Annotated in this window: 46 protein-coding genes and 2 tRNA genes (1 of these 48 only partly in view); 18 read left to right on the top strand and 30 right to left on the bottom strand. The window is 34.4% G+C overall.

The annotated features are described in order from the left end of the window. A protein-coding gene (locus AC07XU_RS17070) for a tyrosine-type recombinase/integrase (RefSeq protein WP_136878284.1) crosses the window boundary here: on the bottom strand, window positions 1-441 show its 5' portion. 756 nt of this gene lie to the left of the window's left edge; only the first 441 of its 1,197 coding nucleotides appear in the window; its start codon is at window positions 439-441; its stop codon lies off the left edge, out of view. A 224-nt stretch (window positions 442-665) separates the two neighbouring features. Further along, window positions 666-742 (bottom strand) — tRNA-Ala (locus tag AC07XU_RS17065). 453 nt (window positions 743-1,195) lie between these two features. On the opposite strand from AC07XU_RS17065, the gene AC07XU_RS17060 reads away from it, so the two are divergent. Beyond that, window positions 1,196-2,986, top strand: coding sequence for an ATP-binding protein (locus AC07XU_RS17060; protein ID WP_494944839.1), 1,791 nt, complete (start codon window positions 1,196-1,198; stop codon window positions 2,984-2,986). A gap of 39 nt (window positions 2,987-3,025) precedes the next feature. Here the strand turns inward: AC07XU_RS17060 and AC07XU_RS17055 are convergent, their stop codons facing one another. From AC07XU_RS17055 to surE, 12 genes are all read right to left on the bottom strand, one after another. After that, window positions 3,026-5,320: a GH92 family glycosyl hydrolase gene (locus AC07XU_RS17055; protein WP_494944838.1), complete on the bottom strand. Its 2,295-nt coding sequence runs from the start codon at window positions 5,318-5,320 to the stop codon at window positions 3,026-3,028. A 42-nt stretch (window positions 5,321-5,362) separates the two neighbouring features. After that, window positions 5,363-6,076: a basic secretory protein-like protein gene (locus tag AC07XU_RS17050; RefSeq protein WP_494944837.1), complete on the bottom strand. Its 714-nt coding sequence runs from the start codon at window positions 6,074-6,076 to the stop codon at window positions 5,363-5,365. Then, window positions 6,067-7,059, bottom strand: coding sequence for a basic secretory protein-like protein (locus AC07XU_RS17045; protein WP_494944836.1), 993 nt, complete (start codon window positions 7,057-7,059; stop codon window positions 6,067-6,069). The genes AC07XU_RS17050 and AC07XU_RS17045 overlap by 10 nt, the downstream gene beginning before the upstream one ends. 188 nt (window positions 7,060-7,247) lie before the next feature. Continuing rightward, on the bottom strand, window positions 7,248-8,663 hold the full coding sequence (locus tag AC07XU_RS17040) for a glycoside hydrolase family 125 protein (RefSeq protein WP_494944835.1): 1,416 nt from the start codon (window positions 8,661-8,663) through the stop codon (window positions 7,248-7,250). Between the two features lie 11 nt (window positions 8,664-8,674). Next, window positions 8,675-9,571: an ROK family protein gene (locus AC07XU_RS17035; RefSeq protein ID WP_494944834.1), complete on the bottom strand. Its 897-nt coding sequence runs from the start codon at window positions 9,569-9,571 to the stop codon at window positions 8,675-8,677. Between the two features lie 14 nt (window positions 9,572-9,585). Continuing rightward, complete coding sequence (locus tag AC07XU_RS17030) at window positions 9,586-12,057, bottom strand: glutaminase family protein (RefSeq protein ID WP_494944833.1); 2,472 nt, start codon at window positions 12,055-12,057, stop codon at window positions 9,586-9,588. A gap of 187 nt (window positions 12,058-12,244) precedes the next feature. Beyond that, window positions 12,245-13,900: a RagB/SusD family nutrient uptake outer membrane protein gene (locus AC07XU_RS17025; protein WP_494944832.1), complete on the bottom strand. Its 1,656-nt coding sequence runs from the start codon at window positions 13,898-13,900 to the stop codon at window positions 12,245-12,247. Window positions 13,901-13,911: 11 nt separating this feature from the next. Beyond that, a complete protein-coding gene (locus AC07XU_RS17020; RefSeq protein WP_494944831.1) occupies window positions 13,912-16,932 on the bottom strand; it encodes a SusC/RagA family TonB-linked outer membrane protein in 3,021 nt (1,006 codons plus the stop codon). A 362-nt stretch (window positions 16,933-17,294) separates the two neighbouring features. After that, window positions 17,295-18,299 (bottom strand): LacI family DNA-binding transcriptional regulator, encoded by a 1,005-nt coding sequence (locus tag AC07XU_RS17015; RefSeq protein ID WP_494944830.1) that lies wholly within the window; start codon window positions 18,297-18,299, stop codon window positions 17,295-17,297. Between the two features lie 6 nt (window positions 18,300-18,305). Then, on the bottom strand, window positions 18,306-19,424 hold the full coding sequence (lpxB, locus tag AC07XU_RS17010; RefSeq protein WP_494944829.1) for a lipid-A-disaccharide synthase: 1,119 nt from the start codon (window positions 19,422-19,424) through the stop codon (window positions 18,306-18,308). A gap of 57 nt (window positions 19,425-19,481) precedes the next feature. Continuing rightward, window positions 19,482-19,748, bottom strand: a complete 267-nt coding sequence (locus AC07XU_RS17005; protein ID WP_494944828.1) for a stationary phase survival protein SurE — start codon at window positions 19,746-19,748, stop codon at window positions 19,482-19,484. Between the two features lie 5 nt (window positions 19,749-19,753). Continuing rightward, window positions 19,754-20,587 carry a 5'/3'-nucleotidase SurE gene (surE, locus tag AC07XU_RS17000; protein WP_494944827.1) on the bottom strand — a complete coding sequence of 278 codons (834 nt, stop codon included), beginning with the start codon at window positions 20,585-20,587 and terminating at the stop codon, window positions 19,754-19,756. A gap of 162 nt (window positions 20,588-20,749) precedes the next feature. On the opposite strand from surE, the gene AC07XU_RS16995 reads away from it, so the two are divergent. Then, window positions 20,750-23,683, top strand: coding sequence for a M16 family metallopeptidase (locus AC07XU_RS16995; RefSeq protein ID WP_494944826.1), 2,934 nt, complete (start codon window positions 20,750-20,752; stop codon window positions 23,681-23,683). Window positions 23,684-23,940: 257 nt separating this feature from the next. Then, a complete protein-coding gene (locus AC07XU_RS16990) occupies window positions 23,941-26,340 on the top strand; it encodes a hypothetical protein (protein ID WP_494944825.1) in 2,400 nt (799 codons plus the stop codon). Window positions 26,341-26,393: 53 nt separating this feature from the next. On the opposite strand, the gene AC07XU_RS16985 is transcribed toward AC07XU_RS16990, so the two are convergent. After that, a complete protein-coding gene (locus AC07XU_RS16985) occupies window positions 26,394-26,579 on the bottom strand; it encodes a CsbD family protein (protein WP_494944824.1) in 186 nt (61 codons plus the stop codon). A gap of 78 nt (window positions 26,580-26,657) precedes the next feature. Continuing rightward, on the bottom strand, window positions 26,658-28,553 hold the full coding sequence (gene acs, locus AC07XU_RS16980) for an acetate--CoA ligase (protein WP_494944823.1): 1,896 nt from the start codon (window positions 28,551-28,553) through the stop codon (window positions 26,658-26,660). A 345-nt stretch (window positions 28,554-28,898) separates the two neighbouring features. On the opposite strand from acs, the gene rpmB reads away from it, so the two are divergent. The 7 genes from rpmB (at window position 28,899) to AC07XU_RS16945 (ending at window position 34,805) form a co-directional block, all read left to right on the top strand. After that, the gene (rpmB, locus tag AC07XU_RS16975; protein ID WP_055132404.1) at window positions 28,899-29,132 is read left to right on the top strand and encodes a 50S ribosomal protein L28; all 234 of its coding nucleotides are present in this window, start codon (window positions 28,899-28,901) and stop codon (window positions 29,130-29,132) included. A gap of 43 nt (window positions 29,133-29,175) precedes the next feature. After that, window positions 29,176-29,358, top strand: a complete 183-nt coding sequence (rpmG, locus tag AC07XU_RS16970) for a 50S ribosomal protein L33 (protein ID WP_008242799.1) — start codon at window positions 29,176-29,178, stop codon at window positions 29,356-29,358. Window positions 29,359-29,441: 83 nt separating this feature from the next. Further along, a complete protein-coding gene (locus AC07XU_RS16965) occupies window positions 29,442-29,609 on the top strand; it encodes a DUF4295 domain-containing protein (RefSeq protein ID WP_494944822.1) in 168 nt (55 codons plus the stop codon). A 70-nt stretch (window positions 29,610-29,679) separates the two neighbouring features. After that, window positions 29,680-30,642 (top strand): signal recognition particle-docking protein FtsY, encoded by a 963-nt coding sequence (gene ftsY / locus AC07XU_RS16960; RefSeq protein WP_494944821.1) that lies wholly within the window; start codon window positions 29,680-29,682, stop codon window positions 30,640-30,642. A gap of 1 nt (window position 30,643) precedes the next feature. After that, window positions 30,644-31,975 carry a 30S ribosomal protein S12 methylthiotransferase RimO gene (rimO, locus tag AC07XU_RS16955; protein WP_494944820.1) on the top strand — a complete coding sequence of 444 codons (1,332 nt, stop codon included), beginning with the start codon at window positions 30,644-30,646 and terminating at the stop codon, window positions 31,973-31,975. A gap of 68 nt (window positions 31,976-32,043) precedes the next feature. Next, window positions 32,044-33,636 (top strand): bacillithiol biosynthesis cysteine-adding enzyme BshC, encoded by a 1,593-nt coding sequence (gene bshC, locus AC07XU_RS16950; protein ID WP_494944819.1) that lies wholly within the window; start codon window positions 32,044-32,046, stop codon window positions 33,634-33,636. Window positions 33,637-33,722: 86 nt separating this feature from the next. Beyond that, complete coding sequence (locus AC07XU_RS16945; protein ID WP_494944818.1) at window positions 33,723-34,805, top strand: Ldh family oxidoreductase; 1,083 nt, start codon at window positions 33,723-33,725, stop codon at window positions 34,803-34,805. A 365-nt stretch (window positions 34,806-35,170) separates the two neighbouring features. Here the strand turns inward: AC07XU_RS16945 and lepB are convergent, their stop codons facing one another. From lepB to AC07XU_RS16920, 5 genes are read right to left on the bottom strand one after another with little or no spacing between them, the layout of a single operon-like run. Then, complete coding sequence (gene lepB, locus AC07XU_RS16940; RefSeq protein ID WP_494944817.1) at window positions 35,171-36,370, bottom strand: signal peptidase I; 1,200 nt, start codon at window positions 36,368-36,370, stop codon at window positions 35,171-35,173. 53 nt (window positions 36,371-36,423) lie between these two features. Continuing rightward, entirely contained in the window at window positions 36,424-37,164 is a 741-nt protein-coding gene (gene dapB, locus AC07XU_RS16935) for a 4-hydroxy-tetrahydrodipicolinate reductase (protein ID WP_494944816.1), read from the bottom strand. Continuing rightward, complete coding sequence (locus AC07XU_RS16930) at window positions 37,161-37,829, bottom strand: DUF5683 domain-containing protein (RefSeq protein ID WP_494944815.1); 669 nt, start codon at window positions 37,827-37,829, stop codon at window positions 37,161-37,163. The genes dapB and AC07XU_RS16930 overlap by 4 nt, the downstream gene beginning before the upstream one ends. Next, window positions 37,829-38,728 carry a ParB/RepB/Spo0J family partition protein gene (locus AC07XU_RS16925; protein WP_494944814.1) on the bottom strand — a complete coding sequence of 300 codons (900 nt, stop codon included), beginning with the start codon at window positions 38,726-38,728 and terminating at the stop codon, window positions 37,829-37,831. The genes AC07XU_RS16930 and AC07XU_RS16925 overlap by 1 nt, the downstream gene beginning before the upstream one ends. Before the next feature lie 9 nt (window positions 38,729-38,737). Continuing rightward, window positions 38,738-39,541: a ParA family protein gene (locus tag AC07XU_RS16920; RefSeq protein ID WP_136878252.1), complete on the bottom strand. Its 804-nt coding sequence runs from the start codon at window positions 39,539-39,541 to the stop codon at window positions 38,738-38,740. Window positions 39,542-39,719: 178 nt separating this feature from the next. On the opposite strand from AC07XU_RS16920, the gene AC07XU_RS16915 reads away from it, so the two are divergent. After that, a complete protein-coding gene (locus AC07XU_RS16915; protein WP_494944813.1) occupies window positions 39,720-40,241 on the top strand; it encodes an NADPH-dependent FMN reductase in 522 nt (173 codons plus the stop codon). Window positions 40,242-40,401: 160 nt separating this feature from the next. Here the strand turns inward: AC07XU_RS16915 and AC07XU_RS16910 are convergent, their stop codons facing one another. After that, on the bottom strand, window positions 40,402-40,857 hold the full coding sequence (locus AC07XU_RS16910) for a hypothetical protein (protein ID WP_494944812.1): 456 nt from the start codon (window positions 40,855-40,857) through the stop codon (window positions 40,402-40,404). A gap of 44 nt (window positions 40,858-40,901) precedes the next feature. On the opposite strand from AC07XU_RS16910, the gene AC07XU_RS16905 reads away from it, so the two are divergent. Further along, window positions 40,902-42,533 (top strand): ABC transporter substrate-binding protein, encoded by a 1,632-nt coding sequence (locus AC07XU_RS16905; protein WP_494944811.1) that lies wholly within the window; start codon window positions 40,902-40,904, stop codon window positions 42,531-42,533. A 66-nt stretch (window positions 42,534-42,599) separates the two neighbouring features. Here the strand turns inward: AC07XU_RS16905 and AC07XU_RS16900 are convergent, their stop codons facing one another. The 3 genes from AC07XU_RS16900 to AC07XU_RS16890 are packed head-to-tail and all read right to left on the bottom strand — an operon-like array spanning window position 42,600 to window position 44,258. After that, entirely contained in the window at window positions 42,600-43,148 is a 549-nt protein-coding gene (locus AC07XU_RS16900; RefSeq protein WP_494944810.1) for a hypothetical protein, read from the bottom strand. An 18-nt stretch (window positions 43,149-43,166) separates the two neighbouring features. Further along, entirely contained in the window at window positions 43,167-43,643 is a 477-nt protein-coding gene (locus AC07XU_RS16895; RefSeq protein WP_494944809.1) for a hypothetical protein, read from the bottom strand. Window positions 43,644-43,676: 33 nt separating this feature from the next. Beyond that, window positions 43,677-44,258: a hypothetical protein gene (locus AC07XU_RS16890; RefSeq protein ID WP_494944808.1), complete on the bottom strand. Its 582-nt coding sequence runs from the start codon at window positions 44,256-44,258 to the stop codon at window positions 43,677-43,679. 207 nt (window positions 44,259-44,465) lie between these two features. Here AC07XU_RS16890 and AC07XU_RS16885 point away from each other — a divergent pair, with 207 nt between their 5' ends. The 3 genes from AC07XU_RS16885 (at window position 44,466) to recA (ending at window position 47,538) form a co-directional block, all read left to right on the top strand. Then, complete coding sequence (locus AC07XU_RS16885; RefSeq protein ID WP_494944807.1) at window positions 44,466-45,422, top strand: hypothetical protein; 957 nt, start codon at window positions 44,466-44,468, stop codon at window positions 45,420-45,422. Window positions 45,423-45,732: 310 nt separating this feature from the next. Continuing rightward, entirely contained in the window at window positions 45,733-46,413 is a 681-nt protein-coding gene (gene nth / locus AC07XU_RS16880) for an endonuclease III (protein ID WP_494944806.1), read from the top strand. 111 nt (window positions 46,414-46,524) lie between these two features. Then, on the top strand, window positions 46,525-47,538 hold the full coding sequence (recA, locus tag AC07XU_RS16875; protein ID WP_494944805.1) for a recombinase RecA: 1,014 nt from the start codon (window positions 46,525-46,527) through the stop codon (window positions 47,536-47,538). A gap of 158 nt (window positions 47,539-47,696) precedes the next feature. Here the strand turns inward: recA and AC07XU_RS16870 are convergent, their stop codons facing one another. Continuing rightward, window positions 47,697-47,921, bottom strand: a complete 225-nt coding sequence (locus AC07XU_RS16870) for a hypothetical protein (protein WP_494944804.1) — start codon at window positions 47,919-47,921, stop codon at window positions 47,697-47,699. A 10-nt stretch (window positions 47,922-47,931) separates the two neighbouring features. Then, entirely contained in the window at window positions 47,932-48,933 is a 1,002-nt protein-coding gene (tsaD, locus tag AC07XU_RS16865; RefSeq protein WP_494944803.1) for a tRNA (adenosine(37)-N6)-threonylcarbamoyltransferase complex transferase subunit TsaD, read from the bottom strand. Between the two features lie 80 nt (window positions 48,934-49,013). Between tsaD and AC07XU_RS16860 the strand changes: the two genes are divergently transcribed. Then, on the top strand, window positions 49,014-53,417 hold the full coding sequence (locus tag AC07XU_RS16860; protein ID WP_494944802.1) for a translocation/assembly module TamB domain-containing protein: 4,404 nt from the start codon (window positions 49,014-49,016) through the stop codon (window positions 53,415-53,417). 148 nt (window positions 53,418-53,565) lie between these two features. Here AC07XU_RS16860 and AC07XU_RS16855 read toward each other — a convergent pair whose 3' ends face one another. The 3 genes from AC07XU_RS16855 to AC07XU_RS16845 form a co-directional block, all read right to left on the bottom strand. After that, window positions 53,566-54,774, bottom strand: coding sequence for a bifunctional 3,4-dihydroxy-2-butanone-4-phosphate synthase/GTP cyclohydrolase II (locus tag AC07XU_RS16855; RefSeq protein ID WP_494944801.1), 1,209 nt, complete (start codon window positions 54,772-54,774; stop codon window positions 53,566-53,568). A 420-nt stretch (window positions 54,775-55,194) separates the two neighbouring features. Beyond that, window positions 55,195-56,631, bottom strand: a complete 1,437-nt coding sequence (locus AC07XU_RS16850; RefSeq protein ID WP_494944800.1) for an LptF/LptG family permease — start codon at window positions 56,629-56,631, stop codon at window positions 55,195-55,197. 30 nt (window positions 56,632-56,661) lie between these two features. Next, window positions 56,662-57,042 (bottom strand): START-like domain-containing protein, encoded by a 381-nt coding sequence (locus AC07XU_RS16845; protein ID WP_136841354.1) that lies wholly within the window; start codon window positions 57,040-57,042, stop codon window positions 56,662-56,664. A 252-nt stretch (window positions 57,043-57,294) separates the two neighbouring features. Here AC07XU_RS16845 and AC07XU_RS16840 point away from each other — a divergent pair. Continuing rightward, window positions 57,295-57,368, top strand: a tRNA-Met gene (locus tag AC07XU_RS16840). Window positions 57,369-57,404: 36 nt separating this feature from the next. Then, complete coding sequence (locus AC07XU_RS16835; RefSeq protein WP_494944799.1) at window positions 57,405-57,662, top strand: GIY-YIG nuclease family protein; 258 nt, start codon at window positions 57,405-57,407, stop codon at window positions 57,660-57,662. The last annotated feature ends 9 nt before the right edge of the window (window positions 57,663-57,671 follow it).

Below are 57,671 nucleotides of genomic sequence, written 5' to 3'. Positions count from 1 at the left end.
TTTATCAGGTCCATAATAGGCAAGGAACTGATTGATCTTTGATAGATAAGATTGACGGGATTTCTTTCTTGTTCCCTTTGCAATATGGTATTCTTCAAAAAGATCTTTGGCGGCTTCTAGGGTCAGAGAGGATACCTGCCTTTTCAGTCTATCGTTCGCCTTTTCATCAATCGGACTCCATCCGCCCTCTAATGCAATCTTGTAAGCATCACATAATCTGGTAAACTGTTTTAGCTTTTCTTTGGGGTCTTTGAGCCTATTGAGGTTTTTGGTCGGTCTGAAACGTTCCATTTTATCTGTTTCAGCATTATGGAAAAAGAATTCTACATACCAGTTCTGTTTGGCCTCTTCCTTTGCCCATGTGCTGCCCTTTGGAACGGTTGTGACCCGTTTTCCTTTGACCAGTTTAGGAATAGTATAAGGTATTTCTGGAGCTGCCATGTAATCTAAAGATAAGCATTGTGGCTGACTTCTGACTAAATTAACATCTGATAATCGTCTAAAAGACTGATTATCAGATGTTTTACAGGCATTCGTGGAGAATGCCGGATTACCCACCGCTGTTTCTGGCCTAATTTCGATGTTTTCCGAATTTGGCTGACTTTTGGCTGAGTAGGTATCTGATAACCTACTAAATCGTTGATTATCAGATACGTTACGGGTCTTGGTGGAGAATATCGGATTCGAACCGATCACCTCTTCACTGCCAGCGAAGCGCTCTAGCCAAATGAGCTAATCCCCCTTTTATGTATTTACTACCAGAAACAATCATCCCTTTCAAGCCGAGCGAAGCGCTCTAGCCAAATGAGCTAATCCCCCTTTTATGTATTTACTACCCGAAACAATCATCCCTTTCAAGCTGAGCGAAGCGCTCTAGCCAAATGAGCTAATACTCCATATTTTGAACAAATGTAATAAAACTTTTATGCTTGCAAAAGATATTATGTAAAACCGTATACAAGTATTTTCAACAAGAGTATAAATTGATTGATACAATTCCCTGTAATTTATAAAAAAATTATGGCAGTCTTTTATATTTATTAATTTAGAGTTAAATTAACCTATTGTATCATCCCTATCTAATCACACAATCTTTATACAGAAATAATGCGTTAATGGTTCATGAAATGCCTACAATAATCTTGAGGCTTCATTAACTATGCCCTTATTTTTGTACATCCTAGCCGCTCACCCTATGTTAAAATACATTAATAAAAAGCTCAAAATTTTGTTTTTAAACGACCCAGACCCGCTAAACAAAGTTAGAGCACAATTTTTAATAAATGCTTTATTAATTAGCCTATTTATCATCTTAATTACCTTACCAACTTTTTATTTAAAAATTAACTCTACTTTTCTTTTAACAAGATCAATTTGTATTGCTCTTTTTCAGTGTTATTTAATTTGGCTTTTATTAAATACTACACGGTGGAAGTTAGCTGCTCATTTTTGTTGCATATTATTGGCACTTTTAATAGGGACTAATACCTTTATTAATTTACAAGGAGTAAAAATTATATCCTTACAATGGATGCTCCTCTTAATTATTTTGGGCTATTATCTTTTAGGCACTAAATGGGGCATTTTCTATTCTACCATTAGTCTTAGTTTTATGCTTTTCTATTTTGTTATTTACGGTAAAGATGCCATGACAAATGTTGGAGCAAAAGAAGCGAATACATTTGCCTTTTTAAGCGTATTCTCATTTAATTTCCTCCTTATTATTTATGTGCAATATCATTTTTTTAATGCTTTTAACCTAACAATTAACCGCCTTAACGAAAAGCAAGCAGAAGAGAAACTGCTCAATGAAAAATTAAAAACCGCAATTTTGTTAGCTGAGCAATCTGCCAAGGCAAAAACTTATTTTCTCTCCACTATATCTCACGAACTTCGCACACCTTTAAATGGCGTCATAGGGATGACTGATATACTGTTATTGGATAACCCTCGAGATGATCAATCTGAAAATTTAACGCTATTAAAATTCTCTGCCAACAATTTGCTAACGCTTATAAATGACGTTTTAGATATCAATAAAATTGAATCTGGAAAAATAACGCTAGAAAAAATACCCTTTAAAATTATTCAATTAATTAAAAGTATTGCTGCAGGTTTTAACTTTAAAGCGGCCGAAAAAAATGTAGAATTTGTTTTAGATACAGATGAAAGCCTTAATAATGTTGCTGTAATTGGAGACCCTACTAGGCTTACTCAAATTTTGATCAATCTAATTGATAATGCACTAAAATTTACCGAAAATGGAAGTGTAAACGTTAAAATAAAAATTATTAATTGTACCGATGATGTTATTCAAATCCAATTTTGCATTAGCGATACAGGTATTGGAATCCCTAAAGATAAACAAGAAATAGTTTTTGAGTCGTTTTCTCAAGCCTCCAGCAGCACAACAAGAAAATATGGCGGCACAGGTTTAGGTTTAGCTATTGTAAAGAATTTATTGGAATTGCATCAAAGTAAAATAACAACGATTAGTGATGAGGGAGTTGGCACAACATTTATGTTTGATATTAACTATAAGTTACATAGGTTTGCAATGGAAACAAACAAATTAGCGCCAAGTTTATCAAGCTCCAATATGAACATCAGCAATCTATCTATTTTAGTGGCCGAAGATAACCAAATGAATACGCTTTTAATGAAAAAGCTTTTGGCTAAATGGGATATAATTCCTGATTTTTCTAGCAATGGCGTAGAAGCCGTTGCTGCGTTTAACAATAAGGACTATGACTTAATTTTGATGGATATACACATGCCATTAATGGATGGCTATGAGGCAACTGCGGAGATCAGAAAGCATCCTGATCAAGCTAAAGCAAATATACCTATTATAGCGCTTACAGCCTCAGTAGCATTAGATGCTAGAGACAAAATTACCAGTGCTGGGATTGACGATTTTGTATCCAAACCGTTTAACCCCGAAGAGCTAAGGAGCAAGCTAGAAGAAATTGCTAGCAAGCTATAAATGAAAAAGGAGACAAAATTTGTCTCCTTTTTCATTTTATTATTTTTTCTCTGTTGAAAATGAATAAGGGAATGAACTCTCGTTTGTTCCTCTTGTTTTATTTGGCGTAGCCGACATGTTAAAGTCTAAAACTGCTCCTTTAAGCAAAGCGGAATGACTTAACCAATTTTTATCGTAAGTAGCGCCATTCACTTTTAATGATTGCACATATCTATTATCAGCACTATTTGATGGTGCATTAATCACAACCGTTTTACCATTTTCTAATGTTAAAGTTACCTTTTTAAATAATGGTGCGCCAATTACGTATTGATCTGTAGCTGGCGTAACCGGATAAAAACCTAATGCCGAGAATACATACCAAGCAGATGTTTGCCCGTTATCTTCATCGCCACAGTAACCATCTGGAGTGGCTGCATATAACCTATTCATCGCTTCGCGTACCCAATATTGGGTTTTCCATGGTGCCCCACCATAGTTATACAAATAAATCATATGTTGTATTGGTTGATTCCCATGAGCATACTGCCCCATATTTGCAATTTGCATTTCTCTAATTTCATGAATTACACCTCCATAAGCGCTTTCGTCAAAAATTGGAGGCATAGAAAAAACAGAATCAAGTTTTTCTACAAATTTTGCATTTCCACCCATCAGCTTTGCTAAACCAGCAACATCCTGAAAAACAGACCATGTATAGTGCCAACTGTTACCTTCGGTAAATGCGCCGCCCCATTTGAACGGACTGAAAGGAGATTGGAAAGTTCCATCAGCATTTTTACCTCTCATTAAACCAGACGCTGGGTCAAACAAGTTTTTGTAATTCATGCTTCGTTTTGCATAAATATCAATTTCACTTGCTGGTTTGCCTAGTGCTTTACCAAATTGGTAAATTGCAAAATCATCATAAGCATACTCTAAAGTTTTGGCTGCATTTTCTCTAACTTTTACATCAAACGGAACATAACCTAACTCATTATAATATTTAACGCCAGAACGTCCAACTGCTTCCATTGGGCCTTCATTATTTGCGCCATGTTTTAAAGCTTCCCAAAGTATTTCCGTATCGTAACCACGTAAACCTTTAATATAGGCATCAGCTACTACAGAGGCAGAGTTATTACCAATCATGATATTTGCATAACCTGGACTGCTCCATTCTGGCAACCAACCACCCTCTTTGTAATCGTTAATTAATCCTTCTTGCATTTCTTTGTTAATAGAAGGATAAACCATATTTAAGAAAGGATACAAGGCCCTAAAAGTATCCCAAAAACCTGTGCCGGCAAACATATAACCTGGCAAAACATTTCCATTGTATGGGCTCCAATGTACAATTTTGTTATTGGCATCAATCTCATACAATTTGTTAGGGAAGAAAACTGCACGATATAATGATGAATAAAATGTACGGGTTTGATCTACAGTCCCACCTTCAACTGCTAATTTGCCTAAAGTTTTATTCCATATGCCTTTTGCTTTATTTTTTGTTGCATCAAAAGTATCTTTTGCAATTTCTCTATTCAAACTAATTTCTGCTTGTTCAAAGCTGATAAAAGAAGATGCTACCTTTGCATGCACTTGTTCGCCTTTAGTTGTTTTAAAACCAATAACAGCCCCAGAATGATCACTTTGTAATTCTAAATCTGTATTGTTCAATTGAGCGCCAGACCAAGTTTTAGAAATAGCAAAATCTTTATCAAAAATGATAACGAAATAGTTTTTAAAGTTTTTTGGCAAAGGCCCACGAGCGTATTTAGTTGTATAACCGATAATTTTACGCTCAGAAGGAATAATTTTAATATAAGAACCTTTGTTTAATGCATCTACTACTACAAATGCACTATCGGTTTTAGGAAAGGTAAAGCGAAACTGTGCCGCTCTTTCAGTTGGTGTAATTTCTGTGGTTACATCTGCATCTGCTAAGTAAACGCTGTAATAGTAAGGTTTAGAAATTTCTGCTTTGTGGGTAAACCAACTTGCTCTTTGATCTTCAGTAAACTTTAACTTGCCAGTAACAGGCATAATGGCAAAAGCGCCATAGTCGTTCATCCATGGCGAAGGTTGGTGTGTTTGTTTAAAGCCTCTAATTTTATCAGCATCATAAGTATAAGCCCAACCATCGCCCATTTTACCAGTTTGCGGAGTCCACAAATTCATTCCCCAAGGCACACCCACAGCTGGGTAAGTATTTCCATTAGATAATGATGGTTTAGATTGAGTTCCCATTAGGGGATTTACCCACTCCACTGGATCAGTTAGTTTACCTACGGTTTGGGCAGATAAACCGAAACCAGCAAAAACCAATGCTACGGTTAATATTCTTTTAATCATTTTATGTAATTTTTATATCTCTTAAATTTTAAAATCTCTTACTTAAACACCGGGATTGGAGGCATAAGCAGCCCATAGTTCATCTATTGTTTTACCAGTTAAATCAACCCAAATATTTTCCTTATAAGTATGATTTCGCATAGCCGAATCTAATTTAACAACAATTCCATTATTGCCATTTACTTCTAACCAATTTAAAAAACGGGCTGTAATTCTATAGGCATTTTTATAATTATGTTCTGGTTTAAATGCAGGCAGGGCCCATTTAGCTCCAGCATTATCAATACCATATTTGTAACGAACATAATCTGCAATGCCTTCGGTTAACCAGCCTGGACCACCACCTCTGCCATAATTTTGTACTACGTGCATAACTTCGTGGGTTACTACGTCAATATCACCAGGGTGTTTTCTAAACCAATCTGGGTTATAAACAATTCTACCTCCTCCAGTTGCTGCAACGCCGTTATAAGCTGTATCTATATGAAAAGTTACCACCTTATCTGTTTTTTTATTAAAATCATTTGCCAGTACTGGATAAACTTTAAAAAAGGTTTCAACCATTCTTTTCTCTAATACTGGATCAAAGTTAACGTCGTTATTTTTAAAAATTAGGGTATATCCTTTTTCCTTAAAAGTTTTGGTTTCTTGAGCTCTTACATTTATAAAAGCAACAATTAACAAAATAAATAAAATCGACTTGTTCATGTTTTTTGGTTTATAATGATTGATAGGCATAAAAGATGCTAATTCCATACCGCTTTTTGATTGGTTAATTTTACTTCTGGCGATTTAGAATAACTAGACCATAATTCATCCAACGTTTGTCCAGTAATAGCTTTCCAGCTGTTTTCAGTATATACTTTTCGTCGCAATTGGTCGTCTAAAGTTTTTATGATCCCTTTTTTGACGTTGTTTTCTAACCAAACAAAAAACCGAGCAGTTATACGATAGCTATTTTTATAAGATTGTTTTTCGTTAAATGCTGGCAAACTCCATTTAGAACCAATATTATCATACCCGAATTTATATCTTACATAATCTGCAATGCCTTCGGTTAACCAAACCGGCCCAGATCCGTAGCCATATTCTTGCACCACATGCATGCCTTCATGAGTTACCACATCTACATCTGTCGAATTTTTTTTCATATACCCTGCACTAAATAAAATACGGCCTCCACTTGCTTCTGCAACAGCTTTGTAAGCAGTGTCTACCACAAACAACACTTCTCTTTTTGCTTTTTTATTATATTCCTTAACCAATTTGGGATAAACAGCGAAAAATGTTTGTGTGAGTTTATTTTGCAGATCTGGAGCTATAGCTGGGTCTTTGTTTACAAATACTAAAGTGTAACCTTTTTTTGTTGTAGTATCTGATGAAACCCAATTAGCCGAAAGTGCCGACTGAAGTTTGCTTTTTATCCTATCAGGATTGCCATTAATCCAATTGGCACTTAGTGAAACGTCACCTTCTTTAGCAATGATATCTTTATCTAGTCCCGACCTAATTGTTAAGTTCACTTCGCGTTTGGTTCTGTATCCATCTGCACGAGCAAACGCTGGATACGTATCAAAAAAAGCATCAATTAGTGCTGTCTTAACATCAACTTTATCAATTGCTGATGGGTTTGTAATATTTAGTGTGAAACGATCTCGCTTTATAGTTTCTGTTTGCGCCTTAACAATAATAGTGGCAAAGAGCAAAAACGTTGTGAGTATAGAAATTGACTTGGTCATTTATATGTGTTTTTATCAAGCTTTAAATTTGAGTAAAAACGCAAGCCTTAAAAAAAGCATGCGTTTTACTAACTAACTAACTAACTAACTATATGAAGAGCATTTAATTTTTTTGTAATCAACTTTACAACATAAAACGTTTTACTCAAAATCTTTAAAGTTGAATTATTTACAGCTTAGGCTGTGTTTTATTTTAACAAATGTGGCTTCTCATTATATATCTTCCATAAAAACTCACCAAATAAGGTATTTGCCCAAGCAAACCAACTGCGGGTAAAGTTTTTAGGATCATCTTTGTGGAAACTTTCATGCATAAATCCTTTTCCACCGTGTGTATTTTTTAACATAGTGATACATTTTTTTATTTCTGCATCATTTATAGATGTTAACCCTTGCATGGTAATTGCCATTGGCCAAATCATGTCGGGTCCAATATGCGGCCCTCCTACTCCCTCTGCAGCAGTTCCTTTAAAAAAGAAAGGATTATTTTCTGAAAGGATGAATTTTCTAGTGTTTTTGTAAATTGGATCATTTACATCTATAGCTCCTAAATATGGCAAAGAGAGCAAACTAGGCACATTACTATCATCCATCATGTAAGCACTTCCAAAACCGTCTACTTCAAAAGCAAACATTTTACCGAACTCGGGATGATCTTTTATCGCGTATTTTTTTAACGCAGCATCTACTTCATTCGCCAAAGCAGTTAATTTATCTGCCAATACTTTATCACTATGTAAAACAGTTACCATTTCTGCAGCTTGTTTTAAACTTCCTAAAGCAAAAAAGTTAGATGGTATTAAAAAAGGGTAAATCGTTGCATCATCGCTTGGTCTAAACGAAGAACAGATTAACCCTACCGGTTTAACAGGAAAGCCATATCCATTCATAGATAAGGTATCAGTAGGATACAAACTCGCTCTTTGAAAGCGATAAGGACCTTTACTAGTTTTGCGTTGCTGCTCTACAAATGTTTGATGGATTAATGTTATTGATTTTTTCCAATTGGCATCAAAAGGTGTTTTATCTCCTGTTTTTTTCCAATAATGATAAGCTAAGCGAATAGGATAACATAATGAGTCTATTTCCCATTTACGCTCATGCACACCTGGTTTCATTGCAGTTTTATCAGATTTCCATTCGCCAACCTTTTGCTCATCATTGTAAAAAGCATTGGCATATGGATCTTTAAGAATATATTGTGTTTGGCGATTGATCACGCCAGCGATTAAATCTTTTACCTTTTTCTCTTCATTTGCAAATTGTAAGTAAGGCCAAACCTGTGCAGAGCTATCTCGCATCCACATGGCATCAATATCTCCAGTTATTACATAGGTATCTGGCTTGCCATCTTTTAAACCATGTGTTACTGTGGTATCTAGCGTATTTGGAAAACAGTTTTCAAAAAGCCATCCTAATTCTTTATCAGCAACATTAGCTTGAAATTTTTTAATTGCATTTTCTACTGCTAAGCTAGTAAAATGACGTTTACCAGCCTCTACCCTAACCACCGGAAAATCTGACGTTCCTGCAAAAGAGAATTTCGAAGCTAAAACTCCAGCTCCTAGTAAACTTGTATTTTGTATAAATGTTCTTCTTTTCATAATTAAACTTATTAGTGCTGTACAATTTTTGATTCTTCTATCACAGATTTCCAACGGCTTGCCGCCCCAATCAATTGTGCATGTTCATTTAACTTCGTTATTTTGATTACTGTATTTAAATGATAAGCTTTTAAATTTTCTATTAGTGGTGGCCCAAACAGATCAAATGATTTAGAAATATTACCTCCTAAAACCACAACTTCTGAACCAGTATTTTTTATAAAATCTGCCAAGAAGTGGCCCAATGCTCTTCCAAATTCATTAAAAACCTGTTTTGCATAAGGATCAATTTTTACCATTGATGCCAACTTTTTAACACCATCAACTTCTTTACCGGTTAAATCAGTATATTTTTTTAAGAACCACCTGGTTGATAAATAATCTTCGGCAATGCCACCCAAAAATTTAGAATTCCATAATTCTGCATCCTTAGCAATACCATTTATAGCAGTTGCCGATCCTAAACCTGTACCTAGTGTGATGCCTAAAGCATTGCTATAACCCTTTGCAGCGCCATAATTTGCCTCACCGTACATAAATGAAGCAGCATCATTAACAAACTTGATGTTAGCCGCTGATATATTTAATCGCTCTGCCAATTCTTTTTTAATATTTAATCCAAATAGCGAATTAAACTTATCTTGATCTTTGATTAACGAAATACCATTAGTGTAATCAAACGGGCCTGGCATAGCTATACCTATCCTGCTATTTTCGTTTAAGGCACCACCATTGGCACTTCTTATTACTTTACACCATGCAGTTAAAATTGCTTCTTTATCATTTCTTGAGTTAACATCATTTCTCTTAATAGAATCTTTAACTAAAATTCCTTTATCTAAATCAACTATTGCCGCGGTTATATGCGAGCCACCAATATCCACACCTAATACCGTAGGGTTTTCCATTCTCTCTTATTGTGCTATTTATTTAAATTTTTATTATTGGCAGTTGCCCATTTATCAGCTAACATTTTTATAAAATATCCGCCAACAACGCTTCTAGCCTGAAAGCCAATCATCTTTCCGTTTGTAGTTTCATGCCAATCGCTTAAAGGCACCTTACTTTGCGTTTCTGCCGCAAAGCGATGAATTGGACTTATAAATTCTTGAAAATCTGTTTGATTATCCGTCAATGTAGCTGTCCATATAATCCAATCAGATTTTGTATACGTTTTACGACTATCAAGTGGTAAGCCGTATGTATTTTGCTTAGTTAAATAAAAACTAATTTCTTTTTTATAAACCTCTTGTGGAAATAAATTTAACTTTAAAAGCTTATCCCAAACCAGGTTGTATTTCTGGCTCCAAGTGTTTTTATCATTAAATGTTAAAGCATAATGATCGCCATCATTGGCTAGTTCCATCCATTTTTTAACCATACCTAAAACAGCATCTTTAACTTTCTTAGACTCTTCTCGCTTGCCTAAAGTTTCTGCCATTTGCGCATACGCACCTAAAGCAACAATTGCTTTTACAGATAAATTCGAATTTCTGGCCAAGTGACCGGCAAAATCATCTGTACATAGCTGATTAGCTGGATCAAATCCTTCTTTCAATAAATAATCACTCCAAACCATTAAAATATCCCAATGTTTTAGTGCGTAGTTTGCATTTCCTTCTGCCTTAGCAATTGCAGCAGTCAATATAATCATATTCCCTGCTTCTTCAACTGGCATATCTTCGCCATAGGTTTGTCCATTTGCTAAAGGATAAGTTCCTAAATCATGAGCAGGAAAAGGTTTTTTCCACTTCCCACTTTCAGAATAGTAGAAAATCCCATTTAACATTCCTTTTAGAAGTTCTGGATTGTAAATTAGATATTGTGGTGCTGAAGGATAGGTTACATCAACCGTGTTGATGGATCCATTACTGAAATTTTCTTTGGAAAGAAAAAGAAGATCTTTATTTGGAGCATATACAATTTTATGCGCAGCAATACTTTGGCGGTAAGCCATTTTGCATAAATCCGCATATTCTTTCCCACCCGCATTTAATGCATCTGCATATAATTTTTGATCAAAAGTGTTGCATTTAAGTTTAATATTTTGATAATTTTTGCTGGCTTGAGAAAGCAAATCTATAAAATCACTCTCGCCATCACTTCTATAAACTGGTTTCAATTGCTCGCCAAAATAAGTAACAGATTTAATGTCGTCATAACCTAAAAGGATATATTTTTCTACAACAGTTTGATCAACTTTACCAAATGGGATAATGGTTACCAGATCTAATCTTTTTGAATTTTGATATTGGTTGTTTAAAGGATATTTTTTACTTATAAAATGAGTTAAACTTTCACTTTGTGGTGCTATATATTGTTTTGTGTTAAAATCTGCTGGCGCTGAAACATAAAAATATCCCCAATCAATTCTAAGGTCATCGCCACTCTTTTTTAAAATTTCTTGAGCTACTGTTCCTACTTTTTGAGTTGCTAGGCCATTTGAATTAGTCTGACTTGCACTAACAGCTTGACCTGAGTTATTTACAGCAATATCAGACGAAGCACTGAAATACAAATCAACTTGATGAGGTTTGCCATCTGATGATTTTACTGCATAATTGATGTAACTAATTGGAGTTGACGTAAGCTTAATATCATTTAGCAATAAGGGAGAAGTAAAAGTTACCTCTAAATTTATTGGCCCACATTTAAACCAATATGTTGTTTTAGTTGCATCAAATTTGACATTGGTTTGTTCTGCTAGCAATACATTCGCGTTTTGAGGTAGCTCCTCAACAATACCTGCATCTAAATATCTGCCACCCGCCGTATTTTTAATATAAATGCTCAAGATGTTCTCTCCATTCTTAAGTATTCCATCTTCAATTGGCAGATATACATATTGATTTACCCAACCATTTTTTTTGTAGATCTGTTTACCGTTTAAGTAAACCTCTACATTGTCATCATGATTAAGCTTTAAATATTTTTTATGACTTGATAAATTTGAAACTGTAAATTTCCTTCGATAATACAATTCATTTGTAGTCCACTTGGTATTAACATTTGCCCCATCACCAAATGGCGCCACACCTTTTTGCCATCCATTGTCGTTAAAATTTATATTAAACCAATCTTTTTCATTAGGTTGATTTAAACTGTAAACTACACTATACGGTGCATCTTCAGCGGTAGCTAAAATATTTTTGTAGTTTTTTGGCTCAGCTCCTAAAAATCGATAATTCTTGCCATCAACATTTAAAATCCCTAGCAAACTTTGTTCTTTCCCTGTCCAGTGTTTTGTAGAACTAGCATTTAATTTACCACCAAAAGACCAGATACTAAAGTAACTATCATGAGTAATTAAGGGATAAGCAGGTGCTAAATCTTGCGCACTAATTTTAAAAAAATTAGCAACAAAAACCAGGAATAGTAAATAACCTTTTTTCATATAAGATGGCAATCTGACAAATAAATGGCTAGAAGATTAGTAAAACGTTTTAGGAACTCAATAATAAAACATTTATAGGTTAAAAAGATCAATATACTGTAACTTAAACGATACTTAAAGTATATTCTTTAACCATGTTTTGTTTTAAACGCAAAAGAAAAGGTGCTCTTTCGAGCACCTTTTTCCATTACTGAGGGTATCCTGGATTTTGGGTTAAATTAATATTAAGTGTTCTTTGTACTTGAGGTATTGGAAACAAAGTTCTGAAAGGTTGCGAAGGTGTATGATCCCACCATGATGCTGTGGTAAATTTACCAAAGCGGATTAAATCGTTTCTTCTAAATCCTTCAAAAATGAACTCTCTACCACGTTCTGCTAACAACTCATCCATTGTTAATGTAGCAGTTGTATAAGGAACAAAATCTGCTGCAGCATAAGCTCTTCTTTTTGTAGTATTAATTAAAGTTACTGCATCTGCAGTAGCAATATTACCTGCTTTACGCATTAAGGCTTCGGCTTTTGCAAAATAAACCCAAGTTAAGCGGTATATATTCCAATCTGTATTGTTGTAGTTCGGGTCAATTGGTACAGCAACACCATTAACAACACCAGCAATTTGGTTACCTAGTTTGTATTTGTTAAATCTAACACCACTATTCTCTTCACCTTCACTCATGTTAGAAACGGTAGAATTAGTTTTGTTTTTTCTAATATTGTCTACAAAGACAATTTGCTGACCGCTGTACTCATTACCTCCTGCTGCTAGGGCTGGTTGTCCGTTATCAAATCTAACCATCGGGCCTTCTAATAACCAACCTCTTTTTCTCAAATCAGTGTTATCATAAGTGGTAAACACACCTGGCACAACAACTACACCATCGTTACCATTTCTATTACCACCATAAATTAAACCTTGTTGAAAGTGGTAAAATTCTCCAGTCCAAGATGGCTCAAAAGTTGCATTTCTAAACTCATAGGCGATAGAAAAAATGGCCTCTCTAGATAAATCATTAGTAGATTTAAACTGGTCGAAAATATTTGGATCTAATTGCATTGTTCCATTTTGACCACCAGCTGCTCCGCTAATTAATTTATCAGCTGCCGCGATACAATCATCCCAACGAGCTGTACCTGTCCATACTTCCGCGTTCAAATATAATTCAACAAGCATAGCATAACCACCAGCTTGGCTCATTCTACCCGTCATCGCTTTAGAATGCAAAGGTGCTTTGTCGATATTTTCTTTGATCTCTTTCTCGATAAATGCAAAAACATCTTTTCTTGGTAAAGTTGCTGGCTTAGCTGGAATACCAACCTGAGTTACCACAGGAATGTTTCCGAAAAGATCCATCAGTTTTAGATAGTGAAACGCTCTTAGCAATTTCAGCTCTGCGATATAAGCATCTTTCTCAACCTGAGTAATTCCCATTCTAGAGATATCTCTTTTTTCTAAGTTTTCGATAGGATCATTACATAAACCCATACCCCAAAACATTAATGACCATGCATTGTTCAATGGCCCATCATCTGCTAACCAAGTATGGTAATGCAATCTTTTCCATTTACCTCCATCTTCACCGTGTCTACCTTTTGTTGGCCATGCTAATTGATCAGCAGAAAGTTCGGCAGGGCGCCACCAACCATCTTGACCAGATGGTGTAACCCAAGCATTAGCGTGTGTATACGGTCTAAGTACCGCTGATAAAACTTCGTTTTTATTATTGTAAAAATTATCAGTAATTAACTGATCATATACGTTTTCTTCTAATTTGGTGCAGCCGTTCATTAAAAAAACGGGAGCAGTGATTAGACAGGTAAGCAATATTTTTTTATATCTTTTCATTTTCGTAATTATTAAAAGCCAAAACCAACACCGAATAAAAATTGTCTTGTAGCCGGGTAAGGACTTCTAGAATCCACACCTGGATTTAAGCCAGTATCCGCAACAAAATCTGGATCATTACCTGTATAACCTGTAATTGTAGCCAAATTCTGACCAGTTACATATGCTCGTAAAGTTCTGATTGATTTAATATTGGTTTTGAAAGTATAACCCAAGGTAAGCTCATCAAGTTTAACAAAGCTACCACGCTCAATGTAGTAATCAGAGTACATATAAGTGTCGTTTAGCTGAGCATACTTATCAAAAGCACTATTCAGTAAATTTAAATTAGTAACTCCATTTTTATTTCCATAAGACAAAGCAGTAGTATTTAAAATGTCGTAATCTAATTTACTTCTTAAGAAGAATCTAAAATCGAAACCTTTATAAGTAAAATTATTTGTTAATGACAAATAATATTTAGGTATTGCATTACCTATTACAGCTAAATCTGTAACATTTCTAAAAGATGAAGTATTGATCTGAGCATTTGAAACTACATCACCATTACGGTTAAAGAAGGTCCATTTACCATCAGGTGTAAAGCCAGCAAATCTTTTACCCCAAAACTCACCAATATTTCTACCTTCATAAGTTCTTACTGCATCACCTAAAGCACCGAAACCACCAATTGGGCTAAAAGTTCTTAAATCCCTTGCATACTCATCATTTGAATATGAATCTAATCTATTTCTTGTAGTACTACCTATAAAATCAATGTTCCAAGAGAAATTTCTGTTTTTAATTGCTTGGTAACCTAATGTAAGCTCTATACCTTTTGCAGAAATGGTACCAACATTTGTAGTAATTTGACTCGTTATAAATGGAGGTTGTGGTGAAGTATAGTTATCAATTAAATCTTGAACAACCCTGTTATATAAATCAATAGCACCTGTTAATTTGTTGTTAAATAAGGCAAAGTCTATACCTAAGTTGGTTTCTTTTTTCTTTTCCCATCTTAAATCTGGATTTGGATTTTTGTTTGGACCATAAGTTTGCAAATATTCACCGCTAGGGAATAAATAGATACCACCGCCGCCTAAAGTAACCAAAGAAGCATAATTACCACCTGTATTACCAGTTTCTCCATAACCTAATCTAACTTTTAAATTATTTACAAACTTCACGTTTTTCATGAAATTTTCTTGGCTAACATTCCAACCACCTGAAATTGCAGGGAAGGTTGCATATTTATTATTCGATCCAAATCTTGATGATCCTTCACGTCGGATACTTGCTTGAGCAAAAAAGCGATCGCCAAAAGCATAACTTATTCTTGCAAAACCAGCAATTAAAGTGTTATCGTTTTTAAAACTACCAATAGCGATACGGTTTAATACAACTGGCACGCTACCTAAGTTGTTGTCTTCAAAAAGATCATTCAAATAACCTCTATTATTAGCGTTAAAGCCTTCATTAACCTCGTATCTGTAAAAATAGCCAGCAACTGCAGTAATTTTGTGGTTAGAACCAATCATTGTATTGTACTCTAAAGTAGGTTCTACGTTGAAATTTTGATTTAAACCTGTGCTTTTACCTGCATAACCACCGTTTGGAGCCTGCGCATTTTCAACAGAATTCTGACTAGCTTTATCTCTATATTCACTGTTAATTGTCCAGTTTCTAACATGGGCACCAAAAACAGAAGCTTTTAAACCAGGAATAATTAGAAAATCAAGTTTACCATCAACCGATGAAGTTTGTTGTTGTACTCCACTTCTTTCTTGCTCCAATCTTGCAATCTCATTAGTAATGTTTCTAGTAAATTTGTAAGTACCGTCTGGATTATAATAAGATTCTGTAGGATTTCTCGTCAACACATTTTCCCAGCCACCGCCGCCTAATAAATTGGCATTGTTAAAATTAGCCGCCACATTAAATTGCGCAGTTAATCTATTATCTAAACCAGTTTGAGTTAAACTCAAACGTAAACCATACTCTTTTCTTGAGTTTTCTTTAGCAAAACCTTGTATATCTCTAAAGTTTACCGCAGCTCTATAAAACGAACTTTCACCACCGCCAGAAACTGCGAAGTTATGGTTATGAGAAACATTATTTTTATTGATTAACTCTTGGAAATAATCTGTGTCGCTACCATAATCTGTTCCAGAAACCTGACCACTTGCCAAACGCTCACGATATTGTTGAGCTGTCATAAAATCTGGTCTTTTTACCAAAGTTTCTGTTCTTACAAACGAGTTGTAATCAAAACGTGAAGGGCCTCTTCTACCCTTTTTAGTAGTAACAATAATTACACCGGCATTTGCTCTGGTACCATAAATTGCCGCTGCCGAACCATCTTTTAAAACACTAAATGATTCGATATCATCCTGCTGCAATAAATCTAAATTTCCACCAGGTATACCATCGACAATAATTAGTGGAGTTGCTGTTCCGGCAAGGGTTGTAACACCACGAAGCTGCACACCTACACCAGAGTTAGGGTTAGTACCACCAGTTCTGGTAATTTGTAAACCGGCAACTTTACCAATTAATAAATCTAGTGCATTTCTAGATCCACTTTGTCTAAACTGAGAAGTATCAATTTTAGTAATAGCAGATGTAATTTCGTTTCTGGTTTGCGTACCATAACCAACAACTACTACCTCACTTAACTTGGTATTTTCAGATTCAACCAATTTAACGCTCAAGTTTGTCTGTGTACCCACTTTAACATCTTGTGCTACAAAGCCGATGTAAGTAAATCTTAAAACATCATTATCACTTGTAGTTTCAATTCTAAACTTACCATTTGCATCGGTAATGGCGCTTTTACCGTTCGTAATGTTTTTAACGCCCACACCTGGTACAGGTTGGTTCGAGTTATCCACTACTGTACCAGTAACAATTCCTGCCTTTTTTGCAGGTTGCCACGGCATTTTTAATTCAACAAAACCATTGGGGATGACACTCCAGGTTTCCATTGAAAACGCAGGCACACTGAGCAACATAATTGCAAAGAGCCCTTTAGTTTTAAGTAAATTAATTTTCATTAGCTGTTTTTGTTTAATTATGGATTAGGTTATTTATACAATTAGGAATGATGACTTATGTTATTGTTTATAGTGGGAATAGGTATTTTGAGATATCATTATGCACAAGGAATGGAAAAGTATAAAACCACTAAAACGTTTTACTAAGCTTCCAAAAAAAAAGCTTCGAGCTTTTGCTACTTTTTTAAGAGATATCATACAGCATTTGGTTAACACTAATTCGGGATCAAAACTAACGAGATAGTTTTAATAAATCGTTTTAGTAGTTCAATAATAGCAAAATTTATAGTTCTAACAAACATCATCAATAGTAATTATTCTGTTACATTAAAATAATCGTTATTTAGACTATTATTATCGCATTAATTTCTGATAATAAGTTTGGCAGGAATGATAATTTGTTGATCGGGAATTTTAGTTTTTGCAGCTAATTGTGCCAATATTAATCTGATAATTGTCTCTGCGATTTCTTCTAGCGGCTGCTGAATTGTTGAAATACTAGGTGTGTGTAGCTCAAAAGCCTCATGATCATCATAACCAATTACCGCAAAATTTTCATCGATTTTTTTATTGAGTTCCTTTAAAACTTTTAATCCGCTAATGGCTAGGTAATTGGTTGCAAATAGAACCGCATCAACTTCTTTGTTTTTAAGCAAAGTTTTAATCTGTTTAATTGTTATTGCTTCTGCTTGGTTAAATGGAACTTTTAAAACTAAACTATCCTGATAAGGCAAAGCTGAATCTGTAATTGCTTTTTTATAGCCTTCAAAACGTTCAATTATTTGCTGTACATCAATATCTGTGGTAACAAGGGCGATATTACGTTTCCCAATTTTGATGAAACTCTCTACCGCTTGATAGGAGGCTACAAAATGGTTGGCGCCAACGTAGTTAGTATTTAATTCTGGTAAATTTCTATCGAATAGAATAACCGGTTTATTTTCATTAAGTAAAATCTGAATATCTTCTTCTATACCTTTAATTGGAGATATGATATATGCATCAACCTTTCTACTTTTAAATAGGTTTATAAGCTCTTGCGCTTTTTCTACATTATTTTCGGTACTCGAATAAATAATTTTATAACCTTTTTTATAGGCTTTATCTTCAATTAAACGAGCAATACGAGAGAAAAAAGAGTTAGAAATATCTTCAATAATTAAGCCGATGATATTTGTATTGCCGGTTCGTAAACTCCTGGCAATTTGATTAGGCTTATAACCACTATCTACAATTATCTTTTGTACCTTTTTAATAACAGCATCACTGATAGATTTTTCTTTTGCTTTACCATTAATGATAAATGAAACCGTTGTGATAGACACATTGGCTTTTAGAGCAATATCTTTTATAGAAAGCGCTTTCATATTTGGTTAATTCTGTTTTGGTAAAGGTAAAAAATTAACTATCAATTTTGCAGTACGTTCAGAAGCACCTTCCCTACCCATTAACAAACTCAATTTTTCATAGTCGTAAAGCATTTGTTCTCTCTTCTCACCATCCACAATTTGCTTCAAATTAGTTGAAATATTAGTTGTATTACAATCTTCTTGAATTAGTTCTTCAACTACTTTTTTATCCATTATTAAATTTACCAATGAGATAAATCGAATTTTAATTACTAGTCTGGCAATGCCGACTGAAATCGCACCACCTCTGTAAAGCACCACTTGAGGCACTTTAAACAAAGCGGTTTCTAAGGTTGCCGTACCAGAAGCTACCAGAGCAGCGTGTGCATTTTCTAATAAGTTATAAGTTTGAGCAAATACCAACTTTACTTTTTTATCGCCTATAAATTGATTATAATAGTTTTCGGTAAATGTGGGTGCGGCAGCAATCACAAATTGATAGTCAGGAAATTGATTTGTGATACTTAACATGTCTGGTAGCAAACGCTCTATTTCTTGTTTTCTACTGCCAGGTAACAAGGCGATAATTTTTTTTGCTGTTAGCTGTTCTTTATTTCCAAAATCGGCATTCGGCTTAAACTGCGCTTTCTCATCTAAAAGTGGATTGCCGACATAACTGACATCCATGCCCCACTTTTTATAAAAATCGACCTCAAAAGGTAAAATACAAAACATTTGATCTACATCTCGTTTAATTTTTAAAACCCTTTTTTGGTTCCAAGCCCAAATTTTAGGAGATATGTAATAACAAACCCTTATCCCGTTTTTTTTGGCAAATTCAGCAATCTTTAAATTAAATCCAGGAAAATCAATAAGCACTAAAACATCTGGTTGGTAAGTTAAAATATCTGCTTTGCAAGCTTTCATGTTTTTAAAAATGGTGCGTAAATTCATTACCACTTCTGTAAAACCCATAAAAGCCATCTCTGCATAATGTTTTACTAATTTACCTCCTTCGGCTTGCATTTTATCGCCGCCAAAATACCTAAATTCTGCTTTTGGGTCCTCAACCTTTAGGGCTTTCATTAAATTGGCTCCGTGCAAATCGCCAGAGGCTTCGCCTGCAACTAGATAGTATTTCATTTATGAGATATGAGTGTTGAGATATGAGATATGAGATATGAGACTATTCTTCATAAATTAAAAAACCTTGTAAAAGAAAAAGGCAAATGCCCACAAAAAAGTAACACTAATAATTCCTCTGGCAATGTTATCCTTATTTTTTTTGAAAAAATAATTCATCAGCCATGCGTTTAAAGCAACACATAAAATTAATAGCCAATCTGCTTTTTTAAGCACCGCTACATTTTGCATAACTAGCCAAACCAAAATACCAGGCAATAAAGGCACAATAAAGCCAATAAAGAGCCCGCTCCAAACCGTGTTTTTAATATTAGCTACCTTCATATTTATTAACCTAGTTGATTGCCATCGGCCTTGCTAACAGCTTTAGTTTTACCAACACTTTTTTGTTCAAAATCCCAACTGTTTAAAATTGGAATAGCATGATGTGCAGTTAAATCAAATTGAACCGGCACTACCGAAACATATCCATGATCTAAAGCCCAAACATCGGTATCCTCGCCTTTATCATAATTTTCGAAAACCCCTGTCAACCAATAATAAGGCCTTTTGTACGGATCTTCTCTTTTATCAAATTCTTCAGCCCACTTTGCATTTGCCTGCCTACAAATTTTTATTCCTTTTAGGTTAGCTCCCTTCGGGAAATTCACATTCAACAATGTAGCCTCTGGCAAACCATGTGCTAAAACTTGTAATGCAATTGATTTGATAAATGATTTGCAATGCGAAAAATCGGCATCTTGCGCAAAATCATCAAGTGAAAACCCAATTGAAGGAATTTTTTCTATAGCCCCTTCTACCGCAGCAGACATGGTACCCGAATAAATTACATTGATAGAATTGTTTAAACCATGGTTAATGCCCGATACACATAAATCTGGTTTTTTGCCTTTAAAAACAATATTTACGGCCAATTTTACGCAATCAACTGGGGTTCCAGAGCATTTGTACATTTCTACACCAGGATACAAATCTACCTTATCAAAACGGAGCGGTTTGCCGATGGTAATTGCATGGCCCATGCCAGATTGTGGCCCATCTGGTGCAACTACAACCACATGCCCAATTTCTTGCATTACCTCTATTAAACTTTTAATTCCTGGCGCTGTTATTCCATCATCATTAACAACTAAAATTGTTGGTTTCTTAGTGTCTTTATTCATATTGGTAAAAATACGAGAATTATTTTAAGCCAAATCAATATATTTTCATCTAGCTAATGCTAAAATTTAATTTCATCAAGCTATATTTACATGTAACTTATCTTTTGTAAAACTATCTTAAAATAGTTTGGCAAACAATTAAACAACCAAGCTCAAAAAATAATGAAACACAAATTAATTTTGTTCGTCTGCCTTCTTTTTGCAGGCTCTAATTTAATGGCTCAATCTACCTATCAGTGGAAAACGGCCTCATCTGGTGGTTATACTTACAAATATGTAACTAACGACCCGTCAAAATCTAGGTTTTACACCTTAAAAAATGGTTTAACGGTTATCTTATCACCCAATACAAAAGAACCAAATATTGAGTTTAGGATGTCGGTTAGAGCAGGTAGCAATACCGACCCTAGAAATGCAACGGGTTTAGCGCATTATTTAGAGCACGTTTTATTTAAAGGAACAGATAAATATGGCACCAACAATTGGGCACAAGAAAAACCATTGTTAGATAAAATTGATGCCCTTTATGAAAAGTACAATAAAACTACAGACCCAGCTCAACGTAAAGAAATTTACAAAGAGATAGATAAAGTTTCTGGAGAAGCTTCTAATTTTTCTATTGCCAATGAGTATGATAAATTAATGACCGGCATCGGTGGTAGCTCATCTAACGCACATACTTGGTACGAAGAAACTGTTTACAATGAAGATTTCCCATCAAATTCAGTCGATAAGTTTTTAGCTATACAGGGTGAACGTTTCCGCAAACCAATTTTCCGTATTTTTCATACAGAGTTAGAGGCTGTTTACGAAGAGAAAAACCGTAGTTTAGATAGCGACCCTAACAAATTAGACGAGGCGATGATGGAATTATTGTTTCCTACCCATAATTACGGGCAACAAACTACCATTGGTACAATTGAGCACTTAAAAAATCCATCGTTAGTAGAAATAAGAAATTATTACAACAAATACTACGTGCCAAATAACATGGCAGCCATTTTTACTGGAGATTTTAATCCAGATGAAATGATTAAAAAAGTAGAAAAAACCTTTAGCTACATGGTAAATAAACCATTAGCGCTTTATAATCCAGCTCCAGAAAAGCCACTAACTACTATTCAAAAAGTAGAAGTGTTTGGCCCAAGTGCAGAAATGGTAGAAATTTACTACCGCGGCTTTGCAGATAATACGCAAGAGAGCTTAATGCTAAGTTTAATTCGTAGCATTTTAATGAATGGCAAAGCTGGTTTAATCGATATCAACTTAAATAAACAACAAAAAACATTAAGAGCTGGTGCAAGTTATCAGCAAATGAAAGATTATGGTGTGTTCAATTTATCAGCATCACCACGTGCCGGACAAACTTTAGAAGAAGCTTCTCAATTGCTATTAGGTCAAATTGATTTATTAAAAAAAGGACAATTTGATGAATCATTATTAAAAGCAATTGTTGCCAACCAAAAATTGAGCTTTCTGCAAGCTTTTGATAGCAATAACAATAGAGCAGAAATATTATCGAACCAATTTGTTTTGCACCGTGGCACCAAATGGGATAAAAGTTTAGGCGACATAGATGCTACTGCTAAATTCACTAAAGCGCAAGTTGTTGCATTTGCCAATTCTTTCTTTAAAGACAATTATATTATCGGTTTTAAACGCAAAGGCGAGGATAAAAACTTAATTAAAGTAGAAAAACCAACCATTACACCAATTAATGCCAATGCAGGTTTAACTTCAGAATTTGTTAAAAATACTTTAGCAATGCCAGTAAAACCAATTGCTCCTAAATTTTTAGATTACAAAAAAGACATCGCCTTTGGCAAAACCGGTATTGCAGAGGTTTTAACCACCAAAAATGTAGACAACTCTATATTTAGAATGAGTTACCGCATTAATATGGGTTCAAATAATTACAAGCTTTTGCCTTATGCATCAAGCTACTTAACCTTTTTAGGTACCGATAAATACACTGCAGAAGAATTAAGTAAAGCATTTTATGATATTGCTTGTACCTACAGTTTAAATGTTGGAGCAGAGGTTACTTCAATTAACATCAGTGGTTTACAAGAAAATTTTGACAAAGCAGTAAGCTTAGTTGAGCATATTTTAACCAATGTAAAACCTAACGAAAAAGCATTAGCAGATTTAAAGGGTACAATTTTAAAAAGCCGCGAAAACAATAAGTTAAACAAATCTCAAATTATGAATGGTTTAACTTCTTATGCTCAATATGGTAGTTTAAATCCTTTTAACAATGTTTTAAGTAATGATGATGTAAAAAACATGAAATCGGAAGATTTGATTTACCTAATTAAAAATCTAACCAATTATGAGCACGCCATCACCTATTATGGTCCAAAAGATTTAACAACTTTTACTGCCGACATTAAAAAAGCGCATTTATTGCCAAAAGAATTTACAGATGCGGCGCCTGCTAAAGTTTACACTTACACCAAGCAAGACACCAACAAAGTGTATTTTGCAAATTACGACATGGTTCAATCAGAAATCCGTTGGTTAAGAAACACTGGTTTATATAACAAAACTGATGCTGCAAACATTCAAGTTTTTAACAGCTATTTTGGCGGCGGCATGGGCTCTATTGTGTTCCAAACTATTAGAGAATCTAAAGCTTTGGCTTACTCTACTTTTGCGCAATACGTATCTCCTGATAAGGCAGACAAACAATACAGCATGATTGCTTACGTAGGTAGCCAAGCAGATAAAATGACTGATGCAGTTAACGGAATGAACGAGTTGTTAAACGATTTGCCAAGAAGCGATAAATCTTTCGACGGTGCAAAAGTTAACGTAATTAACAATTTAGAAACAACTCGTATCACTAAAGATGGCGTATTTGCTTACTATTTCGCCGATAAAAAATTAGGTTATGATTACGATTCGAGAATAGATTTATACAAAGATTTAAAACCAATAACTTTCCAATCTATTAAAGATTTTCATACCCAAAAAGTAGCCAATAAACCTTACACCTATTTAATTGTAGCCTCAGATAAAAAAGTTAAAAAAGAGGATATGCAAAAATTTGGTGAAGTAACTACCTTAACGCTAGAGCAGTTATTTGGATATTAACCCTCCTAATCCTCCCATAAAAGGGAGGACTTTAAGCGGCTTTCTAAATGGAAGTCGCTTTTTTTTTTGAAAAGCAAGTTCAGTAACTCTTGGCAATTTCAGTCCCACTGTTCGCTTTATTTCGCCCCAACCTAAAGGTCGGGGCTACATGCTCGCTACCATTGGGTTTATTTCACAAAGTTAAATGCAACAAACTTAATACAGCTCCTGCAAAATGCATGCTTGGCAGTTTAGTTAAATTCATTTATTTTTAAAAAATGCGACTAATACTCTATGGTCTATTTCTGCTAACCACTTTTAACACCGCATTCGCTCAAGATAGCATCTCTGTAAAAATGAGTTGGCTAGCCAATGCAAAACCAAGCACCAATCTTTTTGTACACTTAGATAAAAATATTTACACCAATAATGAAATAGTTTACTTTTCAGGTTATCTGTTAAAAGACAAAATAACACCACCAATAGCACATAAAATATTATCGGTTTGCTTAATTAGAGATTTAGATAGCACAATTATTATTCAAGATAAATTTATAATGGATAAGGGATTAAGTTTTGGGAGCATCACCTTGCCCGACTCTATTTTAACCGGAAATTACCATTTTTTAGCTTACACAAATCAACTTGTAAACGGATTGCCAAATGCAGTTTACACGCAACCTATTACCATTAAAACTAAAATTGACCCAGCATTTAAAGCCTCTTTAAAAATGTTAGAAAATGCTGCAGACACAAGAAATAATCATCAAGTATTATTAATCGCAACTACAAAAGACAATCGTTTTTTGCCAAAACCTCTACAAATAAATTATAAATACGGCAATCAATCTAAGCAAACAAAAACTGATGCTTCTGGGCAGCTCCTTCTTAACTTACCTACGCAAAGCGATTTGGCTGATCAAAACTTATATGTGAAGTTAAACAACGAAAAAGACACTAGTTATTTAAGTATGGCATTGCCCCTAAAAAAGCATAAAGCAAGTTTAAAGTTTTATCCCGAAGGCGGTAATTTGGTGCAAGGATTACCTTCTAATGTTGGTTGGGAAATTAAAGATCAACAGCAAATGCCTATCGCTACCAAAGCATTTTTACTAGAAAACAACCAAATAATTGACACTATTGAAACCAGCAGTTATGGAATTGGCAATTTTCAATTAAGGCCAAAAATTAGCGCTCAATATAGTGTAAAATTAATTCATTCAGGTTTAGTAGATAGTGTTTATTATTTACCAAAAGCTATAGAAAAAGGCATTACACTTCAGCTTCAAAAAGCAGTTTTAAAAGATACCTTGGCAGTGATTATTAAAAATAACAGCTCAACTAACTTAAACTTTTTGATACACAACTATCGTGAGGTATTTGCAAATATCCCATTTGATATGGATGTAAATAGAACGATTATCAAAATTCCTCTCAATGAGATACCAAAAGGTGTAATGACTTTTACCGTTTTAGATAGTTTAAAGAGGCCATTGGCTGAGCGTATGTTTTTTGCACATTACAGCGCAACAGAAAATATAATTGCTAATACAGATAAACCCATTTACCATCAGCGAGAGAAAGTTAAATTAAGCCTAAAATTAAGCTTAGATTCATTGAGCGTAGTATCAATTGCTTGTGTGCAAGAAAACAGATTGCAAGCTAAAAATGCAAATGACATAGAAAGCTATACTTACTTAACAAACGAATTAAGCAACTTACCAATTGTTATAAAAGGAACGCCATATAAAGATGTTAATTACTTAGAGCAAATTTTATTGGTAAAAGGATGGCGAAAATACACTTGGCAAGACTTACAAAAAGTTACATCAGCCCATACTTCATTAGCGTTTGATAGCCTACAAATGCTAGGCTCAATAACCAAATCAAAAAAAGAGCTAGCAAAACCTGTTATGCTCGGTGCCTTGGGTGATACAAAAATTAGATTAATTGAAACCTCGGCAAATGGCAATTTTAACTTTAATACAGATGAGCTGATTTTAGAACAGGGAAGAAAAAGCTATCTTTTTGTAAACGATAAAAACAAATTTGATTTTAAAATTAGTGTTGAAGATCAGTTTCTGAAAATGAGTAAAACATTGGCAAGGTTTGCCTTATTTGAAAATCCTATACTTCCTTCGGCTATTACTAACAATGCAGATTTGGTATTAAAAGGAAACGAAAAAGCTATTCGATTAAAAGAAGTAGTGATCAATAGTAAGAAAGATGCTTCAATAGGGTTTTCTGGCGCAACTGGCAGTAATGCTTGTGGAGATTATGTATGCCGCTACAATATTTTAAATTGCCGTAATCATATAAGCGATTCGCAAAATACTCAGCCAATTTCTGGAAAAACTTACAGCACCAATGGCTATTACACTGTTTATCAAGAATGTAGAGTTGGTTTAGGGTTAGACGAAAATTTTATAAAATTTAGCGGTATCCATTACCAAAAAGAATTTTACTTAGGTGATTATAAAGACCCTCAAGAGCCGGCATTTTTTTCTACCATTTATTGGAACTACGGCACAATTATCAATAGCAAAAAAGAAACTGAAATTGAATTTTACACCAGCGATATAACAGGTAAGTTTAAAGTTATTGTGCAAGGCATTACCAACAATGATGTTGTGTTTGGCGAACATTTTTTTGAAGTTAAACCAAAACAAAACCCATAAAAAAAGCGATTAACCAAGTGGATAATCGCTTTTATATTTTTAGTTTTATTGGCTTATAAAGAGTTGATCCATTTCACTAGTTCGTCTCTTCCTTTACCAGTTTTTTGTTGAAGTTTTCCTAACATTTCGTCATCTTGACCTTCAACGTATGTTAAATCATCGTCAGTTAAATCGCCATAAGCTTGTTTAACTTTTCCTTTAATTTCATTCCATTTACCTTTTATTTCTAACTTATCCATTTTCTTAGGTTTTTGTTTAAAATCTGTTGATTGTATGAATAACAGTTAGCAAAAAGATTTTGTTTGTTTAAATTTAAATTAAGGTTTCTTTGCGCTTTCAATAATTTCTTGTACCACATTTGGATCTAGTAGCGTACTTATATCTCCCAAGTTAGCTGTATCACCTTCGGCAATCTTTCTTAAAATACGACGCATAATTTTACCCGATCTAGTTTTTGGTAAACCAGAAACGAAAAGTATTTTATCTGGTTTAGCAATAGCTCCAATAACCCGGGTTACCGTTTGTAAAATATCCTTTTTAGTTAATTCAACATCGCCATGCATTTCTGGTGAAATTACAAAAGCAAAAATACCCTGTCCCTTCACATCATGCGGATAACCAACTACCGCACTTTCAATAACACCAGCATGCATATTAATCGCATTTTCTACTTCGGCTGTGCCAATTCTATGTCCAGATACATTTAAAACATCGTCTACCCTACCTGTAATTCTGTAATAACCATCTTCATCACGCAAGCAACCATCGCCCGTAAAATAAAGGTTTTCATAAGTAGAGAAATAAGTTTGTTTACAACGTTCATGATCTCCGTAAGTAGTTCGCAACATCCCTGGCCAAGGAAATTTAATACATAAATTTCCACTTACTCCATTTCCTTCAATTTCATTTCCATTTTCATCAACCAAAATCGGTTGTATACCAGGCAAAGGCAAAGTTGCAAAGCTAGGCTTAGTTGGTGTTACAGTAGCAATCGGCGATATCATAATACCTCCAGTTTCTGTTTGCCACCAAGTATCTACAATTGGCGCTTTACTTTTGCCAATTTTTTCATCAAACCAATGCCAAGCTTCTTCATTAATAGGCTCACCTACAGAACCTAAAACCCTTATCGAGCTTAAATCTTTTCCCTGTAAAGGCTCATCGCCAAAGCCCATTAATGAACGTATTGCTGTTGGAGCTGTATATAAAGTATTCACTTTGTGTTTCTCTACAATATCCCAAAAACGCGATGCATTTGGGTAAGTTGGCACACCTTCAAACAAAACAGATGTAGCACCTTGAGAAAGCGGTCCGTAAACAATATAAGAGTGACCAGTTATCCAACCGATATCTGCAGTACAAAAATAAACCTCATCTGGCTGGTAATTAAATACATTGGTAAAAGTATAACCTGCATAAACCATAAAACCTCCGCAAGTATGTACCACGCCTTTAGGTTTACCTGTAGAGCCAGATGTATATAAAATGAAAAGCAAATCTTCTGCATCCATTTCTTCTGCTTCGCAAACATCATTTACATGTTTTACTTCATCTTCCCACCAAACATCTCTACCTTTTAACATTGAAACTGGTGTGCGCACATGCGTTAGCACTATACATTTTTCTACAGTTGGACAGCCGATTAATGCATCATCAATTACATCTTTTAAAGGAATTTGTTTACTGCCTCTGTAAGCGCCATCTGCGGTAATTACCAATTTACATTGTGCATCATTAATTCTATCGGCGATAGATTTTGCAGAAAAACCACCAAAAACTACAGAGTGTACTGCTCCAATTCTGGCACAAGCCAAAACGGCAATAGCCAATTCTGGTACCATGGGCATATAAATGCAAATTCTATCTCCTTTTTGCGCACCGTTTCTTTTTAAAACATTAGCAAAACGGCAAACACGTTCATGCAACATTTTATAAGTAAGGGTTACACTTTCTTCTTCAGGATTGTTTGGTTCCCAAATAATTGCAGGTTTATCTCCACTATGTGCCAAATGGCGATCTAAGCAATTTTCAGTTATATTTAATTTAGCTCCTTCAAACCATTTAATAGTTGGGTTTTCAAAATCCCACGATAAAACTTTATACCAAGGTTTACGCCATTGAAAATTTTGTGCTACTTCTCCCCAAAATTGCTCGGGGTTTTCTACGCTCTTTTTATAATCTTCTTCGTACTGCTTAAGGGATATAATTTGCATTGTTCATATATTTAGTGGTCGCTAATTTAAAGAATTTATAATTGAATGAAACTTCCGTATTGTATCAAAAATGATTTATAATTGTTTTTTTTGCCTGCACAATATTTTTTACCATCAATCAATACCTAAAATTTGAACCTTAATTTGAAGCATTTATCTCATAAATTACAAAAAAATAATGCACTCCAAATAGCTGAATTATAAATCTATTGGTTGTATGAAGGGTTCAAATTTATGTAAGAGAAAAATAATTTGAGACTCGCTTGATGTTTACAAAAATAATTCTGATATTTGCACACTCTTAAAAAAATTAAGTAGCGAAATAATCAACATAATAATAAAGTCATGTCAAGAGTTTGTGATTTAACCGGAAAAATGGCGATGTCGGGATTTAATGTTTCTCACTCGAACGTTAAAACGAAGCGTAAATTTTACCCTAACCTACAACTTCAGAAATTTTATATCCCTGAAGAAGATCGTTGGATAACACTAAAAGTGTCTACTTCAGCAATCAAAACCATTAATAAAATTGGTATTTCTGAGGCGATTAATCGTTTCATGAAAAAAGGATATTTGTAGTAAATAATTTGCCGATGTGAAATCGGCTTAAAAGATAAATAAAATGGCAAAAAAAGGTAATAGAGTACAAGTTATTCTTGAATGTACAGAACATAAAACTAGCGGTATGCCAGGTATGTCTAGATACATTTCTACAAAAAACCGTAAAAACACTACTGAGCGTTTAGAATTGAAAAAATTTAACCCAGTATTGAAAAAAGTAACAGTACACAAAGAAATAAAATAATTGAAGGATAGATTGATTGAAGGATTGAATATGATATTCTCTCATTCAACCATCCACTCACTCCATCATTAAATTAAAAAGACATGGCTAAGAAAGTAGTTGCAACCCTAAAAACGGGTACAGGTAAAGAATATTCGAAAGTTGTTACAATGACTAAATCTCCAAAAACTGGAGCTTATTCATTTAAAGAACTAATTGTTCACAACGATCACGTAAAAGATGCTATTGCTGGTACGCACAGTACTAAATAGTTTCTATAACGAATAGCATTAAAGGCCGTTCCGTATTTAACGGAAGGGCTTTTTTATTTTAAATTATTTTATGGGTTTATTCGATTTTTTTAAGAAAAAAGAGACCGCTCCTGAAGCTCAAGAAGCTTTAGATAAAGGTTTAGAAAAAACTAAAGAAGGCTTTTTAAGCAAAATCACCAAAGCTGTTGCAGGTAAATCAACTGTAGATGATGATGTATTAGATAACCTCGAAGAAGTATTGGTAACTTCTGATGTTGGAGTAACCACTACATTAAAAATCATCGATAGGATACAAGCTCGTGTTGCCAAAGATAAATACCTCTCTACCTCAGAATTAAACAACTTATTAAGAGATGAAATCCAACTGTTGTTGGCAGAAAATAACAGCAATGATTTCAGAAATTTTGAATACGGCGACCACAAACCTTACGTAATTATGGTAGTTGGTGTTAATGGCGTTGGTAAAACAACTACCATTGGCAAGCTTGCTCATAAATTAAAAGGAGAAGGCTTAAATGTTGTTCTTGGTGCTGCTGATACTTTTAGAGCTGCAGCTGTAGAACAAATTAAACTTTGGGGAGAACGTGTTGGTGTAAGAGTTGTTGCTCAAGCTATGGGATCTGATCCTGCTTCTGTTGCGTTTGATACACTTCAATCTGCAGTTGCAAATAAAGAGGATGTGGTTATTATTGATACAGCTGGACGTTTGCACAACAAAGTTGGTTTGATGAACGAATTAGGTAAAATTAAAAATGTAATGCAAAAGGTAATCCCAAATGCACCACATGAAATTTTATTGGTTCTTGATGGTTCAACAGGCCAAAATGCATTCGAACAATGCAAACAATTTACCGAAGCAACAGATGTTAATGCTTTAGCAATTACTAAATTGGATGGTACTGCAAAAGGCGGTGTGGTTATTGGCATCTCTGATCAATTTAAAATTCCTGTAAAATATATCGGTGTTGGCGAAAAAATGGATGACTTACAGTTATTCGATAAAAAAGATTTCGTTAATTCCCTATTCAAATAATATGATTACTAAAAACAAGCTTGTTAAACCTGTTGCTAAACCTAAAATTAACGTAATTACCTTAGGATGTTCTAAAAACACTTACGATTCTGAGGTTTTAATGGGGCAATTGCGTGGCAACAATTTATCGGTTGAGCATGAATCTAATCAATTAGGTAAAGATGATATTGTAGTAATCAATACTTGTGGGTTTATTGATAATGCAAAGCAAGAATCTATTGATACAATTTTGCAATACAGTCAGTTAAAAGATGAGGGTAAAGTAGCAAAAGTAATTGTTACGGGCTGTTTATCTGAACGTTACAAACCAGAATTAGAATCTGAAATTACAAATGTTGATGCATTTTTTGGCACCAACGATTTACAAAATATACTACATAGCTTAGGTGCTAATTACAAGCATGAACTAATTGGCGAACGCTTACTAACTACCCCATCTCACTTCGCTTATTTTAAAATTGCCGAAGGTTGCAATCGTCCATGTTCTTTTTGCGCTATTCCATTGATGCGTGGCAAACATGTTTCGAGAGACATGAACGAGCTGGTTAACGAAGCCAAAATTTTAGCAGCAAATGGCACTAAAGAACTAATTTTAATCGCCCAAGATCTCACCTATTATGGTTTAGATATTTATGGCAAACGTAATCTTGATGAATTATTACGTCGTTTATCTGATGTAAATGGTATTGAATGGATCAGACTGCAATACGCCTATCCTTCTGGTTTCCCGATGGAAATTTTAGATGCGATGAATGAACGTGAAAATATCTGTAAATATTTAGATATGCCACTACAACATATCACAGATAACATGTTGAAATCTATGCGTCGTGGCATCACTAAGCAAAAGACAATTGATATTGTAAACGAAATTAGAGCAAAAGTACCAAACATCGCCATGCGTACTACGCTAATTTGTGGTTATCCAGGCGAAACTGAACAAGATTTTGAAGAAATGTACAATTGGGTTGAAGAAACTCGTTTCGATCGTTTAGGATGCTTTACTTATTCTCACGAAGAGAAAACTCATGCACACCAATTAATTGATGATGTACCAGAGGAAGTTAAACAAGAGCGTGTTGATGCGATTATGGAACTACAACAAGGTATTTCTTTCGACATTAACCAAGAAAAAGTTGGCAATACTTATAAAGTTTTAATCGATAGAAAAGAAGGTGATTTCTTTATTGGACGAACCGAATTTGATAGCCCAGAGGTTGATAATGAGGTTTTAATTGATGCTAATTCTGGTTATGCTGCAAACGGAACTTTTGTAAATGTTAAAATTGAACGTGCTGAAGATTTCGATTTGTATGGACAAATTGTAAAATAATTAATGTATGGAAGCTTTGACAAACTTATTGTGCAACTTTCCGAAAAGTTTGTCAAAGGTTAAATAACATGAAGGCCAAATACATTTCATATCAAGATACACATTCGTTTTCTAAACTGGTTTTAGATTATGTAAATGATGATGCACAATTGAAATCATTTTACAGTTTCCGTCCGGATATGGATGGGTTAAAAAAAGCTGTTGATGCTCGAAATTTCAAAGGAAACAGAGCAGAATTGGTAGAGGTATTAAATCAACAATACCAAAATGTAAAAACCAATAAATCTGTAAAGCACAACATTAGCATACTGGCTGATGAAAATACATTTACCGTTACAACCGGTCATCAACTTAATTTATTTACTGGCCCTTTATACTTCATCTATAAAATCGTTACCACGATAAATTTAGCATTAGAACTTAAAATTGCTTATCCTGATAAAAACTTTGTGCCCATTTACTGGATGGCCACCGAAGACCATGATTTTGAGGAAATTAATCACGTAAGTGTTGATGAAAAAAACATCAGTTGGATACAGCAAACCAACGGTGCAACTGGCAGACTAAGCACTAAAACTGTAGAGGCAGCTGTTATGGCTTATAAAGCCTATTTGGGGATTTCTAAGAATGGAAAAAAACTCGCCAAAATTGTAGAGAATGCTTATTTGCAAAATGATAATCTCGCAGATGCTACACGTGTTCTGGTAAATAGTTTGTTCGAAAACTATGGTTTGGTAATTATTAATGCTGATGATCCTATCTTAAAAAAACAGTTTAGTTACATTATTAAACAAGATTTAATTGAGCAGCACAGTGCTAAACTTACAGAGCAAACTAACCTTACTTTAGAAAATAAGGGTTATAAAACACAAGTAAATGGCCGTGAAATCAATTTTTTTTATTTAAAAGACAACTTGCGTGAAAGGATTATTGAAAAAGATAAGCGGTACTCAGTAAATCACACTGAAATTACTTTTACAAAGGATCAATTAATTACCGAGATAGAAAATCATCCAGAAAGATTTAGTCCGAATGTAATTATGCGACCTTTATATCAAGAGGTAATTTTACCCAACATTGCCTATATTGGTGGTGGTGCCGAAGTTTCTTATTGGATGCAATTAAAAGCCAACTTCGATTTTTATCAAATAGATTTTCCTGTTTTATTATTGCGTAATTCTGCGCTGTTAATTGATAAACGCAGTGCGGAAAATTTATATAAATTAGGCTTTAAATTAGATGATGCGTTTTTATCAACTGATGAACTACAAAAAAATTGGATTAAAAATAATAGCGATTCTAATTTAAGTTTAGCTGATGAATTAAGAACCATCCAATCTACTTTTGATCAGATAAAATTAAATGCTTTTAAGATTGATAAAACATTAGAAAAATCAACTGAATCTGCTAAAGCAAAGACTAATCACCTAATTGAAAATTTAGAAAGAAAGATCTTTAGAGCTGAAAAAAGAAAACATGAGGTTTCATTAAAGCAGATCGAAAATGTAAAAGCCAGACTTTTTCCAGGTGGCACTTTGCAAGAAAGGGTTGTTAATTTAGCACCTATGTATGTAAATTATGGAGATGATTTTATTTCATCGCTTATAGAAAATTTTGAACCTTTAGGTGGCGATTTTACTTTGTTGTTGCCTTCATCATAACGCGTCATTGCGAGGTACGAAGCAATCTTTCATGCAATACAGATTGCCACGTCGTTCCTCCTCGCAATGACGAAAACTTTTATAAAATGAACTTCATCACTTTTACCGAAGAAAAACTTAGAAATTTTACCCATACTGTTTTTATTAAAATGGGTTGTTCAGATGAGCATGCATCATTAGCTACCGATGTTTTAATTAAATCTGATTTACGTGGTATTGATTCGCATGGCGTTGCTCGTTTAAGTGGATATGTTCGTCTTTGGGAGAAGAAAAGAATTAACGCAACTCCAAATATCAAAATTGTACATGAAACACCAACAACCGCAACAATAGACGGCGATGCAGGTTTGGGTTTGGTTGTAGCTCCATTTGCAATGAAAGTAGCAATCGAAAAGGCAGAAAAATATGGTAGTGGCTGGGTCGCTGTTAAAAATTCAAATCATTTTGGCATAGCCGGATACCATTCGTTAATGGCCGTTGAAAAAAATATGATAGGCATCAGCATGACAAATGCTAGTCCGCTGGTTGCCCCAACTTATGCCAATGAGCGTTTATTAGGCACTAACCCGATGTGTTATGCATTTCCGGCAGGTAAATATCCGCCAGTTATTGTGGACATGGCTACCGCAGCAGCAGCTAATGGCAAATTAGAAATTGCACAAAGAGCAAATAAAAATGTTCCAGAAGGATGGATACAGGATAAGGAAGGAAAATCATCTATAAATCCAAACGAATTAAAAAATGGCGGATCTTTACTTCCACTAGGTAGCGATAAAGACCATGGCAGTCACAAAGGTTACGGCTTAAGCGCTACTGTAGACATTTTATCAGCTGTGCTTTCTGGTGCAAATTACGGCCCATGGGTGCCACCTTTTGTTGCTTTTTTAGAGCCATCTGCAAATCCCGTTGGCGAGGGTTTAGGACACTTTTTTGGTGCGATGCGTGTAGATGGTTTTCGGCCTGCACAAGATTTTAAAGATCATTTAGACAATTGGATTGAACGTTTTAAAAGCGCAAAAACTGTTGATCCTGATAAAACAGTGATCATTCCAGGTGAACCAGAACATGATTTTGAGCAGGAAAGAAAAATAAGCGGGATACCAATTATCGATGTGGTGGTAAATGATTTGAATGAACTGGCTGCTAAGTTGGGTATCGCTGGACTATAATTACTTTCAAAATCTTTTTTCCGACTGTCAAATTTTGAAAAGATTTTCACATTAAACTTTGTCAATCTGTAGAAGATTGACAAAGTAACAATTCTTTTAACTTGTTCGGGTTTACGAGAAATCTGTATGGCAAATTACGAGTGAGGTCCTTCGCTGCGCTATGGATGACAAAACCACTATTGCAGATTCATGGCTCTATTCTTTAAATATTTCACTTGGTACATTAGTGCTAATTTTTTACGCTCGTTAGTTTGTATTATTATTTTATAAGCTAATTTTTCCATCTGTATCGTAATAATTTGTAGCAAATAAAAAACCTCATAGATTTAAGTCTACGAGGTCTTGATATTTGTATAAAGTTAAAATTAGTTAATTCCTTTAAATATTCTGCTCCAGCGAATTTTGCTAAACCAAGATCCATTACTATCAAAGCTCATCCATATAAATAACGCTTTACCCACAATGTGATCTTCTGGTACAAAACCCCAATATCGAGAATCGGCAGATTGATGTCTATTGTCACCCATCATCCAATAATAATTCATTTTAAAAGTATATGAGGTTGCAATTTTATCATTGATATACCAATCGTTACCTTTTTTCTCAACCTTGTTACCCTCGTAAGTTCTAATTGCTCTATAATATAAAGGCATGGTGTTGCTATCAATTTGCACGGTCCATCCCTTAGCTGGCACTTTTATTGGCCCAAAATTATCTTTGTTCCATTTTCTATTTGGATCATGTGGAAATAAACCACCCATTTCTTCCATTTCTGGCGTTGCAGCTAACATTGAAGCAGATTTTACAAATGGTAATTTCTTAAGTTCATCAATCATTTCTGCAGATGCATTAGCTAAATATGTAGTCTCATTTTCTTGCTGCATTTCGCCAGTTACAAAACCTAAATCCTCTAAAGTACTAAACACAATTTCATTACTTGAAAACTGAATTCGGTAAGGCATCATCCCGGTATTTTTTAACGGTTCATTTTTACCGTTAACATTGGCAATACCATTTTTCATACTCACTACATCTCCAGCAATAGCGATACATCTTTTGATATAATTTTCACGTTTATCAACTGGTCTGCTGGTAATTGTATATTCACTATTGGTTTTAGCCCAACCAACAGCCCTCACGTAATCATAATAACTTGGGTTTTGGTTTTCTAACATTACCGTATCACCCTCTGGAAAGTTAAAAACAACTACATCATTACGTTTGATGTCTTGCAAACCAGGTAACCTTCTATATTTCCATTGCACACCATCCCAATAAGCTTTTGTAGTTGCCGTTAATGGCAAAGTATGGTGCGAAAAAGGAAATGCAACTGGTGTCATCGGGATACGAGCACCATAATTAACTTTACTTACAAAAAGAAAATCACCAACCAATAAAGATTTCTCCATTGAACCTGAAGGAATAGTGTAGGCTTCTATAAAAAATACACGAATAATAGTTGCAGCAACCACAGCAAAAATAATGGCATCTGCCCACTCTCTGCTTTTAGTTTTCTTCTTTTTAGGTTCGGCACTTTTATTTTTCTGCCAAAATTTGTAGTTCATATTTTATTCAGTTTAACTGATTATTTTATTTCGCAAATCAATATTAGCGTAATTTATTTAAAATTAAATACATCGGCTATATTGTAAAATCCTTTTCTGTTCTCTAGCCACTCTGCAGCAACTACAGCACCCAAAGCAAAACCTGCTCTACTATGTGCGGTATGTTTAATTTCTATATCATCAACCTCAGAACTGTAAACAACCGTGTGTGTACCAGGTACGTTTTCAATTCTGTGAGATTCTATCAATAGCTGTTCGTTTTTAATCACCTCTGGTATAGGTGTACCAACCACTTCATTTAACCATTCAGCTTTACGATCTATCGCTTCAATAATATCTTCAGCTATGGTCATTGCCGTTCCGCTTGGTGCATCTAATTTTTGGGTGTGATGAATTTCTTCTACCTGAACTTCATAAGCGGGGTAATTATTCATCAGCTTTGCTAAAACCTTATTTAAATGGAAAAATAAATTTACGCCAATACTAAAATTAGAGCCGTAAAGTAAAGTATTGTTACTGCTTAAGCAATCATTTTTAATTTCTTGCAATTTTCCATACCAACCTGTTGTACCTACAACAACAGGTAAATTCGCTTCAAAGCATTTGTATATGTTTGCTGTTGCTGCATCTGGGGCACTAAAATCTATTGCAACATCTGCTTTTTGCAAGTTCTCAATGGTAAAATCTTCTACATTATCAATGCTAATTTTTAAAACGATTTCATGTCCTCGTTCTATTGCAAAACGTTCGATAATCTGACCCATTTTGCCATAACCCAATAGTGCTATTCTCATAGTTTAAGCGTTAATTTTAATGCTGGTGCGGCAGGTGCCGAAAAACCATACATCGTATTGTTATTTATTATTGACGGAGCAATTTTTAACGATAAAGTTTCATCGATATTAAAATATTTTAAACGAGCCGTAACATAGGCGTCTAGTATATTTAAGCCATAAACTGCCCCTAACGAAAGCAAAACAATCTGACTGTTTCTGTTATAAATATTTTTGGCAATAGTAAGTGCAGATGTATTGGTGTATTGAGCTAAATCTCCTTCGGGATTTGGTTGGTCATTATTAACCTGTCTATACTGCAATTCTGCTAGAAATCTTTTGTACTGCTTCCTATTGTCGATATAAGAAAACACCAAAATGGTTCCTCCAACATATATCCCTGCAGTTTTACCAATGATATACAATTTCTGAGCTACTCTTTTACCCTCAACACGGTTATTTTTAACATCATCTACCACTAACCCATAGTTGTAAATTTGCCCTAGACCCGGAAAAATCAATGATTTCATGGCAGCTTTACGTGCCGCAATTTTACCCTCGTTTACGTAGCCTGTAGTATCAACAAAATCCTTAAGCGTGTCTGTCTTCTTTTTAACTGCACGATCTTGCGCTTTAGTCGTAACAAAAGTAAAAAGGATGATCGCTATGATTAAAACAACCCTCATTACCAATCTAAGAGAGCTAAAATTCTATTCAAATCATCATTAGAAACAAACGGAATTTCTATTGCTCCTTTGCCGTTATCGCTTACTTTTAGTTTAACTTTGGTTGCAAATTTAGAGGCCAAATCTTTCTGTAATTTTTGATATTCGAAAGAAACTCCGGCAGGTGCCGATTTAGTTTTTACTTGCACATGGTGGATGCTTCTTACCAACTCTTCAACCTTACGAACAGATAAACCTTTATCTAAAATTTCTTGATGGATAAACAATTGTTTGTCTAGCTCCTCCACGCTAATTAAAGCACGGGCATGTCCCATAGATATTTTACCATCGCGGATGGATGCCTGAATTACTGGTGGCAATTTTAATAAGCGCAGATAATTACTTACCGTTGTACGATTTTTACCAACTCGCTCTCCTAATTGCTCGGGTTTTAGATTACACTCATCAATCATCATCTGAAAACTTAAGGCAACCTCAATTGCATTTAAATTCTCACGCTGAATGTTCTCAATCAATGCCATTTCTAGCATTTGCTGATCATCCGCTGTGCGTACGTAAGCTGGTATTTGTGCTAAACCAGCTAATTTTGAGGCTCTTAACCTTCTTTCACCAGAAATTAATTGATATTTATTACCGTGTTTTCTAACGGTAATTGGCTGTATTAACCCCTGCACTTTTATCGACTCAGAAAGTTCGTTAAGAGCTACTTGATCAAACTCATGACGAGGTTGATAAGGATTTGTTTCTATATCGCTGATATTGATTTCGCTAATACTCCCAATTTGGGCAGTTTGCGCAATGCTATCGGCTGTATTTTTTTGTGGATGAACAGATTCGTTATCGTCTAAAAGCGCACTTAATCCTTTTCCTAAACCTGTTTTTCGCTGAAAAGATGTCATCTAAATAATTTATAGGGTTGCTGTAGTTACATCTTGCTCTTCGGTTACCAAACCGTTTTTGCGAACAATTTCTCTAGCTAAGTTTAAATAATTGATAGCTCCTTTGCAATTTGCATCATGCATAATTACCGATACACCATAACTTGGCGCTTCGCTTAAACGGGTGTTACGCTGTATAATTGTATCAAAAACCAAATCTTGGAAATGTGTTTTAACTTCTTCTACAACTTGGTTTGATAAACGCAACCTCACATCGTACATGGTTAACAAGATGCCTTCAATCTCTAATTCAGGATTTAAACGATTTTGAACAATTTTAATTGTGTTAAGCAACTTGCCCAAACCTTCTAATGCAAAATACTCACATTGAACCGGAATAATTACTGAATCGGCAGCTGTTAAGGAGTTAATTGTAATTAGACCTAAAGATGGAGAACAATCGATAATAATGAAATCATATTGATCTTTCACCTTCTCTAAAACCGCCTTCATTTTATATTCGCGGCTAGTTAAATTGATCATCTCAATTTCTGCACCTACTAAATCAATATGTGCTGGTAATAAATCTAAATTGGGCGTTTCAGTCTTTACAATCGCATCAAGCGGATCAACATCATTAATGATGCATTCGTATATGCTATTTTTAATGTTTCGAGGGTCAAAACCTATACCAGAAGTAGAGTTTGCCTGCGGATCTGCATCAACTAGCAATGTTTTGTATTCTAAAACCGCTAAACTAGCAGCTAAATTTATAGATGATGTTGTTTTACCTACACCGCCTTTTTGGTTTGCTAAAGCAATAATTTTACTCATGTATCTAATTAAAAATCATCTGGGCTATGCCCGACTTTATTTTACATTATTTTGGCAAATAAAATGCTATTTTTGTACAAAACAAGCACTTTTTAACAATTAGCTAAGATACAAACTTAAACCTAATTCTACTAGCAAAGCGCCACGTGTTTTAAACATCTTATCAACATTTTTAAGCATGGTTACCATCATCTCAGGCACCAATAGGTTGCAAAGTAATACGTTAAAAGTTGCAAAATATTATCAGGAAAAACTTAGCGAAAGGGGTTTAGCAAGCCAACTCATCAATTTACAAGATTTGCCAGCAACATTAATTGCCTCAGATTTGTACGGAAAACGCAGTGATGAATTTCAAAAATTTCAGGATATCGTAACCCAAACCACAAAGTTCTTGTTTGTAATACCAGAATACAATGGCAGCTTTCCTGGCGTGTTAAAAACATTTATTGACGCCTGTTCGTTTCCAGAAAGTTTTTATGATAAGAAAGCTTGTTTAGTAGGAATTTCTTCTGGCAAATACGGAAACATTCGTGGTATTGAGCATTTTAACGGCGTTTGTGCTTATTTGCATTTAAATGTTATGCCATTGCGCTTGCACATCTCTAGCATTAAAACAGAGTTAGATGAAAATGACCAGCTAATTAAAGAAGATACTTTGAAATTTGTTAATCAGCAGATAGAGAAGTTTGTGACATATTAGATTTGAGAAGTGAGATGTGAGAAGTGAGATTTGAGAAGTGAGATTTGAGATTTGAGATCCCCTTACGTTTAATAATGAATTTATCTTTTAGATATGCAGGTTGAAATTAATCAGACTACACTAACTTGTAGGGCTAAAATCCTTGAACTTTCCAACTTTCCTATACCCCAAACCTAATCCATTTATCGCCTTCGTAGCCGAAAATAAAATAACCTGGATGCAACATTTCGGCAAAATCTTCTACCATGGAAACCACATTAGAAGCATTTCGCTGCTTTTCGGCATTATCGTTTAATAAAACAATTCTTCCATTTTTTACTGCAGGCCATTCTGCATTAATTAACGAAGGCACTTCACGCATCAAATCGTTTAAAGTTTTTCCTTCTTCATAATAAACAATATATACTGCTCCTAAAATATCTGTAGTTAAAATACCTCCAGCGGCATTAAGCTCTTCTGTTAAAGAGAAATTTTGCAAATTGTTGGTATCCAAACAAGCAACAGGAACTTTATCCATAAATTTAATTTTATGCGAAACAATATCCAATCGCTCTTGCAATTCTTCGCGTAAAAATTCATCATTTTCTGAATTTATCAGCTCATTTAAATCAGACATCCTAATTATTTATTAATTTGTGCAAAAATACTATTCCTAAACTGATGCGTACAATTATAAAAGATATTTTTTGTGTTTTTTGCCTAATCACATTGCTCTCTTGTCAAAAAAAAGACAGTAACGATGGCAAAAAAGTGTTTAACATCAATTTAGACCAAAATGTAACTTCATTAGATCCAGCTTTTGCCAGAAACCAAAATGCGATTTGGATGATTAACCAAATTTTTAATGGATTGGTACAAGTAGACTCAGCTTTAAATACCGTTCCTTGCATTGCAAAAAAATGGTCAATCTCTAGCGATAATTTAACCTATACTTTTAACCTGCGTAACGACGTTTTTTTTCAGGATGATCCTCTTTTTAAAAACGGAAAAGGAAGAAAAGTAATTGCTGATGATTTTGCTTACAGTTTTTTCAGGTTAATTGACCCAAAAGTGGCTTCTTCTGGCGGATGGATTTTTAGTGATAAGGTAAAAGATGCCAGTAGCTTTAAAGCTTTAAACGACACCACCTTTCAAATTACTTTGGTAAAGCCATTTCCAGCCTTTATGCAATTACTTACCGCACAATATTGTTCTGTAGTGCCAAAAGAAGTGGTAGAACATTATGGCAAAGATTTTAGAAATCACCCTGTAGGAACTGGCCCATTTAAATTTAAGTTTTGGAAAGAAGATGAGATTTTAGTTTTGCTTAAAAATGAAAATTATTGGGAGAAAGATGGTAATGTGCGCTTGCCTTATTTAGATGCTGTTAAAGTTACTTTTATTAGCGATAAGCAAAGTGCATTCATGAACTTCATTAAAAAAGAACTCGATTTTTTTAACAGCGTTGATGGTAGTTATCGCGATGACATTTTAACCAAAAGCGGCAAAATGACAAGCAAGTACAAAGGCAAATTTCAATTGCAAAAAGGCCCTTACCTGTGTACAGAATATGTTGGTATTTTGGTCGACACAAGTAAAACCTTAGTAAAAAACTCACCGCTTAGGTTAAAGAAAGTTAGGCAAGCGATTAATTATGCAATTGATCGCCCAAAATTGATTAAATATTTGAGAAATAGCATTGGCACACCTGCAACAAGTGGTTTTATACCCAAAGGGATGCCAGGTTTTGACAGCGCAAGAGTTAAAGGTTATAATTACAATCCAAAGTTATCAGCAAAACTATTAGAAGAAGCTGGTTTTCCGGGAGGCAAAGGCATGCCCGAAGTAACTTTAAGCACAAGCACAACTTACCGTGATTTGATAGAATTTATACAGGGCGAACTGGCAAATATTGGCATTAAAGCCAAAGTAGATGTTAGCCCAAGTGCAAGTTTAAGAGATATGATGTCAAAAAACGAAGTGAACTTTTTTAGAGGCTCATGGATTGCAGATTACCCTGATGGTGAAAACTACCTTTCTGTATTTTATTCTAAAAACCGAGTGCCTTTTGGCCCTAATTACACTGGTTATTTTAACGATAAATTCGACAAACTTTTTGAGCAAAGCTACTATGAAAGTGATGCTAAAAAACGGTACGAATTGTATTACCAAATGGATAACATGGTGATGGAACACTCTTCTGTAGTACCAATTTTGTACGACCAAGCGGTTGTAATGCTGCAGAATAACATTAGTGGTTACATGATGAACCCTTTGAGTTTAATGGTTTTGAAAAGGGCGAAGAAAGAATAAGATTAATTAGATATCTATTGAACTGCCATCGTTTTTTAAGAAAGAGATCGGTATAATAAAATTGCATTACCGAACCCTACCTATAAATGTACCCACAGATAAACCTGCAAAACTTTGTATCGCATTAATATTTGAATTCGCAGAAACACTTACAGCTAATATTCTGCCCAATTGAAAGTTATATTTGGCCTCTAATGGTAAACCAATGGTATTGCGTTGTATTTTTTCGTAAATACTATAACCGCCCCAAATAATACCAGCTCGATCTACTCCTTCGCTGCCCAAGTATTTACCTTGCGAAACTTTTGCCGTGTAAGCTAATCCCACTCCCAATTGAAAATTATGAAACCTGCCCAAATTGTAGTTTTTCCCTAACAATAAAGCATATTCAAATACCCGCGGGTTTGGCTTGTCTGCAAACAACCCTATTTCTCCTACCCGAGAATTTTTGATTTTATAATAGGTACTTTCAACGCTTAAAACCGCGAAAGATTGCGCATAAATACCTGGACCAGAGCCTGCTCCTAATTCAATTCCTAGCGAAAAATAAGGATGTTGTGCATATGCATTTATAAAGCCAACAAAGATCAGCATTGCTATTAAAAATAATTTCATGATTTTAAAAATTGACTTTTAATTTGTTTTGACTGGCATAACCCATTCTATCTGAGTATACCTCTCTAAATCTGTTCTGATCTCCATAAAATCTTCTTCTACTAAACCTCTATAAAATCTTTTGTTGGCAAAAAGTTGGCCTACTAAACTTCCAACACCAACACCAAGAGGCACACCTCCAACAAGATAGCTCAATTGATCTAACGGCAAGTCTGCTTCTGCTGCAAGAATAAAAAATATGCCAGCACCAATAAGCATGAAAGGCAAAATCAGTCCTTTTTTTCTTATGTACAGATCTTTTACATTAGCAAAACTTATTTTAAGCGTGTCGTTTTGCTTTAATAATACAAGCTGATTTGTTGTTATTGCATAAAAAACACCTCTAAACACATGCCTATCTTTACTTACTACTTTAATGTTGTATTTGGGTTTCGATTGTGGAAATGCATTTAACGTAAAGAGTAAAACGATTACAATTGGAATAAGAATTTTCATGATTTAAACGGTTAATTTTTAACTAAATAAGACTTAAAACAAACCCATTGATAAGCCAACGGTGAAGTTGCCATAACTATCAAAAGAGTTTGCATTCGCTCGCCAAGATGCCCCAACCCCAAAACTTCTTTTAAAAACATAGGCATATTTTAACTCTACAGGCAAACCAAGAGTTACTTTCTCTTTAAATCTTTCTAAATAGTAGGGCTGTTTATTTTTGTTAAACTCTACATCTGGAACCGTTTGCGTAATTACAGAAACTCCTGTGCCAAATTGCAATTGATGATGTTTTAGAACCGTGTAAGTTTTGCCGTATATCAAACCCAAATCTGCCAGTCCAGGTGTTTTTACATAACTTTCGTCATCATCTCCTTTTAGCAATCGCTGTTCCTCGCTCCTATTATCGCTGGCGCTACTCATAGAGATTTTAAAATAATCATGATCTAGTTGAAGCCAAACTCCGCCTTGCGCATAATTATCGTAAGTTTTGGATTTCCCTACCTCGAAACCGAAGTAGATATTGTTAACAGCCGATAAGTCTCTTTTTTGAGCGAAAGAGCTATTGCCAAAAAGCAATACTATCAATAACCCGAATATAATTTTAGGTATCTTCATCACATCTAATTTTAATTTGTAATCAAATGTAATAAGCTTAAAAAGAGCAAGTAATCTTTAAAAAAGACTAGCTGCAGCAATTAATCATTCTAAAGATAAATCTCAAAATTAAAGTCGTAATGAATATCTTTAAAAGATAATTATAACTTGTAAAAAATCTTTTATGCGGTTAAATTTTCATAAATTCACTTTATAAAATATTATTAGATGACTAATTTACAAGTAAGCTACTTTGAGCAGGTTAAACTTGCCATACCACAATATCAAAATTTGGCACAAAGTGTTTCTGAGGTTTTATCAATAACGATTAACGAAGCCTACAAAAAGATCCGCGGAAATAGCTTATTAAATATCCAGCAGATCATTAAATTGTCAGATCATTTTGGCGTGCCTTTTATTTATAAGCCAGACCAATTGCCAACTGTTACCTTTGATTACTTAAGTGTAGATCAGGAAATACCCAACATGTTGTTGTATTTAAAAGATTTACATAAAAATTTAAAGCAGATCCAAAAAAGCAGTAAAAAACACATCACCATTACCACAGACGACATTCCATTATTCCACTTTTTCAAGTACCCAGAATTAACATGCTTTAAGTTATTTTTTTGGTCAGATAGCGCAATGAATACCACAACGAAATTTGATCCGAGCTCATTTGACCAAGAAATAATTACCATTTCTAAACAGCTTAATGAGATCTATTTAGAAATACCGTGTACAGAAATTTGGGCCAAAGACACTGTTCACGGCACAATAGAACAGATAAGATACGCTTTTGAGGCAGGCTATATCGACAAAAATTTAGCTTTACTTATTATAGAACAAGTGCGCTATTGTTTAACAGACATGAACATGTATGCTATTAGCAGCAAAAAAACCATAGATCCTGAGCATACTTTTAATTGGTACAATTGCGATGTATTAGGAAGCATTTCTTATTTGGTTGATTACATGGGCAGCATGAATTGCTACAACAGGTTTAACACATTTAATTATCTAAAAACCGAAGACCAAAGTTATTGTGAGCAAACAAAAAATTGGATGCAAAGCTTGATCAAAAAATCGGTTTCGTTTAGTGGTCAAGGCGAAAAACACAGAAATAAATTTATTTATAATGCATTTGCCGAGTGCGATAATTTAGTTAGAGAAATAAATCAATAGCTAAAAACCAAATCGCATAATTAGATGAAAAGCAATTGCAGTTCTACTATCATCGTTAGTCCTGCACTTTGTTACAAGTCCTCTCCGCCTTGGCGGACTCGGAGCTTTTCACTTCGTTCAGGTTTAGTATACGCAGGTTTTTGCTCATAGTTGCGGTTGTTTAGCAAAGGCAGAAGTTAATTAGCCCCGATTGAAGCGAACACGAAGCGTAGCAAGTAAAGCAAAAAGCGGGACAAACATTAAAAGAAGCACCGCCATTGCGCTTCAAAAAAATATATGCTATTTTACATTAGCCTATTTATATTTGTACATGCTAAAAAAAGAACGCTATCAGCATTTTGTAAAACATTTTGCCGCCAAGCAGCCCAATGCAGAAACAGAATTACATTACAATAATCCGTATCAGTTGTTGGTTGCGGTAATCCTATCTGCTCAATGCACCGATAAAAGAATTAACCAAGTAACACCAGCACTTTTTCAGCGTTTTCCTAATGCAAATGCTTTAGCAGAAACCACACCAGATATTGTTTTTGATTACATTAGAAGTGTAAGTTACCCAAATAATAAAGCCAAACATTTAGTTGGGATGGCTAATATGTTGGTAAACGATTTTAACAATGAGGTTCCTTCTGATGTAAACCAATTGCAAAAAATGCCAGGTGTTGGTCGCAAAACCGCAAACGTAATAGCATCTGTGGTTTATGATGCACCAGCAATGGCGGTTGATACACATGTATTTAGGGTTGCCAACAGGTTAGGTTTAACCACAGGGAAAACGCCGCTTGCCGTTGAGAAAGATTTGGTTAAAAATTTACCAGAACATACCATTGCTATGGCGCACCATTGGCTAATTTTACACGGACGTTATGTGTGCGTAGCAAGAAGCCCAAAATGCAGTATTTGTGAGTTAACCAATTTTTGCAAATATTACGAAAGACAGCAGAAAACTAAAAATATTAGTGATGTTGATAATTTTATTAAAATAGTTTAAATATTATTTGCATTAATCAAATTAAAATTAATATGTTTGCTAAAGTTATTAGCATTAAAATTTTTGATTATTAGCCGATACATATATTTATTTACTTAGAGAATTACAAAAATGAACCCAAACGCAGAAAAATTAAAAGCGCTACAATTAACATTAGATAAATTAGAAAAATCATACGGAAAAGGTTCTGTAATGAAGTTAGGCGATGCTCCTGTTGAAGCAATCGACTCGATTTCTACTGGCTCAATTAGCTTAGACATTGCTTTAGGCATTGGCGGCGTACCTAAAGGCCGTGTGATTGAAATATACGGACCAGAATCTTCTGGTAAAACTACTTTAGCAACTCATATAATTGCTGAGGCTCAGAAAAAAGGTGGTATTGCGGCTTTTATTGATGCTGAACACGCTTTTGATAAAGGTTATGCTAAAAAGTTAGGTGTTGATGTTGATAATCTATTAATCTCACAACCTGATAATGGTGAGCAAGCTTTAGAAATTGCTGATAACTTGATCCGCTCTGGTGCGATTGACGTAATTGTGATTGACTCGGTTGCTGCGTTGGTACCAAAAGCAGAGATTGAAGGTGAAATGGGCGATAGCAGAATGGGTTTACAAGCTCGTTTGATGAGCCAGGCCTTACGTAAATTAACAGGTACAATTGCTAAAACCGGATGTTGCTGTATTTTCATTAACCAATTACGTGAAAAAATTGGAGTAATGTTTGGTAACCCTGAAACTACAACTGGTGGTAATGCATTAAAGTTTTATGCTTCAGTACGTTTAGATATCCGTAGAACTTCTCAAATTAAAGATTCTGATGAGGTTTCGGGTAACAGGGTTAAGGTGAAAATTGTTAAGAATAAAGTTGCACCACCTTTCAGAATTGCAGAATTCGATATTATGTTTGGTGAAGGCATTTCTAAAACTGGAGAAATTATCGATTTAGGTGTTGATTTTAACATCATCAAAAAAGCAGGTTCTTGGTTTTCTTATGGAGAAACTAAATTAGGCCAAGGTAGAGATGCAGTTAAAAATTTATTGTTAGACAACCCAGAATTATCTGAAGAAATTGAAGCTAAAATTAGAGCCGAAGTAACTGGTGATAAATTGGAAGAGAAAGCATAAATACTTGAGAACGATACAACAAAAAATCCCGCTTTGATGCGGGATTTTTTGTTTACTAGAATCTTCAGTTTGGGTGTTTGCCACCCGTAACTGGTTTGCCGAACACTTTTATATATTTATTTTAAACTAATACTACACAACTGGCAATAAAGTAAAACTTATTTAAAGCTCGATGACTTTGGCGCAGCTTGCATACCAGCATTTGCTTTTTGCATAAACTTTTTATCAAGCGTGATAATGGTATAAGTTGCAATTACAATTCCTACAACCAAAAGCACCAAGCCAAGGTAATTTTTCTTTTTGTCTTGTTTAATCATCCAAATTAAAAAGGCAATTAGCGGAATTAATAATAAACCGAAAAAAATAAAACTATTCGCACCCATATTATTTATTTTAAAAATTCATTCTCGCCAAGGGCGATATTTCTTGTGTAACAAACTCACCCGCCAAATATTTATGATAACCTGCAATGGCAATCATCCCAGCATTGTCGGTGCAATACTGAAAAGCAGGAATGTAAACATTCCATCCTAAAGTATGTTGTGTTTCTAGCAGGGCATTTCTTAATCCAGAATTTGCAGAAACTCCACCAGCTATAGCTATTTCTTTAATATTATATTGTTTAGCTGCCTTCTTTAATTTGTTCAATAAAATATTAACAATGCTATACTGAACAGATGCACAAATATCAGCTAAATTTTCTTCAACAAACTGAGGATTTTTAATTTTATTGTCTCTTATAAAGTACAAAATTGCAGTTTTAAATCCACTAAAACTATAATTTAGTTGTTGGATTTGTGGCTCTGGAAATTTATATGCTAATGGATTACCCTCTTTTGCATATTTATCAATTAACGGCCCACCTGGATAAGGTAAATTTAAGATCTTTGCTGTTTTATCGAAGGCTTCACCTGCCGCATCATCTAGAGTTTCACCTACAATCTCCATATCAAAGTAATCTTTAACCAAAACTATTTGTGTATGACCACCAGACACTGTTAAACATAAAAATGGAAATTTAGGCATCGGATCATCAATAAAATGAGCCAAAATATGCGCTTGCATATGGTTAACTGCAATTAGAGGTAAATCTAAAGCTAGAGCAAAAGATTTTGCAAATGATACACCTACCAATAAAGCGCCCAATAAGCCTGGTCCGCGAGTAAAAGCCACAGCATTTAACTCATTTTTGTTAACTTTAGCAATTGCCAAAGCTTGCTGAACAGCGGGTACTATGTTTTGTTGATGAACTCTTGATGCTAATTCTGGAATTACACCTCCATAATTTTCATGTATTGTTTGGTTTGCAATAACATTGGCAGTAATTTTGCCGTTGTTACAAATAGCAACCGAAGTTTCATCACAAGAAGATTCTATAGCAAGTATTATCGGCACGTTTATAATTATTAAGATACAAAACTATTAAAAAACTATTAAAAATACTGCTTTGGGTTGTTGCATCAATTTTATTATTGGTGGCTGCACTGCTATTTTCGCTTCAGTTCAAGCCTGTACAAACATTTGCAGCAAAAAAAGCAGCTGCATATTTATCAAAAGAATTAAATACAACAATTAAAATTGATGGTTTATATGTTAAGCCGTTTAAATCTGTTGTTTTAGAAGGTTTATTGGTGCTTGATTTACAAAAAGACACTTTAGCGCATTTCCCGAAATTTCTAGTCGATTTAAACAAACTTTCTTTAAAAGAAAGAATATTGGATGTTAACACCGTTCAGGTTAATAATGGCTCGTTCTTTTTAAAAGACAATCAGGACGGATCATCTAACCTTGATTTTATTATCGATTATTTCGATAGTCCAGCTCCAGTTAAAAAGAAGAAAAAGAAAAAATTTCAGTTTCTATTTGATAGGATTATACTGAACAATGTAAACTTCAAATACAAAAACCTAAAAGTAGACACCACTATACAGGGAGTTAATTTTGATGATATTGATGTAACTAAATTAAACGGAATATTTGAAAAGTTAAATACTAAGGATCATGTTCTGCAATCAAACATCAAAAATCTTACATTAAGAGAAAAAAGTGGTTTTTACCTTAAAAATCTATCTGCACTTACTACTATTGATACTAACGCAATTGAGTTGAAAAATTTGATGTTGGTAACCAATAAAACACGTTTATCAGATTATTTTCAGATGAAGTTTAGCAAAATGAAAGACTTCAATGATTTTGTAAACAAGGTAAGAATGAATGCTTACTTTAAAAACAGCCATATTTCATCGAGCGATATTGCCTACTTTACTCCTGCTCTTAAAAAAATGAAGCTGGAAATTGATGTTGATGGCAAAATCACTGGACTAGTAAATAATTTAAAAGCTAGAAATTTATCTTTAAAAACCGGAAAAGCCACCTACATAAAAGGAGATTTTAGTTTAAAAGGCCTGCCAAATTGGGAAGAAACCTTTATGGACATGAAAATTGAATTGGCAGGAACTAATAAAAAAGATTTAGATGAAATTTTAACAGATATTACTGGTAAAAAAGTAAAATCTATCCCGGCAATTGTAAATAAGTTTGGCAACGTAAACTTCAATGGCTCATTTACTGGTTTTCAAAACGATTTTATCGCCTATGGCGAGTTTAAAACAAAGTTAGGTCGACTTAAATCTGATGTTAACATGAAGATTGATGGCAAAGGAAATCCATCTTACAGCGGAAATGTGAAAACCTACGATTTTAATTTAGGAGAGCTTTTAGATGAGAAAAGTTTAGGACGCATTACTTCTGCACTATACGTTAAAGGAAAAGGAATTGAAGTAAAAGATTTATCAGAACAGCTAAAAGGAGATATTACTTATATTGACTTTAATGGTTATCGCTATAGAAATGTAACTGTTAATGGCACTTTTAATAAAAAATATTTTGATGGCAATCTAAAAATAAACGACAAGAATGTGCAATTGGTGTTTGATGGAGGGGTTAACCTAAATCCGACATTACCTGTATTTAACTTTAAAGCTACTATTGCAAAAGCACGTTTAAGAGCGCTAAAACTTTTTAAAGATTCATTGCAGGTTGATGCTATATTTAGCACTAATTTTTCTGGCAATAACTTAGATAATATCCAAGGTAATTTATCTATCCAAAAGATAAGGTTAAATAATGTAAAAGGCATTTACAACATTGATTCAGTACAACTCACCGCACAAGGCATCGGGATTGATAGAAGTTTAACAATTAAATCTGACATTTTAGACGCAAGTATTAAAGGTCAATACGATTTAAATTCAATTGTTTCGTATTACAAAGCTATTGCAAAAACTTATGTACCATCTCTAAAAACAGAAATCATCAGTTATAAGCCTCAAATTTTTGATTTTGATTTAAGAATTAAAAGATTTGAGCCTATAGCAGAGTTGGTAATACCCGGATTAGAAATAGAAGATGAGGCGATTTTAATTGGCTCATTTGACTCAAGAAACTACACTGCGAGTTTAAATGGTAGCATAAAAAAGCTAACTTATAAGGGGATTATCGCCAATAACATTATCATTGATGAAAGTACAACTGAAAGACAGTTAACAGCCATCATTACATCTGATAGAGTTGATTTGAATGATAGTTTATTCATCAAGAATGTGAATATTTCGAATGTTTTGAGAAACGATAGTCTTTCGCTAAACGTTAAACTTTCTAACGCTGATGACGCCAACCAATTAGACTTAAACGGCCTAGTTGAATTTGCTGGCGAACAAACTGCCAAAATCAGCATCTTACCCTCTAACTTAAAAATTAACAGTGAGGATTGGAATATTCAGGATAAAGTGAGAATTAGTTTCGATAACGGAAAAACAGAAATTGACGATTTCTCTCTATCTAATGGTAAGCAAGTTTTAAAAATAGATGGAATAATTTCTGACAATCCCAATGATTTGCTGGCAGTAGGTTTCGAAAACTTTAGTCTTAAAACAATTAATCCCTTTATAAAAACGTTTGGTGTAAAACTTGCAGGAACCGTCAATGGCCGTACCAATTTATACAATATTATCAAATCGCCTAGGATAAATGATAGCTTAAAAATTGATTCGCTAACTTTTAACGACACCTATATTGGCAGCTTAACAGATACTTCGTCTTACAATAAAAGTGAAAACTTAGCCAAAATATACACTCAAATATTGGCAGACGATAGAGAAACGCTTAAAATGACAGGTAATTTAGACCTCAAAGAAAAGCTAATTGATATTGATGTAAAGCTAGATGAAACCAAGTTGACCATTTTAGAACCATTTGTAAAGCAACTGGTATCAAACTTAAAAGGAAATATTTCTGCAGATATTGGCGTTAAGGGTAATTTCGAAAAGCCCGAAATAAATGGAAATGTTAGCTTTAACCAAGGAGAATTGACAGTAAATTACCTTAAAACTGCCTATACACTAAATGACAGAGTTGAAGTTAATAATAGCGTTATTTTGATTGACAATTTAAACTTAAAAGATGCTGATGGCAATACTGCCACTGCAAATGGAACTGTAGATTTAAATAACTTAAATACGCCAACAATAGAAGTAAATTTAGTAGCCAACAATTTTATGGCTTTAAATACAACAGCTAAAGATAATGCGGTTTATTACGGCAAAGCTTATGCCAGTGGCGACTTTTCTTTTAGTGGCCCAACAGACAATATGGTAATCAATATTGATGCTAAAGCAGAAAAAGGAACCGTATTTAATTTACCGCTAAATAGTTCAGAAACTGTTTCTGACAAAGATTTTATCACATTTGTAAGTAGAGACACCACACAAATTGTAGAAAGAAAAACGAGCTTCAACGGGTTAAAAATGAACTTTAAGCTCCGTGTTGATCCTAATACTACGGCAAACATTTACACAGTTTTAGGTAAATTAAGCGGTAAAGGTAATGCAGAATTAGAACTAAACATCAATAGTGTTGGTGATTTTGAAATGAAAGGCGATTACATTATTGAAACTGGTGTTTTTGATTTTACAGCACAAGAAGTAATTAATAAACGATTTGATATTAGGCAAGGTGGTACCATTAGGTGGACCGGAAACCCTACCACTGCACAAATCAACCTAAAAGCAATTTACGCCTTACGTGCTAGTACTGCAGATTTGTATGTTGCAGCTAACCGCGATCAAAGTAATAATAACAATGAAAGGATACAAACTGAGGTAGAAATGGGTCTTTCTGGTTTGCTTTTACAACCAGATATTAAATTAGATATTTTCTTCCCAGCGAACCCTGCAAAAAAGGAAGAATTTCAATCTTATTTTAACGATGGAAACAACCTAAATACACAAGCCTTAAGCTTGATTATACAACGAAGATTTGCTCCAGGAACAGGACAAGCAAACTTGGCTGAACAGTTAGGTTCTGTTGGTACCAGTACTGCTACCGAGTTAATCTTTAATCAATTAAATAACGTGTTATCATCACTAAACTTGAACTTTGTTGATATCAACATTAGAAACTTTAACGATGCAAGTGCGTCTGTTAAGTTATTTAACGATAGGGTTATTGTAAACGCCGGTATTGTAGATAATTCTGCTGGAAATAATTTGTCGTTTAATGGTTTTAGAGGCAATGTTGGTAGAGAAGTTGAAGTATTAGGCTTAATTAAAAAAGATGGAACTTTGGTAGGTAAGTTGGCCAACAAACCGCCAACATTGCAAAGTATTTTTGCAAACCCAGGTGTAGATCAAAACAGAAACGTAAACTCGTTAGGTTTAATTTACAATCAGCAGTTTGATACTTTTAACGAATTTCTACAAAAAATAACAGGCAAATACCGCAGAGAACAACAGCGAAAAGCCGAAGAAAAAGAAAAGGCTCGACTTGCAAAAGAAGCAATACAAAACGAACAAAAGAAAACCACTACACCTAAAAAATAAAAGCAGGATTTACTGGATTTAAGGATGATCAGGATCAGAGTTTTTAACGACATTGAAGTTGAAAAATGTGATTAAGAATAACAAAAAAAAGATGATCATCCGCTTTTAAACTTCCAATCATCCTTTGATATTAAGATTAACTTAAATCTTATTTCATAATTTGGTGACCCATTTTATCTCTTTTAGTTTTCAAGTAATACTCGTTATGTTGGTTACTTTCAATTTCAATTGCAATATTTTCTACAATCTCTAAACCATACCCAATTAAACCAGCACGCTTTGTTGGGTTATTAGACATTAGCCTCATTTGAGTTACGCCTTGTGCTCTTAAAATTTGAGCACCAACACCGTAATCACGTTCATCGCCTCTAAAACCTAATTCAATATTTGCTTCAACAGTATCAAAACCGGCATCTTGCAAATTATACGATCGTAGTTTATTGATTAAACCAATACCTCTACCCTCTTGGTTCATGTAAACAATTACACCTTTCCCTTCAGCTTCAATCATCTGAAAAGCCTTGTGTAACTGTGGCCCGCAATCACATCGACAAGATCCAAAAATATCGCCGGTAACGCAAGAGCTGTGTATCCTAGTTAAAATAGGTTCACCTTCTTTCCATTCGCCTTTGCTAATGGCCAAATGTGTAGCACCGTTGCTTAGCTGGGTGTAGGCTGTCATTTTAAAATCGCCCCACTGTGTTGGCAAATTAACCGAAACCTCTTCTCTAATTAAACTCTCTGCGGCTAGGCGATAAGAAATTAGGTCTTTTATAGATATTATTTTAAGCTGATGCTGTTCTGCAATTACCATCAACTCTGGCAAACGAGCCATAGTGCCATCGTCATTCATAATTTCTACCAATACACCAGCAGGCTCAAAACCAGCTAAGCGGGCAATATCAATAGTTGCTTCTGTATGTCCAGTTCTTCTTAAAACGCCTTCTCTTCTAGCTTTTAATGGGAATATATGTCCTGGTCTGCCTAAATCTTCAGGCTTGGTATCAGGATTAATTAGTGCCTGTATTGTTTTCGCTCTATCATGAGTAGATATACCAGTAGTACAACCTTGGCCAATTAAATCTACAGAAACTGTAAATGGAGTTTGGTGTAAAACAGTGTTGTTCTGCACCATTAAATCAAGTTTTAAATCGTTGCACAAATCTTCAATTAAAGGTGCGCATATTAGACCCCTACCGTATTTAGACATGAAATTGATTACCTCTGGCGTAACATTTCTGGCTGCCGTAATAAAATCGCCCTCATTTTCGCGATCTTCATCATCAACAACAATAATTATTTTTCCAGCTTTGATATCCTCAATAGCCTCTTCTATGGTGTTCAATTTAATTTCCATTTATATCTTGTTTAAAACACAGCTCTTTTTGCCGCATTTTATGGCTACAAAGTTACAACCTTTACCAACAATAATTAGCTAAAAAATATCATCAATAAGTAAAGGATTTGAAAAGCAAATTTGCTGCTAAAAACCATGTTCTGTCTGGCTATCCGTTACAAATCCTCTCCCGATAAAAATCGGGATGCGGGTTTTCCACTACTATCCAGTTTAAAATGCAATAACACTGCTACTAGGTAAAAACTAAGTGCTTTAAAACTTTGCAGGAGCAAATTTGCCTAAGCACCACAAGCTTTGTAAATTAAACACGACAGCAGTGAAAATACTTTTTTGTGGCTCCTAGCGCAGCTAGAGCATACACAAAAAAGATTGAAACTGATGGCGGGACTAAAATTGCCAAATGTAGCTTGCTTTGTTTTTCTATTTATCTTTTTTCTTTTTAAACAAACCAACAATAAGCTGCTTGTAATAATCTATATCAAACAACGCGGAATCTACGGTTGCTTTGTAAGTAAGAAATACACCCAAAGGTGCTAGAACGATTATAGCTGTCCACATCCCAAAAATTGGATCTAATGAACCTTCTTTAGCAGACTTTTCGGCCACGGTAGAAACGATGTGGTAAATTAAAAAGAAAACAATTGCGATTACTACGGGCAGGCCCAAACCGCCTTTTCTAATAATTGCACCCAATGGAGCACCAATAAAAAACAAAAGTAAACAAGAAACCGCCAAAGTATATTTTCGCTGATATTCTATAGTGGCTCTAATAATTTCTTTTTGATGCAAATCATGCTCTATAATTCTACCATTTATAACTTGTTTTATGGTTTCTGCCTGATCATATGCATTTTGCACCACAGTTGCTCGGTCTTTATAAGGAATACTATCTAAAAGCGAACCTGTTAAAACTTTTGCTGACACTTTAACTTTAGTGTAGCCTGCTAAATAATTATTTTGTTTGAAATAGGCGCTGGCATTTACTTTTGTGGCTCTGTCTATACTATCTAAGTTTTTGGTCAACGAATCTCTTCTAATTACCAATTCACCTCGATTAAGCATTTGAGCATTATTTTTAAAATTTTGTTCTTCGGTACGGTTTAAGCCTTTAAAACTCGAGAAATCAAACTTTTGTTCTGTTTCTTTAAATCGCATGCGGGTAAATGTTTGTCGAGGATTAAATGAGCTACTACCGCCATTTGCCTCTTCGTACCTCACACCATTAATTAATTTGAGCACTAAATACTGGCCATCGTCAGTTTTGGCCATTTTACCTTTTTCGGCTTTAATAATTTTAGAGATACCATTGTTGCCAGTATGATCATAAATTGTAATACCATATAAAGAGTCTAAACCTTCTTCTCCCTTACGCTCTACCAATAATGCGTAACCAGGTATACTGTTGTTAAACACACCTGGTTTTATTAAAAATGCGAGTTTTTTATTTCTGATGTCCCATAGTAGCGATCCATATTTAAGGTTTGCTTTAGGCAGCATGTAATCTGAAAAGAAAAATGAAGCAATAGAAAGCATTACAATAAACACAAAAAGTGGCTGCATAGCTTTTTGCAAGGAAACTCCTGCAGATTTTATGGCTACCAACTCGTAGTTTTCGCCAAGGCTGCCAAAAGTCATGATAGAAGAGAGCAACACCGCCAATGGCAAAGCCATAGCAACGTTAGATGCAGATGCGTAAACCATAACCTCGGCAATGGTGTACCATTCGAAACCTTTTCCTATTAAATCATCTATGTATTTAAACAAGAAAAACATCAATAGAATAAACATCACAATAAAAAATGTGACGATAAATGGTCTAATGAATGCTTTGATCAGCAGTAGGTGTATCTTTTTCAATATACAAAGATAGGCAATGCTGATGAAAATTTAAGCGCCAATTACGCTCAAGAGATAGGTAATTTGATTATCCCAAATTTTGGTTTTTTCGTTTAATGTTTCATCGGTTGCAAAATCTGTAATGGCTAAAGCAACGTCATTTGTTAATTCATCTTGCACAATTTCCATTTCGAAATAGCAGTGTGGCTCATCATCTAACCACTTGAACTTCACTAATTTGTTTTCTTTTATGCTCAACAATTTTGCTTTTTGCACTTCATCATCCCAAGTAAATGTATAAACTTGATCTCTGAAAATCACATCGTCTGCAAACCACTGCGACAATCCGTTTGGTTCGCTTATGAAACTGAATAATATACGCGGAGAAGATCTCAACTCATATTCTAATGTAAATTTTTTCTTTTCTGACATGGTTAAATACTTCGTATTTTAAAAATAGTAGACATTTTTTTTACTATTTGTTTCTAAAGAAAAGTAATTTATTCTATATTTGCAACTCTTTAGAAAAATGTAATAATTATCGTAATATATAATATTTATTGCAAAGTATAATAATAAAGAATGGCGAGGTAGCTCAGTTGGTTAGAGCGCAGGATTCATATCCGCCGCGGCGGACAGAGTTCAAAAGAACAAAAGACGGGATTGTCTTTTTAAAATATTAATGGCGGGGTAGCTCAGATGGTTAGAGCGCAGGATTCATAACCCTGAGGTCGGCAGTTCGATTCTGCTCCCCGCTACTAAAGCTCAACGAAAGTTGGGCTTTTTTTATAGCTATGATTTTTACTGTTTATGTACTCTATTCAATCAAATTCGATAAAATTTATATCGGATATACTTCTGATTTGGATCAAAGATTATTATCTCACAACCTGTTCGCTACCAAAGGATATACAATTAAATACAGACCATGGGAGATACTATTTACTGAACAGTTTGAAAGCAAAACCGAAGCAACAAAGAGAGAAAAACAGCTTAAATCTGGAACAGGAAGAGAAATGATCTGGAATTTGATTAGAAGAAATGAGCGCTGATACATATCC

It is taken from the genome of Pedobacter sp. GW456-11-11-14-TSB4, assembly GCF_059424425.1.
The sequence above is the reverse complement of the archived record's forward strand: the minus strand, read 5'-3'. Positions and strand labels throughout refer to the sequence as shown.

Bases quoted from the DNA above. Each gene is read 5' to 3' on its own strand.
- AC07XU_RS17060 (WP_494944839.1), top strand. From the start codon at position 1,196: ATGTTAAAATACATTAATAAAAAGCTCAAAATTTTGTTTTTAAACGAC.
- AC07XU_RS17055 (WP_494944838.1), bottom strand. From the start codon at position 5,320: ATGATTAAAAGAATATTAACCGTAGCATTGGTTTTTGCTGGTTTCGGT.
- AC07XU_RS17050 (WP_494944837.1), bottom strand. From the start codon at position 6,076: ATGGAATTAGCATCTTTTATGCCTATCAATCATTATAAACCAAAAAAC.
- AC07XU_RS17045 (WP_494944836.1), bottom strand. From the start codon at position 7,059: ATGACCAAGTCAATTTCTATACTCACAACGTTTTTGCTCTTTGCCACT.
- AC07XU_RS17040 (WP_494944835.1), bottom strand. From the start codon at position 8,663: ATGAAAAGAAGAACATTTATACAAAATACAAGTTTACTAGGAGCTGGA.
- AC07XU_RS17035 (WP_494944834.1), bottom strand. From the start codon at position 9,571: ATGGAAAACCCTACGGTATTAGGTGTGGATATTGGTGGCTCGCATATA.
- AC07XU_RS17030 (WP_494944833.1), bottom strand. From the start codon at position 12,057: ATGAAAAAAGGTTATTTACTATTCCTGGTTTTTGTTGCTAATTTTTTT.
- AC07XU_RS17025 (WP_494944832.1), bottom strand. From the start codon at position 13,900: ATGAAAAGATATAAAAAAATATTGCTTACCTGTCTAATCACTGCTCCC.
- AC07XU_RS17020 (WP_494944831.1), bottom strand. From the start codon at position 16,932: ATGAAAATTAATTTACTTAAAACTAAAGGGCTCTTTGCAATTATGTTG.
- AC07XU_RS17015 (WP_494944830.1), bottom strand. From the start codon at position 18,299: ATGAAAGCGCTTTCTATAAAAGATATTGCTCTAAAAGCCAATGTGTCT.
- lpxB (WP_494944829.1), bottom strand. From the start codon at position 19,424: ATGAAATACTATCTAGTTGCAGGCGAAGCCTCTGGCGATTTGCACGGA.
- AC07XU_RS17005 (WP_494944828.1), bottom strand. From the start codon at position 19,748: ATGAAGGTAGCTAATATTAAAAACACGGTTTGGAGCGGGCTCTTTATT.
- surE (WP_494944827.1), bottom strand. From the start codon at position 20,587: ATGAATAAAGACACTAAGAAACCAACAATTTTAGTTGTTAATGATGAT.
- AC07XU_RS16995 (WP_494944826.1), top strand. From the start codon at position 20,750: ATGAAACACAAATTAATTTTGTTCGTCTGCCTTCTTTTTGCAGGCTCT.
- AC07XU_RS16990 (WP_494944825.1), top strand. From the start codon at position 23,941: ATGCGACTAATACTCTATGGTCTATTTCTGCTAACCACTTTTAACACC.
- AC07XU_RS16985 (WP_494944824.1), bottom strand. From the start codon at position 26,579: ATGGATAAGTTAGAAATAAAAGGTAAATGGAATGAAATTAAAGGAAAA.
- acs (WP_494944823.1), bottom strand. From the start codon at position 28,553: ATGCAAATTATATCCCTTAAGCAGTACGAAGAAGATTATAAAAAGAGC.
- rpmB (WP_055132404.1), top strand. From the start codon at position 28,899: ATGTCAAGAGTTTGTGATTTAACCGGAAAAATGGCGATGTCGGGATTT.
- rpmG (WP_008242799.1), top strand. From the start codon at position 29,176: ATGGCAAAAAAAGGTAATAGAGTACAAGTTATTCTTGAATGTACAGAA.
- AC07XU_RS16965 (WP_494944822.1), top strand. From the start codon at position 29,442: ATGGCTAAGAAAGTAGTTGCAACCCTAAAAACGGGTACAGGTAAAGAA.
- ftsY (WP_494944821.1), top strand. From the start codon at position 29,680: ATGGGTTTATTCGATTTTTTTAAGAAAAAAGAGACCGCTCCTGAAGCT.
- rimO (WP_494944820.1), top strand. From the start codon at position 30,644: ATGATTACTAAAAACAAGCTTGTTAAACCTGTTGCTAAACCTAAAATT.
- bshC (WP_494944819.1), top strand. From the start codon at position 32,044: ATGAAGGCCAAATACATTTCATATCAAGATACACATTCGTTTTCTAAA.
- AC07XU_RS16945 (WP_494944818.1), top strand. From the start codon at position 33,723: ATGAACTTCATCACTTTTACCGAAGAAAAACTTAGAAATTTTACCCAT.
- lepB (WP_494944817.1), bottom strand. From the start codon at position 36,370: ATGAACTACAAATTTTGGCAGAAAAATAAAAGTGCCGAACCTAAAAAG.
- dapB (WP_494944816.1), bottom strand. From the start codon at position 37,164: ATGAGAATAGCACTATTGGGTTATGGCAAAATGGGTCAGATTATCGAA.
- AC07XU_RS16930 (WP_494944815.1), bottom strand. From the start codon at position 37,829: ATGAGGGTTGTTTTAATCATAGCGATCATCCTTTTTACTTTTGTTACG.
- AC07XU_RS16925 (WP_494944814.1), bottom strand. From the start codon at position 38,728: ATGACATCTTTTCAGCGAAAAACAGGTTTAGGAAAAGGATTAAGTGCG.
- AC07XU_RS16920 (WP_136878252.1), bottom strand. From the start codon at position 39,541: ATGAGTAAAATTATTGCTTTAGCAAACCAAAAAGGCGGTGTAGGTAAA.
- AC07XU_RS16915 (WP_494944813.1), top strand. From the start codon at position 39,720: ATGGTTACCATCATCTCAGGCACCAATAGGTTGCAAAGTAATACGTTA.
- AC07XU_RS16910 (WP_494944812.1), bottom strand. From the start codon at position 40,857: ATGTCTGATTTAAATGAGCTGATAAATTCAGAAAATGATGAATTTTTA.
- AC07XU_RS16905 (WP_494944811.1), top strand. From the start codon at position 40,902: ATGCGTACAATTATAAAAGATATTTTTTGTGTTTTTTGCCTAATCACA.
- AC07XU_RS16900 (WP_494944810.1), bottom strand. From the start codon at position 43,148: ATGAAATTATTTTTAATAGCAATGCTGATCTTTGTTGGCTTTATAAAT.
- AC07XU_RS16895 (WP_494944809.1), bottom strand. From the start codon at position 43,643: ATGAAAATTCTTATTCCAATTGTAATCGTTTTACTCTTTACGTTAAAT.
- AC07XU_RS16890 (WP_494944808.1), bottom strand. From the start codon at position 44,258: ATGAAGATACCTAAAATTATATTCGGGTTATTGATAGTATTGCTTTTT.
- AC07XU_RS16885 (WP_494944807.1), top strand. From the start codon at position 44,466: ATGACTAATTTACAAGTAAGCTACTTTGAGCAGGTTAAACTTGCCATA.
- nth (WP_494944806.1), top strand. From the start codon at position 45,733: ATGCTAAAAAAAGAACGCTATCAGCATTTTGTAAAACATTTTGCCGCC.
- recA (WP_494944805.1), top strand. From the start codon at position 46,525: ATGAACCCAAACGCAGAAAAATTAAAAGCGCTACAATTAACATTAGAT.
- AC07XU_RS16870 (WP_494944804.1), bottom strand. From the start codon at position 47,921: ATGGGTGCGAATAGTTTTATTTTTTTCGGTTTATTATTAATTCCGCTA.
- AC07XU_RS16855 (WP_494944801.1), bottom strand. From the start codon at position 54,774: ATGGAAATTAAATTGAACACCATAGAAGAGGCTATTGAGGATATCAAA.
- AC07XU_RS16845 (WP_136841354.1), bottom strand. From the start codon at position 57,042: ATGTCAGAAAAGAAAAAATTTACATTAGAATATGAGTTGAGATCTTCT.
- AC07XU_RS16835 (WP_494944799.1), top strand. From the start codon at position 57,405: ATGATTTTTACTGTTTATGTACTCTATTCAATCAAATTCGATAAAATT.